The organism is Cupriavidus sp. D384, from assembly GCF_001652915.1.
Lineage (GTDB): Bacteria > Pseudomonadota > Gammaproteobacteria > Burkholderiales > Burkholderiaceae > Cupriavidus.
Map to the genome: position 1 here is coordinate 1 of NZ_BBQI01000020.1, position 57,157 is coordinate 57,157.

Below are 57,157 nucleotides of genomic sequence, written 5' to 3' on the forward strand. Positions count from 1 at the left end.
CACCGCCTCAAGACGAAGCATGAACCCAGGGTGGGTCAATTTTCGATGCAAATGCTGGGTCCGTTTTCCGTGCAAATCAACACTGCAAGTTTCGATTGGCGTTGAGAAGCAGGCTAGCCATATCGAGCGATTGCGTTGTGCCGCACCGTCCAGAGCACCTCAGACCATTGATAGTTCGCCGATGCCTGGCTGCTTGCGTACTTTCCCCGCAAAATCTGGCGGTCTGGCCTTGATTTCTCTTATAGATCAATGTCCTGCGCGGTTGCGAATTTCCCGGTTGCCGTCCTGCGGGTGCCAAATCTGGCGCATTTCAGACTGTCGTGCCAACGACGCCGAGTTGCGTGAGATGGTTCGTCAGTAGCGCTGGACGTCAAGACGCGCAGTCAGTGCGGCCAACGCTGTCACGTCTTCCCCGCCATTTTGACGAATCACGCCCTCGATGGCTGCGCCGGCTTGTCTCTCATTCATGAGGATCGGCTGGTCGTAGAAGATGCCCCATTGGTCGCGAACGTGGGTGTACATCCCGATCGACGCGGTACGCCGACGCGGGTCAGCCCGCGCTTGCCAGACCGAGCGCGTCGTCTCCAGGGACATCATGTCCGATGACGCCAACTCGGCGCGCCCCCAATGCTGGGCGATGGGATGCTGATGCATGAAGGCAAGCACTGCATCAGCGGCTTTTCGCAGTTTCCGCTCGTCCGCGATACGTTGCATCATCTGGCGAATCGCGCTTGATGACAGTTCCGGCACCATGCGGGCAATGTCCGCGGCAGACATCGAGGTCCCATGGGCAAGCACTGCGGCGTAGACCATGAGCAACTCACCGCGGGAATATGGCTCTCTGCCCAGCAATAGCCAACTGAAATGGGTGTGGCTGTCGATTTCCAGAAGGATCTCGGGCAATTGTCCTTCTGGGTGCCTGTCAAACAGCGCGCGCCGCAACGCTTCAACCGATGCTTCGGTCCGCTTCGCCTTGAGTGGATCGACATGGATGGCACTATCGATCTTCAACTCGCCCCGCACGGCCGCATCGCGCAGGCGAGTGAGCCCTGCATCCAGGTGCGCGACCACAGGTTCTAAGAATGTTCTTGCGTCCTGCGGCAGTTTGAGATGCCCATAGAAGTGGTTGCGCCGCGCCTGCCAATCCTGGCTGGAGATCAGCATGGTTGCCTGGCTGCGGAAGGCAAAGCTGTGATCGAGGAATACTGAGCCATTTCGTAGCGCAACCCGCAGAGCAAACAGCGTTCCCCATTCGAAGGCGGCCAGCGCTCGCTTACGGTCCTGTCCCTCCAGTATTGGCTGCCAGGCTCGCCCGAAACGCACAGTCACCCGATGGGGTAGCCAGTCGGCCCTTCGCGCATAGAGATTGCGTAAGATCTCCATCGCCTCTACCGCTGGATGGGCGGACTGCGTGGCGAATGGCAACCCGACCAACCTTGCCAGCAATGCTCTGGCAAGCCGATGCCGCAACAGCAGTTGCTCGCGGATCATGCCAGCACGGCTTCGCAGATGCTGCTGGCTGGTTGCGGCGTCGGCCAACGCATTTAACTGTTGGCAGAGCGCATCTCGCGTGAGCGTGTCATCCGCGATGAGCCCTTTGACGGCTGCAGCAAACTCTCGCAGCTTGATACCTGGATCCGGTCGGCCGGCGTCGATGAGTCGTCCGGCGTCGTTGACGGATTTGCGAATCCAATGACGCAGCATGGACGACATCTGGTCCGTGGCAGCACACAAGGCATAGCGCAAAAAGCAAGCGGACTCCAGGCGGCGGGATTGCTGCACCACGCGTTTGCTAATCGAGGCCGGTCGATTGGCGCAACGTCGCGCGTAGTGTCGTACCACCGCCTCATTGCAGACCGCCGGCCAGCGATGTTGGATCCCCAACTTGTACAGCCGCTCGATCTTGTCAAACAGCTCCCCCATTTGATGCGTGGAACTGCGCAACGGAACCGCCCACAGCCATTGCTGCAGGCTTGCTTGATTGCCTTCCGGGCGAGGTAGCAAGGCACTCCATGCATCAAGCGGTGCCTCGCCATAGGCGAGCACCAACGCGTCGGTCAATGACGCCTCGGAAATCTCCACTGCCTGGCTGATGAGGCGTTTCAGCGCACGGTCATGCGGAATCAGAACACGATGTTCGTACAGCCACCGCTTCAGCTCGTGCAGCATGTCACTGCGATTGGGCTGTCCCGCCAATCGCTCCTTGAGCCAGCGCATCACGTAGCGTCGCTGATGCTCGGCCAACGGGCTGAAACCGAGCGCCTGATAGGCGAGGATTTGATGGTCCACCAGCGTGTCGGTGCGCCCGTCATACAGGGCGCTCAGCGTACCCATATCCGGTGGGGTGATGCCCAGTTGGGCGCCAACATATGCCCAGAGAAATTTCGGAACCTGCTTGGAGGCGTCAAGGGTGCGCCCCGTCATACGGACAAAGCCGATATGGACGGCACAGGCGAGCCGATACAGGTGACTGCGCCGCGCGTCGATCAGGGCGCGCTCCTTGGGGGAGAAAGTGAAGAAGGTGGCGAGCTCGAACTCGCTGAGCTCGCGCGGCATCTGTCGCATGCCGAGATACGCCAGTTGCCAGTGATCCATCGCGCTTTCTCCCAAGCGGTAGACGGACCGCCGAGATTAGCGGTAAGAAGGCTGAGACGCAATGAGACGCCAAATACATGCCTCATGCGTAACTTCCGGTAGCCAAAATCATGAGTCAGCAACCCATTGATTTACATGACTATCCTGTGGGCCGCTGCCCGGAAACCCGCGTGGATGCTAGGGGTGGCTACCCCGGTAAACTGCACGGGAATCAAGGGGACGCCTTCATGAACGCCACCAGCACCTCTTGTCCGATGCGCGGCACGAAAGTGCTGCCGAATCGCTGGCCTGATGCCGAGTCGGCGGTACGCAGGAAGCACGAACTGTTCTCGTTGTTCTTTCCGTAGCGGTCCCAAGGAAATTGGACCTTGACACGCCCCAGATCGTCGCACCAGATTTCCTGATTCTCGGGGCCAACCACGCGCGCATACTGATAGCCTGCAGCCAGGGGCTTCGCATGCCATTCCGGGCGGAACAGTTCATTGCTGGGCTGCGCCTCGAATTCGACCTCGCAGCGCCATTGTCCCGCGCCGGTGACCTCGCCGACGTCCTCGATCAGGAGGTGCGTGGCATAGACGATGTACTCCCGGTTCGCCTTGGTTTGCAGAAAGCGTTCGAGGGCGAAAGTGTGGCCCGGCACCATGCAGCGCAGATTCCCCTTGCCTCGTGCCCGCACGCCATGCTGTCGCAGGGATTCCATACGAATGCGGGCAAGCATGTCGCCCTCCTGTCGCGCGTCGTTGCCGGTCTTGGGCTGACTGTGGTCGCCCGGCCAGGCATAGATTTGTTGCGTAGCGTGGCTGGTGTTGCGCGGGTCCTTGGTCCACACTCCCAAGTCGGCACGTGGTTGGTTGAAATCGTAGTCGTCGTGCATCCAGGCGCCGCTCACCAACCGGTCGTGGACTTCGAATTCGTAAAGATGTTCCTCGTCCACCCGGTCGGAGGATGGGTACCAGCTAATGGTCTGGTACGCGGGGCTTGGCATGCTTTGGAACGCGCCGTTACCTTCGGTCAGCACCAGACGGTGGAAGCCGTCGCTGTGTTCGAAGTGAAAATTGATTCCCCACTCGGCGAGGATGCGGCACAGGAACGCGTAGTCCGTCTCGCCAAACTGGACCTGATATTCCCTTCGTGGAAACACGTGGGTGGCAATCCGTCGCTCGACCGGGAAGGTGTACTTGCTGAGCAGCTCCTCGGCGATCTCAAGAACCGTCTTGTTCTGGAAGATCCGGTAGTCGGTGGTCAGCGTTGCCAGAAACAGCCACGGCCTCAGCGTGAGTCTGTAGGCAATGTGCTGCCCGTTGCCGGCATAGAACGGCCCTCGCACATCCGTGACCACGCCCGTGATCTCGCGCTCGCCTTTGCCGAAACCGCCGTCCAGCCCGAAACCGTTGCCGTCCAACTCGATGGTGACCGTCAACTCCTTGCCCTGCATGGCCTCCGTGTCGAAGTTACCTGCGGGGCCATAGATGACGTTGCGGTCATCGGGCGTCTTCAAAACCAGCTCGTATTCGAAGAGGGTATTGATGCCCTCCCTGCCGGAGAGCCTTGAGAACACCAGCAGCGGCTGGCCCAGCAACTCCGGCAGTCCTGCGCCAGACACCGTGACGGTGCGGGACGAGAACAGCGGAGAACGGTCACGACCACCCATGAATCAAACTCCAGGGAAAGGAATACACATCGAACGGAACGACGGATGGACCTCCGTGGTGCGGCAATAGGTGGCGACCATGGGTCCAATAATCCTCGTCGAATACTCGCAAACGGAGCGTCCATGGGATATAGGATTTGTCTGAAATTGTGCTTAACGTCTCCGAAAACGAAGTTAAGCGACCCTTTCAATTGAGCGTGACGTGGTCACATGCAGGTCGAGGTCGAGGTCGAGGTCGAGGTCGGCGCGGCAGACATAGGGAGATCAGGCGCCCTCTGCCCAGCAGAGGCATTGCTATCTGTAGACGCGCCTTAAAAGTGTCAATGATTGCGAAATCCGCCAGAATGCGAGCGCCCCAGGCCTCGAGTCGGGGCGTGGGGGGCGGAAGACAGGCTCGTACACCGGTGCGGCGCAATTGAGGGACGGTACAGCACCTCAGAATGTGATCCAGCGCACATGGCATCGTTCAGCGTTGCGCCGCTCGCCCTCGCGCCATGCCGCCGGCAGGCGCACTATATCCATGCCGCGCAACAGTCTTTTCCAACGTAGAGGTTTATCCGCGCGGCAGGCTGCGGTAAAAACACCGTCCCGTACTCACAAAAGACGCGATCCCAGTTTCGCCACGGTCTTGGACTCCAACACTCGATCTCACTGGCTGCCAGCACTTTGCCGCGCGCTGGCGGTGCTACCCCTGCCCGTGCTGCAGGCCACCGGCCGTGCGCTAGGCCGTCTCGTCTACGCCTTGCCCGGCCGATATCGGCAGCGTCTGCAGGAAAATGCCGCGCAGGCCGGCTATCCGGATGCCAGCTTTGCGCGCCGCTCTGCCGCAGAAGCCGGCGCCATGATCCTCGAAACCTGTCGCATCTGGTTTCGCAATGACGACAGTATCGCGCGCGTGATCTGCGACGACTGGGACGTGGTCGACACCGCCCGCGCCGAGGGCAAGGGCATCTTGTTCCTGACCCCACACCTGGGCAGCTTCGAGATCACGGCACGCTACGCCGCCAGGCGGATGCCGCTCACTGTGATGTTCCGTACGCCCCACAAGGAATATCTGCGGGCGCTGATGGACAGCGCCCGTTCCACCTCTGATCTGACCGCGGTACCCGCCTCTTCGCAAGGCGTGCGCGCCTTCATGCGGGCGCTGCGTCAAGGCGGCGCGGTGGGCCTGTTGCCCGACCAGGCACCGAGCCTTGGCGAGGGCGTATGGGTGCCCTTCTTTGGCCGGCAGGCATTCACCATGACGCTGCCGGGCAAACTGGCGGCGCAGGCCAAAGTGGCGGTGATCCTCGCGTCGGGCGAGCGCCTGCCACGCGGGCGCGGATGGCGCCTGCACCTGATGCGCCTGCCCGGCGAGATGCCGGATCAACCCGCAGCTCAGGCGGCCCTGCTCAACGGCGCGATGGAAACGCTGATCCGCCGGTTTCCCGAACAATACCTTTGGAGCTACAACCGCTACAAGGCGCCCCAAGGCGCGCCGCCTCGGCCAGCCAAATAAGCGCGCCGCCACAGCGTCCGCGCTTCCTGAGCCGGACTGGTGATCACCATCGGCGGCATGGTTTGGGCAGCGTCGGCTTCGGTGGTGGTTGTCACGCCGACCGAATCCTGTCAGTCAGGCGCCCTGGGCCGATAACCGTATCTGGACGGCTTCAGGCCAATGGCGTCCGCCTCCGGCCATCCCTGACCCGCATCGCGCGTACCGCCTTCCACGAACGCGAAGCCCAGTTTTGTGAATCATGAATTCCCTTGTCCGGGTCACGAGCCTATCGTAGATCGCGCATCACGATGTCAGAAAAACGACGGCAAGCACCGCCGCAGCCCGGCGGGCCAGCGCCGCACAAGGAGACATGAATGACCAAGACGATGGGGATTCCCCGTCTGGCGGCCGCATGGGTGGCGGCCACGGCTTTCTCTTTCGGCATGGCGGGCAGCGCGCAGGCGGCCTGGCCCGACCGGCCCATCCGGCTGATCGTGCCCACCGCCGCGGGGGGCACCACCGATATCGCGGCGCGGCTCGTGGGCAAGCGCATGAGCGAGATCCTGGGCCAGCCCGTTGTCGTGGACAACCGCGCCGGCGGCGCCGGCATCATCGGATCGCAGGCACTGCTGCAGGCGCCCGCCGATGGCTACACGATCATGATGGGTAATATCGGCCCGAACGCCATCAATTACGCCCTCTATCGGCAACTGCCATACAAGCCGCAGGATTTCACGCCGATCACCCTGGTGGTGTCGGTCCCCAATGTGCTGGTGGTCAACCCCAAGGTGCCCGCGCACAACGTGGCGGAACTGGTGGCGCTGGCGAAAGCGCAGCCCGGCCAGTTGTCGTTCGGTTCCTCCGGTACGGGCCAGTCCGTGCACCTGTCTGGCGAGCTGTTCCGCAAGCGTGCCGGCATCGACATCATCCACGTACCCTATAAAGGCGCGGCACCCGCCGTGGCCGATCTGGTGGCGGGCCAGGTGACCATGATGGTCGATAACCTGCCCAGCTCGCTGCCGCATATCCAGGCGGGCAAGCTGCGTGCGCTGGCCGTAACCAGCGCCGCGCGCGCGGCCGAACTGCCCGACGTGCCCACCATGAAGGAAGCTGGCTTCGACGACTTCCAGGTCACCGCGTGGTTTGGGCTGGTCGCCCGTGCCGGCACGCCGCCGGCCGTGATAGCCCAGTTGCACAAGGCAGCCGCGACGGCGCTGGCCGAGCCGCAGGTCAAGGCGCGGCTGGCCGAACTGGGCGGTCAGGCGGGCGGCGACACGCCCGAGCACTTTGGCCAGTTCATCGACCAGGAACGCCAGCGCTGGGCGCGCGTGGTCAAGGACACCGGCATTCCGCAGCAATAAGCCGCCAACGGGCGCCTCAGGAGCTTTCATGATCGACAAGATCGTCCCGTCGCTGGAAGCGGCGGTGGCAGGCATTGGCGATGGCGCCACGGTGCTGGTCAGCGGCTTCGGCGGCTCGGGCATTCCCGGCGTCCTGCTCGACGCCCTGCTCGCGCACGGTGCGCGCGACCTCACCATCGTCAACAACAACGCGGGCAATGGCGACACTGGCATTGCCGCGCTGATTCGCGCGGGCCGCGTGCGCAAGGTCATCTGCTCGCACCCGCGTTCAAACAATGCCGAAGCCTTTATCGAGGCCTATCGCGCGGGCAGGGTGGCGCTGGAATGCGTGCCGCAGGGCACGCTGGTGGAACGCATGCGCGCTGCCGGCGCGGGGCTGGGCCCCTTCTTCACGCCCACCGCCTACGGCACGGCGCTGGCCCAGGGCAAGGAGACTCGCATGATCGACGGCACGGGCTACGTGCTGGAACAACCGCTGCATGGCGACTTCGCACTGGTCAAGGCGCACCGCGCCGATCGGTGGGGCAACCTGACCTATCGCTACGCGGGCCGTAATTTCGGGCCGGTGATGTGCACGGCCGCGCGCCACACCATCGTCCAGGTGGACGATATCGTGCCGTTGGGCGAGATGCCACCGCAGCACGTGATGACGCCTGGCATCTTCGTCCAGGCCGTGGTGCTGGCCGATCCGGGAGTTCAGCATGCCGCATGACGCCTCCATCCGTGCCGATGCGTTGCCGCGCCTGTCGCGCATGCAGATCGCTCGTGTCGTTGCGCACGACATTCCCGACGGCAGCGTGGTCAACCTTGGCATCGGCATGCCCACGCTGGTGTCTGACCAGTTGCCCGAAAGCCGCGAGATCGTGCTGCACAGCGAGAACGGCATCCTCGGCATGGGCCCGGTCATTCGCCATGGTGCAAACGACCCCGACCTGATCAACGCCAGCAAGGAGCCCATAGGCCTGCTGGCCGGCGCCTCGATCTCGGACCACGCGGTGTCGTTCGCGATGATGCGCGGCGGCCATATCGACATCACGGTACTGGGCGGCTTCCAGGTATCGGCCGGCGGCGATCTCGCCAACTGGTCGACGGGCGAGCCCGATGCCATTCCCGCCGTGGGCGGAGCGATGGACCTCGTCGTGGGAGCCGGAAAGCTGTTCGTAATGATGGAACACGTGACCCGTGACGGACAGCCAAAGATCGTGACGGACTGCAGCTATCCGCTGACTGGCCTGGGCGTGGTGGATCGCATCTACACGGATCTGGCCGTGATCGACGTACAGCCTGGTGGCGGCCTGATGGTGACCGGACTGGTCGAAGGGGTTTCGTTCGAGGCAGTCCAGGCATTGTCAGCCGCGCCACTGAAGCTGGCCAATGATCATCGCGTGCTGCGCACAGGCCGCTGACACGGCCGCTCACCGAGGGGAGACACTATGACAACAAGAACCATTCGCAAGCCGCGCGCCACGGCAACAATGATGCTTGGCGCGCTGTTGGCGACGGCGTTGGCGACGGCCGGACCGCGTATCGCGCACGCCGCCGACGCATGGCCGGTCAAGCCGATCCAGCTATTGATTCCCTATCCTCCCGGCGGCAGTGCCGACCTGCTGGCGCGCCCGCTGAGCGCGAAGCTGCAAGAGCGGCTGGGGCAACCGATCGTGCTCGACTACCGTCCCGGTGCCGGCGGCACGATTGCCTCGCAAACATTGGCACGCAGCAAACCGGACGGCTATACGCTGATCATGGTGCTCGCCGCGCACGCCATCAATCCCAGCCTGTATCCAAAGCTGCCATACGACACGCGCAAGGACTTTGCGCCGGTTTCTCTGGTGGCCAACCTGCCGCTGATCCTGGCCAGCAGCCAGTCATTGCAGGCACGCAACGTGGCCGAGTTGATTGCGCAGGCCAGGGCCACCCCCGGCAAGATCACGTTCGGCTCTGCCGGCAACGGCAATACGGGACACCTGGCCGGTGAACTGTTCGATTCAATGACGGGCGTGAAGATGACGCACGTGCCTTACAAGGGCAGCGCGCAGGTGGTAAATGCCATGTTGGCGGGCGACATCCAGCTGACGTTCGACAGCATTTCCACGTCGATGCCGCAGATCCGCGCGGGCAAGATGCGCGCGCTGGCCGTCACCAGTGCCAAACGCGCGGCCATGGCACCCGACGTGCCCACACTGGCCGAAGCCGGCGTTCCCGGCTTCGATATCAACGGGTGGTACGCCATCCTGGCGCCGGCCGGCACACCACGCGACGTCGTCGACAAGCTCAGCAGCGAAATTGCCGCCGTACTGGCCCAGCCCGATCTGCGTGCGCAGATCGCGGCCAATGGCTATGAGCCCGTGGGCTCGACGCCGTCGGCGCTCGGCGCCCACATCGAGGCAGAACTCGTCCGCTGGAACAAAGTGGTGACCGGTGCGGGGGTCAAGCTGGAGTAGTCTGGCCGGCATCCGCGCGTACCGCCCCCGGTGGCCGCCCGACCACCCGCTTGAATGCGCGGCTGAACGCGGCGAGCGACCCGTAGCCGAGCCGGTACGCAACGGCTTCGATCGCCTCGCGATCGCGTGCGATCCATTGCGCGGCGAGCCGCATCCTCAGTTCGGTCACGTAGCGCACGGGCGTCATCCCGGTCGCAGCGAGAAATCGCTCGGCGAACACCGAGCGCGACACGCCCGCTTCGGCGGCCAATTCCGCGACGCTCCAGTTTCGGCCCGGATCGCGATGCAGCGCGACGATCGCACGGCCGAGCTTCGGATCGAGCAATGCTTGCACCCAGCCCGTCGCGTCGCCGCAGCCGCACTCGACCCAGCCCCGCACGATGAACGAGGCGACTACGTCTGCGAGCCGCGCGAGGATGCCCGCGAAGCCTGCGCGCTCGGAGCAGGCTTCGCGCTCCATCGCATCGAGCATCGGGCGGATTTCGGGGTAGCGCGCGAGCAATGTGCCGACGTGCATGAACTCCGGCATCGTGCCGACGAGCGGCTGCATGCCGCCAAGATCAAACTCCATGCACGCGCTGAAGATCAGCGCCTCGCCCACCGTCGGATCGCTTTTCGCGCAGGGCGGCGGCGTACCGACCGACGCGACCGAGTCGCAGATCCTCGCGCTCTCGAAGGCACCGATGGGACGACACGGGGCGTCAGGATCGGACACAAGTGTGTGCATGCTGCCGCGCGGTAGCAGGATCGCGTCACCGGTTTCAAGCGTCATCGTTGCGCCCGCCGCGTCGCGCAGCAGCACTGGCCCGCGCCCGACGAAATGGAACTGCGCGCGTCCCGGGACGTGGCCGAAGCTCAACCCGAACGGTCGCGGGATCTGGATACGGCGATACTGGACGCCGCTCAGGCGCATCCCCAGCAGCAGCTCGCTGACGAGGTCGCGCACGTCGGGAACGTAAGCAGGAAGGGAAGCGGACATCGTATCCGGACGATTGATCAATGATTGCGGATTGTATGTCATATACCGTCCTGCCATCGCTGCTTACGATACGCCGTCATTGGCACTTTTCTCGATTTTTCCTGATATGGAACGACGCATGAGTCCCGGAACTTCCAAAGCCGCTCCGCAAGCGGCCCCCAGCGAACCCGCCTGGGGCGCGGTCTTTGCAATGGCGCTAGGCGTGTTCGGCCTCGTCACGGCCGAATTCCTGCCCGCGAGCCTGCTCACACCGATGGCCGACAGCCTCGGCGTGACCGAAGGTGTCGCCGGGCAAACGGTGACGGCCACCGCAATGGTTGCGCTCGTTGCAAGCCTGCTGACCGCCGCCGTGACGCGTACGATCGACCGGCGGCGCGTGCTGCTGGCGTTTTCGATGTTATTGGTCGCGTCGAATCTCGCGGTTGCGTTTGCGACCAACCTCACGACGATTCTGATCGGCCGCGTTGTACTTGGCATCGCGCTCGGAGGCTTCTGGACGATGGCAACGGCCACCGCAATGCGGCTCGTGCCTGCTGCGATGGTGCCGCGCGCGTTGTCGATTATTTTCAGCGGCGTGGCCGTCGCGACGATCGCCGCTGCCCCGCTGGGTAGCTATTTCGGTCATCTGATCGGCTGGCGCAACGTGTTCCTGTTAGCAGCCGCGCTTGGCGGCGTCGCGTTGCTATCGCAGGTCGCGACGCTGCCGTCGATGCCGCCGAGCGGAACGACCCGCCTGCGCACGTTGATCGACGTGCTGCGCCGGCCGACTGTCGGCCTCGGAATGTTCGCAACCACGCTCGTGTTCACCGGACACTTCGCGTTCTTTACGTACCTGCGGCCCTTCCTCGAACAGGTGGCGGGCGTTGGAGTAAACGGGCTCTCGGCGATTCTGCTCGGCTACGGCGTCGCGAACTTCGTCGGCACGTCGCTCGCCGGCCGTGTGCTCGAAAACCGGCTGCGGCCGATGCTGATCGCAATGCCCGCGCTGATGGTCGTGCTCGGCATCGGGCTCGTAGTGCTCGGCCGCGCGCCAATGATCGATGCGGTGCTCGTGGCGCTGTGGGGCATGGCGTTCGGCGGCGTGCCGGTCGCATGGTCGACATGGGTCACGCGCACCGTACCCGATGAAGCCGAGAGCGCTGGTGGCCTGATCGTCGCGGCCGTGCAGCTCGCGATCGCGACCGGTGCGGCGGCGGGCGGCGTCGTGTTTGATGCAAACGGCGCCACGGGTGTGTTCGTCGGGGCCGCCATCGTGCTGGCCATCGCGGTTGCGACGATCGCGACGGGCGTGCCGCGACGAGTGGACACGGTATCCGCGCTAATCGAGCCTGGACTACATTGAGTCTGTCACCGTCGCACTTTCCAGGCGGGATTCGGAGAAAGCGGCCTATAGCCGCCATGGTCCCGTTCACGCCAGCAAGCGGATGGCAACGACGCTGCAATCGAAATGCAAAAGCGCGTCTCAAAGCCTGTGGCATCCCCGCCGGGGCTGGAAACGCTTCCGTGCGTGTGACGTACAACAGGCTTTCCGCCTAACCCCCTTCCAGCTTTACAAAGTTCGGAGAATTTTCGCTGCCGGGATTTCCTTCCGGGCGGGCGTGCTAGGGGCAGTCATGCGGTCGAGGGGCGGCATGCCGCTTGCTGTGCTTCCCCAATCAACTGCACGGTAGGGACCGGGGAGGCATCAAAAATGAGAATCGCGCAAATTGCCCCCCTGCATGAATGTTGCCCCCCCAAACTGTACGGCGGCACCGAGCGCGTCGTCTCCTACCTCACCAATGAGCTTGTCCTGCTGGGTCATGACGTCACGTTGTTCGCCTGCGGTGGATCATCGACGCCTGCCCGGCTGATCAACTGCGTCGGCCACGCGCTACGATCGAACCCCGCTGTCAGGGATCCCCTGCCCTATCACATCATGATGCTTGATGAGGTCTGCCGGCGGGCGGATGAGTTCGATGTGCTGCACTTCCACACCGAGATGTTGCATTTCCCACTCGTTCGGAGCCTAACCCGGCGCACGGTCACAACGCTGCACGGCCGCCTGGATTTGCCGGACCTCAAGCCGTTCTATGAGAAGTTCTCCAATGTGCCGCTTGTGTCAATCTCGCATGCCCAACGCCTGCCCATGCCGCCGGTCGCGTGGGTGGGCAATGTCTACCATGGGATACCGGAAGGCTCGCTGGCGTTCCGTCCCGTGCCGCGTGGAGGTTATCTTGCATTCCTCGGCCGGATATCTCCGGAAAAGCGCCCCGACCGCGCCATCGAGATTGCCGTACGTGCAGGGATGACGCTCAGGATTGCAGCCAAGGTAGACGCGGTTGACCGCGCCTATTGGGACACAACGATCGCACCGCTGATCAGGCGCCACCGGAATATCGAATACCTGGGCGAGATCGGCGAACGTGAAAAAGCCGCGTTCCTTGGTGACGCCCTGGCCTTGCTGTTCCCGATCGACTGGCCCGAGCCTTTCGGCCTGGCCATGATCGAGTCGATGGCATGCGGAACGCCCGTGGTCGCTTTCCGTTGCGGTTCAGTGCCGGAAGTGGTGGACGACGGCGTGACGGGCTTCATCGTCGATTCCATGGATGAGGCGGTGGACGCTGTCCGTCACATACACCAGATCGATCGCTCTGGTGTCCGTCGCACCTTTGTCCGGCGATTCAGCGCGACGCGCATGGCGAACGACTACATTACGCTCTACAACTGCACCAAACACGCCCCGGAACCTGCCGGACAGGTGGAGTATCCGGCCTCGCCCGCAATCGCTGGCCTCGCGGCCTGATCCTGGGGAGCAAACGATGCTAGATACTCCGGAAGACGGCGCAAATCAGGTCCCGGACGCTTCCGCCGCCGCACCCATCATCGTTGCGGCCTCGCGCTCCCTGCGGGAAGGCCACACCCGTACGCTCAAGCACGGCGACATCTTTGCGGTATTCGACCAGCGTGGCGACGCCGTATCGGGCGGAGGTGGCTCGGATGGCCTGTACTACCGGGATACCCGTCACCTCTCGCACTTCCACCTCACTTTTGGCGGCTGGTGTCCGATCCTGCTCAGTTCCGTGCTGCGCGACGACAATGCCGCGCTCACCTTTGACCTGACGAATCCTGATCTCTTCGATGCCGGCGGACGGCTGACAATGGTTCACGATCTGATTCATCTGCGACGCTCGAGATTTCTTTGGGACGGAACGTGCTACGAACGCCTGGCCTTGAGAAACTATGACGAACTACCCCGCCGCATCACGATCGAGCTGGCCTTTGCCGCAGACTTCGCCGACCTGTTCGAAGTGCGAGGCGCCCGCCGCGCGATGCGTGGCAAGATGCAAGCCACAGCCATGGACGCATGTGGAGTCACTCTTGCCTATACGGGCCTGGACGGATACGAGCGCACCACCCAGCTTTGCTTCGACCCACCCCCCACGCGCCTGACCGAGAACGAGGCGGTGTTCGAACTGGAACTGCCGCCGCTAAAGACCCACTTGCTGTATATCGAAATCTGCTGCGCCAGCGCCCGCAGTGACGGCCGTTCGCCACGCCGGGCGTTTCCCACGGCACTGCGCGCCGCGCGCCGCTCCCTGCAATCGCTCTCCAGCCGCGCGGCAACGATAGTCACCTCCAATGACATATTCAACGAGGCTGCAGGCCGGAGCGTCTCGGACCTCTATATGCTGAGCACCCGGACGTCGTACGGCCCGTATCCGTATGCCGGGATCCCCTGGTTCAGCACCTTCTTCGGCCGCGATGCACTGATCACGGCACTCGAAACCCTCTGGCTGGATCCCGACATCGCACGCGGCGTGCTTTGCTATCTGGCCGCAAATCAGGCCACGACCGTGGACCCGGCGGCGGACGCGGAACCCGGAAAGATCCTGCATGAAAGCCGTCAGGGAGAAATGGCCAATCTCGGTGAAGTGCCGTTCCGACGTTACTACGGCAGCATCGATTCCACGCCACTGTTCATCTTGCTGGCAGGTGCCTATATGGACCGCACCCACGACCACGCTACGGTACAAGCGCTGTGGCCGCATATCGAAGCTGCGCTCCAGTGGATCGACGACTACGGCGACCGGGACGGCGATGGCTTTGTAGAGTACGGCCGGTATTCGGCCGACGGGTTGCTCAACCAAGGGTGGAAGGACAGCCGCGATTCAATCTTCCACAAGGATGGCACGCTCGCACAAGGGCCCATTGCCCTGGTGGAAGTCCAGGCGTACGTCTACGGTGCGTGGATGGCCGCGGCCAGCATTGCGCGCCATCTTGGACATGGCCAACGCGCCACGGCGCTTGAGGCGAAAGCACAGCGTCTGCGCGAGCGATTCGACCAGGCATTCTTCGATCCCGAACTCGGCACCTACGCATTGGCGCTGGATGGCGACAAGAAGCCTTGCCGCGTGCGAACTTCCAACGCAGGCCACGCGTTGTACACCGGCATCGCCTTGCCGGAACGCGCCGCGTCGGTTGCGGCGGCACTCATGGGAAGCGCCTCGTTCTCCGGCTGGGGTGTTCGAACCGTCGCCTCGACGGAGACACGCTACAACCCCATGAGCTATCACAATGGCTCGGTGTGGCCCCACGACAATGCCATCGTTGCAGCAGGGTTCGCGCGCTACGGGATGCACGGTGCCGCCCTGGGCATCTTCGACGGTTTGTTCGCTGCCGCGACGCATATTGACCTGCGCCGGTTGCCGGAACTCTTCTGTGGTTTCGCGCGCCGGCGCAATCGCGGGCCAACGCTATATCCGGTGGCTTGCAGTCCACAAGCATGGGCTGCCGCGACACCTCTATCGTTGTTGCAGTCCTGCCTGGGACTCGACTTTGACCTTGCCGCCGGCGAGATCAGGTTTCAACATCCGCGGCTTCCTGATTTCATGGACGAAGTGGCTCTGTATGGATTGGCGCTTGGCAGCCAATCGGCAGATGTTCTGCTCAAGCGCGCCGCCGGAAGCGTAATGGTCAGCGTTCTGGACCGCCGCGGGAGTGTGGTGGTCACTACCACGAACTGAGCAGCCTAAGATCAGCATAAGTCAGCGTCGAAATTCGACCGCAGGCAGCGGTTGGCCGGCACAACCTGCGTGCAGACTGGGGCAGACATCAGCGCGCGCCCCGCCATCGGCTGGTGACAGCGCCGCGGTGGAGAGCCGGGGGAATGCGGCTACTCCACGTGCGTCGTCCATTCCTGATGTCCTTGGCTTCCCCCGCCGCGCAATGCCTCTTAGTCTGTCAGGTCCTTCGGCAGCTTTCCTCCATTCACCGCCAACTCCTGCATGACACGCTTGTGTAGCCACGTGTTCATTGCCGCAGAGTCATTCATGTCGCCGTCGTAGTGCAATTCCTTTGCGAGCGCTTTTCGGTTGTCCAGACTGCTATCCACCCCCAACGCCTTCAGCGTATCGACAATGGAGGTTCGCCAGTTCAGCGTTTGACCCGTTTCGCTGGCTGCCTTGTCCATTACCGCCTGCACATCGACCTGGGAGAGTGGCTGTTGACCGCCCCCCGACCCGGCCGTCTGCGCAGCCGCTGCGGGTGGCGCCGTAGACGTTGGGGCTGCAGTGGTCGGCGAAGCTTTCGCGTTAGCCGTGGACGAGGAGTCTGTCGTGGGCGTGGTGGCCTGCGAGGACGCAGCCTGCCCTTTGTGAAGCAGCTTGTTCACGATGTCTTTGAAAATGCTCATTGCGATCTCCATGCCAAGTTCAAAGTTTTACGACGGTGCAATTTCCGTTCCCAAGGCACGCACGACTGGTCGGTCGACAACATCCCGATGGGCGTCTGATGAAAAAGGGCCTGACTATCCGCACGGGGCAGACTTGTGAACCGCTGGAGCGAGTCCCCAGGCCCTCGGTGGGGGCTGGAATGCGTCTTGCTGCCCCTTGGCTGGACGGACCGTGGTCGGCCCGTCTCTGCCCCAAGCAACCCCACAACCCGAGACATCATGGACAAATCCAAAGTACCCGTCGAACAGCGCGCCGCGCTGTCCCTGCTGCTGGATGATCACCGCAGCGTCAAGAAACTCTTCAAGGCCTTCGAGGATGCAAAGGACGACGCCGCAAAGCAGTCGATTGCATCCGAGACCTGCCAGCAGTTGACAATCCATGCGCAGATCGAAGAGGAGATCTTCTACCCCGCCTTGCGCGGCGCCAGCGACAAGATCGACGGCATGCTTGATGAAGCCACGGTCGAGCACGGTGTTGCGAAGGACCTGATCGCCAAGATTGAATCTGGCAACAGCAAGATGCTGGAGGCGAACTACACCGTACTGGCCGAATATGTGGGCCACCATGTCGAGGAAGAGGAAAACGAGCTCTTCCCGGCAGTGATTCGGGCCAAGGTTGATCTCACGGAAGTGGCACAGCAGCTCGAGGCCCGCAAGGCGGAACTTACGGGCCAGCCGGCTTAAGGCGAACGTCGAGAATCAATGTGACGACGGTGGGCGCAGTTCGCGGGCGCATATGGCTCGCGCCAGCAATTTGTACAACTGAAGGTGCAAATGACAGACTATACGCGACCACGTCGGCGGCCGGACAGCGCCGAGTCAGAGGCAGAGCCCGCGCCTGCTGCGGAGGACAACTTCGTCCGCGTGCGAGGCGCGCGCGAGCACAACCTCAAGAATGTCGATGTCGATATCCCGCGCAACGCGTTGGTGGTGTTCACCGGCGTATCGGGCTCTGGCAAATCCTCGCTCGCTTTCGGCACGCTCTACGCAGAGGCGCAGCGGCGCTACTTCGAATCCGTCGCACCGTATGCAAGGCGGCTGATCGATCAGGTGGGCGTGCCGGAGGTCGACAGCATCGAGGGCCTGCCACCCGCGGTGGCGCTGCAGCAGCAGCGCGGCACGCCGAACGCGCGGTCGACGGTGGGCAGCGTCACCACCCTGTCTAGCCTGGTGCGGATGCTGTACTCGCGCGCCGGGACGTATCCGGCGCGGCAGCCGATGCTGTACGCCGAGGATTTCTCCCCCAACACCGTGGAAGGTGCCTGCCCGGATTGCCATGGACTTGGGCGGATATACGATGTCACCGAGCAATCGATGGTCCCTGACGCGTCCCTGACGATCCGCGAACGCGCCGTAGCGGCCTGGCCGCCGGCCTGGCATGGGCAGAATCTGCGCGACATCCTCGTCACGCTTGGCTACGACGTCGATACGCCTTGGCGAGACCTTCCAAAGAAGGATCGCGACTGGATTCTCTTTACCGAAGAGCAGCCCACCGTGCCGGTCTATGCCGGCTTCACGCCGCGCGAGGTGCGCGCCGCGCTCAAGCGCAAGCTGGAGCCGAGCTACCAGGGCACTTTCACCGGCGCGCGGCGCTATGTGCTGCAGACCTTTGCCACCACGCAGAGCGCGCTGATGAAGAAGCGCGTGGCGCAATACATGATCGGGCGCGATTGCCCGGCATGCCACGGCAAGCGCCTGAAGAAAGCGGCGCTGTCGGTGAAGTTCGCGGGGCTCGACATCGGCGATTTCACGCACCTGCCGCTGGCCCGCGTGGCAGAGATCATGCGTCCGATCGCGCAAGGCGAAGCGCCCGGCCCTGCCGGCGCCACTGCCGTGCTGAGCCGCAAGGCGGCGCGCGCAGACACGGCGCGGCGCGTGGCGGCCGGCGGCTCGGCGCACAAGGCCGCCCCCGATGTGCGGCGCACGCCCAACCTGTCCGACGAGAAGCGCCTGGCCTCGCAACGCATCGCGCAGGAACTGATGGAACGGTTGTCCACGCTGATCGATATGGGCCTGGGCTACCTGTCGCTCGACCGCAGCACGCCGACGCTGTCGTCGGGCGAACTCCAGCGGCTGCGTCTGGCCACGCAGATCTCGTCGCAACTGTTCGGTGTGGTCTATGTCCTCGACGAGCCCTCGGCCGGGCTGCATCCCGCCGACGGCGAGGCGCTGCTCGTGGCATTGCGCCGCCTGAAGGCGGCTGGCAACTCGCTGTTTGTCGTGGAGCACGATACGCAGACCATGCGCCAGGCCGACTGGATCGTCGATGTAGGGCCCGCCGCAGGCAAGCATGGCGGGCACGTGCTCTACAGCGGGCCGCCGGACGGCCTCGCCGGAATCTCGGCGTCGCGCACCGCGGCCTACCTGTTTGGCACGCCAGAGCGGGAGCAGCGTGCGCCGCGCGAACCGGGCGGGTGGCTCAAGTTGGCCCATGTATCGCGCAACAACCTGCACCGCGTGAATGCGGAAATCCCGCTTGGCTGCTTCACGGCAGTGACTGGGGTCTCGGGTTCGGGCAAGTCGAGCCTGATCAGTCAGGCGCTGCCCGAACTGGTGAACCGCCATCTGGGCCGCGTCGACGACGGCGATGCCGACGAAGAGCGTGACCCGCTGTTCGCGATGACCGATGCCCCGACCGAGGGCCGTATCGCTGGCGGCATGGAGACGGTGCGCAGGCTGGTGCGGGTGGATCAGAAGCCGATTGGCCGCACGCCCCGCTCGAACCTTGCCACTTACACCGGGCTGTTCGACCACGTCCGCAAACTGTTCGCCGCAACGCCGGCCGCGCGCAAGCGGCGTTACACGGCCGGCCGTTTCTCGTTCAACGTGCCCCAAGGGCGCTGCCCGACGTGCGAAGGCGAAGGCTTCGTCAGCGTGGAGCTGCTATTCCTGCCGAGCGTCTACGCGCCATGTTCCGCGTGCCATGGCACGCGCTACCGGCCGCAGACGCTGGAAATCACCTGGCAGGGCCGGAACATCGCCGAGGTGCTTGACCTGACCGTCGACGCAGCCTGCGAATTCTTTGCCAACGAGGCGCCCGCGATGCGGGCCCTGACGGCCTTGCGCGATATCGGCCTCGGTTACCTCCGGCTCGGGCAGCCGGCCACGGAACTGTCGGGTGGCGAGGCACAGCGCATCAAGCTGGCCACCGAATTGCAGCGCGCTCAGCGCGGCGACACGCTGTACGTGCTCGACGAACCCACCAATGGCCTGCATCCCGCGGATGTGGACCGCCTGCTCGTGCAGTTGCAGACGCTGGTGGATGCTGGAAACACCGTGGTTGTGGTCGAACACGACATGCGCGTCGTGGCGCAAGCCGACTGGGTCATCGACATCGGGCCAGGCGCTGGCGACGAGGGAGGGTGCATCGTGGCAAGCGGCCCTCCGGCCAATATCGCTACCTCCGAAACCAGCGTGACCGCGGCCTACCTCGCCGCCGAGTTGGGCTGAGCCGAATGTCGCGCATTGCCGGCCTCCTCCAGTGTCTTGCGTGTGGACGAAAGCGGGTGCAGATTCCATGCCCGGCATGGTGGCCTGCATGATTCAAAACCGCCCCGGTTCCGCTTTACAAAATCGGGCGTTTTTTCCGTGCCAGGATTGCTTTCATGCAGGCGCCGCCCCGGTTCGACTTCCGGCATCGGCGCTGCCGTCATCGCCGGGCTTTCTTGTGCCGGCCGCCCTGTCAGCCTTGCCTGCTGCTTGCCAATTTCCACAGCGCAGCCGAACGGGTTCCCGTACGGCAGTACGCAAGTACGGGCTTCGGCAGGTCCGCCACGAGCAAACCGAAGGCCGCAGCAGCTTCGGCAGTGACATCACCCGACTCCACAGGCAGGTAGTGCACGGCCATGCCCAGCGAACTGGCAACCTCCGCAATGCTCGCGAACTGGGTCTGGCCGGCAGCCTCTCCATCGTGCCGGTTACAGACGATGGAACGGAACCCGATCGCATGCGCCGTGCGAACGTCGGCTCCGCTTAGCTGTGGCGCCACGCTCACGTCGTCAGAGAGCTGCCTGATCTGCATTTCCTGTCGGCCCGCGCGCACTTCCAGGCAGCGCCGTATGGTCCTGTGGAAGCAGTCGACCGCAAAATCCACGTCTGCCTCCGTTGTGAAACGTCCAAGGCTCAGGCGAACCGTGCGCTCCGCTGAATCCGCTGCCAGTCCGATGCATGTCAGCACGTGAGACGGTTTGCCTGCCGCCGAATTGCAGGCCGACGTTGAGGAGATGGCCAGGTCATCAGCCAGCATGAACGGGAAGAAATTGGGCAGCGCCACAGTCAGACTGAGGGTATGCGGAATGCGGACTGCTGCGCTGACATTCTGCGTGACAGCGCCCGTCGCGCGCACACCACTCAGCAAGCGCTCGCTCAGTTGCGTGATGCGCTCGTTGTCCGACGCCATTTCCGTCCGCGCCAGTTCGCAGGCCGTTCCCATGCCGACAATCTGGTGCGTGGGGAGGGTGCCAGAGCGCAGCCCCTGCTCGTGTCCGCCACCATGCATCTGGCAAGCTATGCGCGGTGCCACTTCGCGGCTCACATAGAGCGCACCGATGCCCTTCGGGCCATAGAGCTTGTGTGCCGACATCGACAGCAGGTCAATGCCCATCGCCTTTACGTCAATCGCGGTCTTGCCAGCCGCCTGCGCCGCGTCCACGTGAAGCAGGGAGCCAGCCGCATGGACGACACGCGAGATTTCAGCGATGTTGGTAAGGGTGCCGATCTCGTTGTTCACCATCATCAACGAAACAAGGCCCGTGCCATGGCTGCAGGCCGCTTCCACTGCGGCCGGCGAAATCTCGCCTGACGGATCCGGCACGAGGTAGGAAACGGAAACGTCGCTTTGCTCAAGGTACGCCGCGGTGTCCAGAATAGCCTTGTGCTCAAGCTTGCTGGTGACCAGATGGCGCCGCGTCGGCTCGTGCTCGAAAAAACCCTTGAGCGCCAGATTGTTCGACTCCGTCGCTCCGGACGTCCAGACAATCTCCGATGGCTCTGCACCAATCAGCGCAGCGACCTGGGCGCGAGCGTGCTCCACCAGATCCTTTGCCTTCAGTCCTGCAGCGTGCGAGTTCGACGCAGGGTTTCCGAAGACGCCGTCGGCCCCCAGGCAGCGGAACATCGCCTCCATGACACGAGGGTCAGCCGGTGTGGTTGCAGCGTAATCGAAGTACCGCAGAGTGTCCGTGCTCATCATTCATCCTTCAGAAGGGATGAAATCCTACGACGAACGCACTGAAAGTTACTTCCAAAATCCATCGACGACAGAGGGGGGCGTTAGCATGAAATGCTATTGAACGATATTTCTGTAGAATATTTTCCCGTTAGCCGAGCGTGCTGGCAGATGCAGTGACCTTATGGCGACCCCTGTCCCCGAGGCCTCCAGCCCGCGCCATCACGATACAAGCGCCACGATGACGGTCCCCCACAGCGCCAGCAGCACGTTGCCGACAGCATAGGCAACGCCGTAGCCCAATGTCGGCACCGCGCTCTTCGCAGCTTCCTGTACCGCGGCCAACGCGGGCGTTGCGGTCGACGCCCCGGCGCAAACGCCAAGCATGACGCCCGGATGCATTTTCATGAGCTTGTGGCCGACGAAGATGCCCGTCAGCATGGGAACGCTCACTGTCAGTGCTCCGGCAAGCAGCAGCGACAAGCCGCTCGACTGCAGACCTTTGACGAAGTCGGGTCCGGCATTCAGGCCTACGATCGCCACGAAACCAGTCAACCCGATAGACTCGAATACCCACAGCGTCGGACCCGGAATACGCCCGAAGAGGCGCGGCTGCACCGATCGCAGCCAGCCGCACACCAGTCCGCCCAGGAGCACCCCCACGCTAAGCGAAAGGCCGATCTCGATGCCGCCAATGGAAAGCGCCGGGATGCCCACGAGCGCCCCGGCCACAATGCCCAGCGACACCAGCACCATGTCCGTCGCATTGGTTGCCCTGTCGGCCACGCCAATCTTCCCGACCGCGCCATCCACGCGTTTGACGCTACCTACCAGCGACAGGACATCGCCACGGTTAAGAATGGTGTCCGGCGAGAGCAATATCTGCGTGCCCGCGCGCGAGACACGCAGCACGAATACGCCGCGCGCGCCCTCTTCCCGGGCCAGATCACCGAGCCTGCGGCCGTCGATCGCCTTGGCGGTGATCACCACGTCCAGCGATTCCACTTCCACATCCAGCAACGCCCGATCATCGATTTCGCGCAAACCAGCATGCGGGCCTTCCATTCGCTCAACCAGCAAGGTGCGCCGGCCGGACACGCTGAAGACGTCGCCAGCACGCAGAACGGTTTCCGGAGCGGCGTCTGTCATGACGCCATCGCGGAAAAGACGCTCTATAAACAGACGTTCGTCGCCCATGGCCGTTTCCAGCTCGGCGATCGTTGCCCCCGTCAGCGGCGAATCGTCGGCAATACGGTAGGCGCGCAGTTCGAACTCCCGCCGGCTCGGGATGGCCTGCGTGGCGTTGCCCTCCATGCTGTCTTCCAGCTCCCGGCACGCCGCTGGAAGATCGACGCCGAGCAACCTGGGCGCGAGTTGGCCAAGGATCCACGCCGCGCCGATCACGCCCACCAGATAGGTGACGGCGAACGCAACGGGTATCTGGTTCGTCAAGGCCTGTCGATCGGCTTCGGAAAGGGCCAGCCGCGAGATGGCGTCGCTCGCCGTCCCGATGGTGGCCGATTCGGTCAACGATCCGGCCACCACACCCGCTGCGGTACCCGCCTGGTAGCCGAAGAGCTGGCTTACGACGAACGCGACCACCAGGCCCGTCGTGGCGACAATCGCCGCCAGCAGCGCCTGTTGCAGGCCATCGCTACGCAGCCCGCGAAAGAACTGTGGACCGGTGCGAAATCCAATGGAAAACAGGAAGAGCAGAAAGAAGCATTGCTTGACCTCACCCGAGATTTTGAGGCCCAATTGACCAATCAATACGCCTGCAAGCAGCGTTCCGGTGACAGCGCCCAGCGTAAAGGTGCCAACCTTGAGCTTGCCGAGCGCATAGCCCAGGCCCAGCACCAGGAAGAAGGTGACTTCGGGATGGAAATGAAGTACGTGCTGGAACCAGTCGAACGCTGCGCTCATTGCGGACTCCACGGTAAGCCGGCGTCATCGGGCGGCCCACGCTGATACGGAGGCCGAATAGCGGTCGCCCACAACAGCGCCGGCCGCAAACGTACGATCGAGCGCGGCCAGTCCCGCGTCACTGGGCTTCCATGGAAGCCTGAACGCTTAGCAGGTTCTGAGGCACGACACGAATCAGCCCACGCGCGGGCTGTCGATATCCGCAATCAGGGATAGCGAAAGCGACACCGTCAATGGCACGATCAACAGCAGAAACAGCTTGGTTCCTTCCGCGCGTATGCCGTATCCCTGCAGCAGGCTGCTGAAGAACGCGATGATGATCATCAGCCCCCAGGCAGAGACGGGGATGCGGTTCAGCCAGGCTGCCTCGGTATAGCCTTGCGAATTGATGACATCGTTCATGCCTGTCACGGCGAGCGCGCTGATGGGATTGGGGGCGGCGCCAGCGGCGTCCCGCACGACCCGCCACATCTCGGCCTCGATTCGCGCAGTCCTTTTTTCTATTCCCTGCACCTTCTCCCGGTCACGCGTCTGGTAATAGTGAATGCGCTGTTCGAGGTATTGGGCAAGCAGTTTCTTGATGGTTGTCGCGTCGGCCGCCATCAGTTCCGCCCTGAGATACTCGGTGCCGATCGCATTTGCCTCTTCTTCTTCCAGATTCTTCCGCTGATCGTATCGGCCCACAGCCATGGACAACGTGAACCCGATCAACAGCGCCAGAAGGGTCAGGGTAGCGCCCTGGATGATATTGAAGTCATCCCGGTTCTCCTTGGGAATTGGCCAGATGCGGCGAAGCACGAGCGCCCCAACTGCCGTGGCGCCACCCATGAAGAGCAACAGTACGACGAACAGAATGGCGGGATGGCGAATCAAATCGTGCATACATCCTCACAGTACGTCGTCGTCCGTGCCGAAGCGCGCTGGTCTTGCCCCGTCACCCAGTCAAACTCACTCTCAGTACGGCGGATTGACGACTACGTACTGCGATCCCTGCGGTTGATACCAGGTACCGCCGCATTGCTGGTACACCATGCCACCGTAGTTCACGGGCGCGCAATTGGGCGGCACCGATCGGACCATCGAACCGACCACTGCCGATGTCACGGCCACCGTCGCCGTGACTGCCGCGGCCGTCGCTACCGGGTGGTAATCGTTATCCCATCCGCAACATCCACCATGGTTGTCGACGTTCACGTTCACGTTGCGGTTCGAATTGACGTTGACGTTGCGATTGGTGTTAACGCTGTTGACGCTGTTGCTGCGTACGTTGTTGGCTCGCGCGTCCACATGGCTGTTGTTGATCTGACGCCCGCCGCCACCACCACCTCCCGCATGCGCACCTGCCATATGCCCGCCACCGCCGCCCCCCGCACGTCCGCCACCTCCACCTGGGCGGGCTTCCGCCGTAGTCACCCACCCCGACGCGGCCAGGACGAGCGCCGTCACGCAAACCAGGGAATGCTTGCCGAATGCGTATGTCATCGTGGGCTCCTTAACGGGACTTCAGGGGAACGAACTCGGCGGCCTTGGCCCCCGCCGGCGGCGTGAATGCGAAGGTGGCATTGCCAAACTTCGCATTCAGGTTCCACTTGTAGTACGTGACCGACTGCGGCCGTGCATCGTCCGAGCGATTCGTGATGACCAGCTTGCGCGGCAGCGGGCGCGGGCCAGCAGAAATCCAGATCTGCCAGTCGAACTGACCTTGCCTGAACGCATAGTGGTTGCACAGGTCGCCAGCGATAAAGTCCTGTCCGGCGTTCATCGCCGATTCGATGTTATCGACCGGGGCGGCGGGCGTACCCCACAGGAACAGGTCCGCAGACGGCACTTCTATGCCGTAGCGTTCGCCCAATCGATCCACGAGTGTGTTGAGGTTGTCGCTGAACTGGGCCTGCGAGTAGTACTTCTGCTCAGGCTGGTAGAGCGTCACGGTCTTGCCGTCGTAGATCAGGTCACGCTGCAGACGGGCGCTGCGCATCGTCGCACGCAGCTTGTTGGGCCGAACGACGTCCAGATCCGCGATCGCGGTGTGCTGCAGCTTCTGCCCGTCCTGCAGTACGCGCTCGCCAGTCAGGCTGATACCGACCTCGAACTGCTTGAGGGACTGCAGGCTCGCGCCCATGTCCTGCAATGCCTTGATGACCGCCGGGTCCACTGCATTGGCGTCGGGCTTCGGCGCCGGCGCCTGGGCGGCGGGCGCCGCGGCGGCGACCGGCGGATTCTCCGGCGCCTTGGCTGGCGACGGGGGTGCACTACTGCAGGCCGTCAGGGCAACAGCGAGCAAACCAAGTACCGGTAAGCGTGCCATGAATACACTCCAAGCGATGTACAGCCGTTGGTGGCAGGCCGCTCGGCGATGCGCGGCCTTCCCTGTTCAATCGAGTGCGCGCGATCCAGATCCTTGCGGCAGCGGTCCGAAGAACATGCGCCTGAACCGCTCGCGACCCACCACACGGACGATCTCGGCGATAACGCAGTACGAGAAGATGAGGGTCAGCAGCAGGATCTGGATGGCCCAGAAGCGCGGCCAGTTCATTTCGACCAGCAGCGTGTGATTGGCGGCGGCCAGGCTCGGGGCTTCTTTCCAGTATTCGTACAGCCGCTCCAGGTAGTGCACGAGCAGCGCCACCAGCATGTAGATCAGCGTTTTCCAGCCAACATTCCAGATCAGCGGCTTGTCCGGAAACCGGTTGATAAACGGCATCATGTTCGCAATCAGTACCGCCTTGCCGAGGATCAACGCCGCAAGAAGGATCGACGCCGATGTCTCCAGTTCGATGCCGCTGCTGCGGACCATCAATGCGCGGATCACCGCCACGATATGAAGCGCCACCAGGAAGAAAATGGTGGGCGGCAACATCTCCAGGAATTCGTGCTTGATCGTTGCGACGACATCGCTCATCTGCTGGCCTCCCCCACCCTCGCGGCTTGCCGCCCCTGCGCTACGCATGCTTGCTGCGACGCGGCACCGGGTTCGCCTTTCAGACTCGAACCCCCACGCATACTTCCAGCTACCCAAAGCTGGCGGAAGTGAATGATTCTGTTAACGGTTCTTATTTGTTTCGAGAAATGCCACGCCTGTGCAGCATCAGGCACCGCACCAATTGGAAAGCGCTTAATGAAAATGATGCCGGCCCCCTTCGCGTGGGATTGGCGCTATTCGATCGCGCCCCTTTCCTTGATATGGCGATCTCGGGTAATGTTCCCATTGTCTGCAGGGTGCCTTTGCATTAGGCTCTAGCGTCGCCAGGTTGACCCGCCTTTTTCGTGGAGGAGCCCAGGATGCGCGCAGTGCAAAGCCCATTGCAGTCTCCGGTGTCCCTGACCGCGGCGAGCTTCGCCGAATGGGGCGAAGCGATCAGCACCAATTTCCTGCCCCTCGATTGCTCTCGCCCCGCGGGCGGCCATTTTTACGGCCGCGCTAACCTGGCCCATTTCGCTGAAAGCGTGGTGGGTGACATCGAGGTGGGGGCGCATCGCGTTACCCGCCGGCGCGGACATGCCGAAGCGTCTGACGCCGGATACTTCAAGATATTCTGGCAATTGAGCGGCCGCAGCGTGATTGCCCAGCGCGGCCGCGAGGCGGCGTTGCTCCCTGGACACTGGTCCATTTACGATACCGCACAGCCCTACAGTGTCGACATGGAGGAAGGCTGCCGCGCGCTGGTACTGCTCGTGCCGCAAACACGCGGATTTGGCTGGCAGGCTGCAACGCGTGAACTATGCGGCAGCGCCCTCCCCGGCATGGGTACCGCACGAATCGCCGCCTCTGCACTCGGCGGCTTGCTGCACGATGCCATCGCCGGACATCAACTTGACCACCGTGCCCAGGCCGTATTGGAGGATTCGATGGTGGCGCTGGTGGAGTCGGCACTGCATGGGGCCATGGAGCCGGACGGCGCTGCCGCGCATCAGCGCGTGGGCAAAAGCCGTGTGCGGTCCATGGTCGAATATATCGACGCGCAATTGCACGATCCCGAACTGTCCGCACTGCGTCTTGCTGCGGCTTTCCACGTGTCGCGCCGCACGCTCTATAACGTATTCCGGGATTTCGGGCAGACACCACACGCCTATATTCAGTCACGTCGGCTGGACCGCGCGGCGCAACGCCTTTCCGACCCAGCCGAGGCCAGCGGCAGCATTACGCAAATCGCGTTCGGGCTGGGGTTTGCCGATGCCGCCCATTTCAGTCGCGTGTTTCATGAAAGGTTTGGCGTAACGCCGTCGCAATGGCGCCTGCGCAAGAGCGCCGGGAATATTGCACTGCAACACCCTTAGCCACGCGCGCGTGCACTGCGCGACAAGCAGTATGCACGCACAGACAAGATGCATGACCGGGCCGTTGCTAACTTCTGTCGATCCTCACGACGACAGGAGACAAGCATGAATGCACCGCACGAGACGCGCCCCGGGATCCGTAGCGCGATGCTGATCGATGGTCAATGGCGGCAAGCCGCCTCAGGCGAGACATTCGCGGTATTCGATCCTGCCACCGGCCAGGAGATCGCCCATGTACCGACCGGCGCCGCCGCCGACGTCGACGCCGCGGTCGCAAGTGCCCGCCAGGCGTTTCGCAGTGCCGCCTGGCGCGGCATGCTCCCGGCGCAACGCGAACGGCTGCTACTCAAACTGGCCGACCTGATTGAACAGCACGCTGACGAACTGGCTCGGCTGGAAACGCTGAACAACGGCAAGCTGCTGGCTTTCGCGCATGGCCTCGACGTGGGCGGCAGCGCCCAATGGTTGCGATACATGGCGGGCTGGGCCACCAAGATCGACGGCCAGACTTTCCAGATTTCCATGCCCTTCCCGCCCGGCACCCGCTACAACGCTTCCACGCGGCGCGCGCCGGTCGGGGTGGTCGCCGCGATCGTGCCGTGGAACTTCCCGCTGCTGATGGCCGTCTGGAAGATCGCCCCTGCACTCGCTTGCGGCTGCACAGTGGTGCTCAAGCCAGCCGAGGAGACCCCGCTTACCGCTATCCGGCTTGGTGAACTGGCGCTGGAAGCGGGCTTCCCGCCCGGTGTCCTCAATATCCTGACGGGCGACGGTGTCGCCGGGGCGGCACTGGTCGCCCATCCGGACGTGGACAAGGTGACCTTCACGGGATCCACCGAGGTCGGACGCCTGATCGGCGCGCGCTGCGGCCAGGATATCCGACGCGTGTCGCTCGAGCTGGGCGGCAAGAGCCCGGTCATCGTCCTCGACGATTGCGACCCGGCCACAGCCATCCAGGGTGCGTCGGCGGCGATCTTCTTCAACCAGGGGCAAGTCTGCACGGCCGGCTCGCGGCTGTATGTGTCACGCCGCCACTTCGACCACGTCGTGGAAGGCATTGCCAAGGTGGCCGACGCCATGGTGCTGGGCTCTGGCCTCGACCCGGCCAGCCAGATGGGACCGCTTGTCTCAGCACGCCATCGCGACAAGGTGGTGGGCATGATTGCCACCAGCCGGCGGGAAGGGGCATAAATCGTGGCAGGCGGCGCCGGTGTCGAGCGCGATGGCTACTTCGTGCGACCCACTGTCGTCGCCAACAGTGCAAGCCGTGACCTTGAAATCGTGCGAGAGGAGGTCTTCGGCCCTGTGGTCGTCGCCATGCCGTTTGACGATCTCGATGCCGTGCTGGTGGCGGCCAACCGCTCCGAATACGGACTGGGCGCCAGCGTCTGGAGCAACAACCTTGGCGCCGTGCAGCGGCTGGTCGATGGGATCGAGGCTGGCACGGTCTGGGTGAATTGCCACAACGTCGTCGACCCTAACATGCCATTTGGTGGCTACAAGGCGTCGGGCGTCGGCCGCGAACACGGCCGTTCGGCCATCGAGGCCTATACAGAATTGAAGTCGGTTTGCATGGCGTACTGAGAGCATGGCAGCACGCGGGGGGCGGCGGCTGGGCCGTTCTCCCTCGAAACAACAAGAAACGCAGCACAAGAAGAACCTTGAGGAGAGAGACAAGATGACGCAACGCGCGAAGCGGCCCCGTTTGCATTTCTGCGCCATTACGATAACGGCGAGCATGCTGGCCACATCCGTGGCGTACGCCACCCCTGCCCCAACCGCACCAGATTCACCAAATGCACCAACGGCGCGCTCGACCCGCAGCGCAACCGCTACGCCGGTGGCGCGGATCCGCACGGCAACCGCCAAGGTCGACGGCAACTTCATCCAGGCCAATGCCAGCAAGACCCCCGACTGGCCCAGCTACGGCCTGGACTATGCGGAAACGCGGTTCAGCCGCCTGAGCCAGATCGATCGCCAGAACGTCAAGGATCTGGGCCTCGTCTGGTCGTATGACCTCGAGTCGACGCGCGGCGTGGAATCGACGCCGCTGGTTGTCGACGGCGTGATGTACGTCACGGCATCCTGGAGCGTGGTCCACGCGGTCGACGTGCGTACCGGCAAGCGGCTGTGGTCATTCGACCCCAAGGTGAACCGCGCGCTGGGCTATCGCGGATGCTGCGATGTGGTCAACCGCGGCGTCGCGCTCTATCAGGGCAAGGTCTTCGTGGCCGCCTACGACGGCCGGCTGATTGCACTGGATGCCGCCACCGGGCGCAAGCTCTGGGAGAAGGACACCATCATTGACCGCAAGTTCTCGTACACCATCACCGGGGCACCACGTGTGTTCAAGGGCAAGGTCATCATTGGCAATGGCGGCGCCGAGTATGGCGTGCGTGGTTACGTCACGGCCTACGATGCCAACACGGGGCAGCAGAAATGGCGCTGGTTCACCGTGCCGGGCGATCCCTCGAAACCGTTCGAGGACGAATCGATGGAACGGGCCGCAAAGACCTGGGACCCGGCAGGCAAATGGTGGCAGGCCGGTGGCGGTGGTACGGCCTGGGATTCCATGACCTTCGATCCGGAACTGAACCTCATGTATATCGGCACGGGCAACGGCTCGCCCTGGTCGCGCAGCAAGCGTAGTCCGGCCGGTGGCGACAACCTGTACCTGGCGTCGATCGTGGCGCTCGATCCGGACACTGGCAAATATCAATGGCACTACCAGGAGACGCCGGGCGACAACTGGGACTACACCTCGACGCAACCCATGATCCTGGCGGACCTGACCATCGATGGCCAGCCGCGCAAGGTCATCCTCCACGCACCGAAGAACGGCTTCTTCTTCGTGATTGACCGCACCAACGGCAAATTTATCTCCGCCAGGAACTTTGTCGATGTGAACTGGGCCAGCGGCTACGACAAGAACGGACGGCCGATAGAGATCGCCGAGTCACGTTCGACCGACAAGCCCTATGACGCCATTCCGGGGCCATACGGGGCCCACAACTGGCACCCCATGTCGTTCAACCCGGTGACAGGCCTGGTCTACCTGCCTGCCCAGCATGTGCCGATCAACCTGATGGACGACAAGGCGTGGACCTTCAATGGCGCACAACCGATGCAGCCGGGCGGCAACACAGGCTGGAACACGGCCAAGTTCCTCAACGCCGAGCCGCCCAGGAGCAATCCGTTTGGCCGGCTGCTGGCGTGGGATCCGGTCCAGCAAAAGGTGGTCTGGTCGCAGGAGCAGGTGTCTCCGTGGAATGGCGGGACGTTGACCACGGCGGGAAATCTGGTCTTTCAGGGATCGGCCGATGGGCGTTTTGCGGCCTACGACGCGAAGACCGGCGACAAACTCTGGGAGACCCCGACCGGTACTGGCGTGATCGCGGCGCCGGTCAGCTACGAGGTGGACGGCAAGCAATACATCTCGATTGCCGTAGGCTGGGGCGGCGTGTATGGGCTGGCCCAGCGCGCCACCGATCGCCAGGGCCCTGGCACTGTCTACACGTTTGCACTTGGCGCCAAGGCGAAGCTGCCTGACTTCGTCCAATACCGTAGCGACGGTCTCCTGCAAGGGGTGAAGTACGACCCGGCCAAGGTCAACGACGGGGCTGGACTCTATGTCAGCAGCTGTGTCATGTGCCACGGCGTGCCCGGCGTGGACCGCGGCGGCAACATCCCGAACCTTGGTTTCGTCAGTGCGGGCATGATCGAAAATCTCGACAAGATCGTTTTCAAGGGGCCATTCATGGCGCGCGGCATGCCGGATTTCACCGGCAAGCTGACCCCCGAGGATGTCGAGAAAATCAAGGCGTTTATCCAGGGAACCGCTGATTCGGTCAGGCCAAAGGCACAGGCCGGGCTCAAGTAAGCCAGGCCGAAAGCGAGGGGGCGGTTGCGCTGCCGTACGTACCTGGCGCGACTGTCCGCCCGTCCGCTCGCTAGATCAGCTCTCTGTAAAGTACCGATAGCGCCTCGCTGCCAGACGCACCGTCACGCCACAGGCGCGCCGCAAAGGCGTCTTCGAACTCCTCGCTGCCTTCCTCGAACATTTCGTAGACGCTGTCGTGCGACAGGTCGCCTTCGAGCACCTTCAGAGCCGCATCGACGGCCTGGCGAGCCCTCTGCGGCAGCAATGGCTGGAGTTCTTTCAAGGCTGCGATTTCTGCGGCAACCTGTTCGTCGGTTTTCCTGGCCATGTCGATTCTCCCTTGGGTCGCCCCGGTTCAGGCCGGTCATCATCACGGCTTGAGCCGGCCCCGTGCTGACAGCCTACCATTTTCAAGGCGTCAGATTCACGGCAGGTTTCTGCGCCGGGCACAACAAATTTGCCATGCACACATAGTCGCCTCAACTGTTCGCTGATACACTCCGCCTCCGTCGAAAACCAATCTACGGAGTTTTACCAGCATGGCCATCAAGAAAGTCGCAGCAACCGCAGCCAAACGTGCACCGAAGAAAGTCGCCGCAGCACCCGCCAAGAAGGCAAGCGCCTTTGATCGCGAAGTGAAGGCTGCCCAGAAGCAACTCGACAAGCTTCGCGCCGATCTAGCAAAGCAGGTTGCTGCCGGCAAGAAGGCCATCGTGAAGGCGGCGGCTGATCTGAAGAAGCTGAAGGAATCGGCACGCGCTGCGCATGCTGCAGAAAAGCTCGCAGCCAAGGAAAAGATTGCAGCGGCCAAGGAAAAGGCAGCAGCCGCCAAGGCAAAAGCGAAGGCAAAGCCGGTGGTGAAGGCTGCGGCCTCGAAGAAAGCCAGCAAGCCGCAGGCCGCTGCCAAGCCGACGAAGGCCGTCAAGGCCGCGAAGCCGGCCAAGGTTGTGAAGGCAGCTCCGAAGGCCGCCCCGAAAGCAGCTCCCAAGGCAGCAGCTCCCAAGGTTGCAAAGGCCGCCGCGAAGCCGGTCGCAAAGGTCCGCCGCGCAAAGGCAACGAGCGTGAAGCCCGCCGCCACGGTGCAGGCACCGGCAGTTGAAACCGTGGTCGCATCGGCTTAAACGCTGCACACGGTCCAGGATAAGGGCGGCATCTGCCGCCCTTATTTTTTTCTTGCGCCAGTCCGTCCCCTCCGGTGCACCGCTGGCCGCTACCGACGCGGTCACTCCATAGCCCCCGCTTCTGCAGGCCGGTGTTACCGGGAACCGCACGTTGGCGATTGATATGCCTGGCGGTTAATCGCATTTTTTATCCCCGGATGGATGCCGGTCGCCGTCGACCCGCGTGAGCCGGATCACGAGTTGATGCATACTCTCGTCCGTCCGACCATGTGGGGGTCACGCCATGTCAAACGTAGGGCGGCTCGTCCGCAGCGCCACGCTCAGCGGCTACGTCGAGCTGGTGGAGTCGCTCGGCCGTGATCCGGCGGCCCTGCTGCGCGGGGCCGGCCTCTCGGCACGGCTGCTGAAGGATCCCGAGACCCTGATTCCAAGCAGCGCCCTGCGCGAATTGCTGGAAGCCACCGTGATCGCGACCGGCATGGAGGACTTCGCGTTGCAGATGGCCGCACGCCGCACGTTCTCCAACCTGGGGCCGATCAGCCTGGTGCTGAAGGAGGCGCCCTCCCCGCGCCAGGGGCTCGACACGCTCTGCCGGTACCTGAAGCTGCTGAGCACGTCGCTTGTCACGCATGTGGAGGACGTGGGCCAGACGGTGATCATTCGCGAGGATTTGCTGCCAACTCCCGGTCATGCGACACGCCAGGCCATGGAATTGGCCGTTGGCATGATGTTTCGCATCCTGCGCGAACTGATCGGCCCGCAGTGGCGCCCGTTGCAGGTTTGTTTCACCCATCGCGCCCCGGCCAGCGTGACCGCACACCAGGCGTTCTTTGGCCGCAAGCCGATGTTCAATCAGCCGTTCAATGGACTGGTGTGTGCAACCGCCGACCTTCAGAAACCGCGCACCCCAGACCATTCGGGCGCCACGCAACTCGCGCGCGATTATCTGGAAGCCGCACTACGGAACCGCAGTGGCGGCACGCGCGAATCCTGCCGGGAACTGATCATGGCGCTGCTCCCGGGCGGGCGGTGCACCGCGCAACAGGTTGCGCGCCACCTGCGCGTAGATCGCCGCACGCTACATCGGTATCTGAGTGCCGCTGGACAAACGTTTTCGGAGTTGCTCGATGAAGTGCGTTCGGAACTCGTGATGCGCCATCTTGCCGAGAGCGACCAGCCGATTGGCGAAATCGCCAGCCTGCTGGGATTCTCGAACCAGAGTAGCTTCAGCCACTGGTTCCGCGCCGAATTTGGCTGCAGCGTTACGCAATGGCGCCGGCAGGGGCAAGCGCAGGCGCCGACCGGCGCCACCGGCCCTCGCCGCCGCCCCGCTCCCGCCATCAGTCGGCCGTAAGGACAATCTTTCCCATATGCTGGCTGCGTGCCAGATACGCGTACGCATCCGCGATGGCATCCAGCCGGAACGTCCTGTCGATGGGCAGCCGGAGGCGGCCCGCGCGAAAATGCGACATCAGATCCCGCGCACACGCCTGGATGCACGCAAGGCGTTCGGACTCCGTACGTGTGCGAAATGTAGCCCCTATCAGCTTGAGCCGATTCAGCCAAAGCAGGTTGATATCGGTGCGTCCGAACTGGCCCCCACCCAGCCGCGCAAGGTTGACCAGGCGCCCTTTCACCGCGAGGCAGCTGACGTTCTCTTCGAACACCGTGCCACCGATGGTGTCGATGATGACATCCACGCCGCGCCCGTCCGTGGCCGCCATGATGGACTCGCGCTGGACGTCGCGCGAAGCGTCGATGCCCACGTCGGCGCCAAACGCGGCCAAGCGTTCGAGCTTCTGCGCCGAGCGCGACGAAACGATCACGCACCCGGCGCCCAACGCCCTGGCTGTCATCGTCGCCGCCATGCCCACGCCGCCCGACGCACCATTGATAAACACTGTTTCGCCCGGTTTCAGCTCACCATTGCTCACCAGCGCATCGTGGGCGGTGATGAACACGTTGGGGAACGCCGCCGCATCGACCCATGACACATCGTCCGGCACTGGCATGAGCGCGAGCGGAGATGCCACGACGTACTGGGCATGGCAGCCACGGCCATGCCCCATCACCCGGTCCCCTGCCCGCCAGCCGTCAACCTGATCGCCCACCTCCACCACTTCACCGGCAAATTCGACGCCCGCCGTCATCGGGTCGCCCATCCGGTGTTCGCGCAGGTACTTGATCTCCCCTAGATTGATGCCCGACGCGCGAACGCGAATCAACATCTCATGAGGGCCCGGGACGGGCATGGCGATGTCCTGGACGGCCAGCCGGCCACCATCGGCGCCCGCAAATACACGTGCTGCTTTCATTCGTTGTCCTCCTGCTCCACCATCATTGCGCCGTGAAATGCATGGCGCGCAACAGCTTGCTCTGGCGCTCATGGGATGCCCGGACATCCGCGGCGAGCTCGTCGGGGGTCGCGGCGGTGCCAACCTCCATGCCAAGATCCTGGATCTGGCGTCGCAGCTCCGGCGACTGCAGCGCGCTGAGCGTCGCATCACGCATCCTGGCAACCACCGCGGGTGGCACACCCGGGGCGGACCATAGCCCCATCCATCCCACCTCATTGAGTTCGGGATAGCCCAGCTCAGAGAAGGTCGGCACATTGGGGAGCGCCGATATCCGGTTTGGAAAGGCGACCGCGTAGGCACGCAGCTTTCCCGCCTTGATGAACGGCAACGAGGTTGCCGGACCGTCGAACATCAGCGGAACCTGCCCTCCCATGACGTCCTGCAGCGCCGGGGGCGATCCCTTGTAGCTCACGGCGCCGGTATCCAGACCCGCCAGCTGGTTGAACTGCACGCCAATCGTCTGACCACGCAGGCCGATGCCAAAGTACGCGTAGTCCAGTTTTCCCGGGTTGGCCTTGATATGGCTGACCAGTTCGGCCAGGCTCCTGGCAGGCAGCGCAGGGTTGCCAACCAGTATCAGCCCCTGCCGCGTCAGCTGCGCGATGGGCACGATATCCCGGAACGGGTCGTAGGACACCTTGATGGCCAGCGGGACTTCCGAGGCAATGCCCTTCTGGATAAGCAGGAAGGTGTAGCCATCGCGCGGCGCCGACAGCATGGTCTGGACCGCGATGGTGCCGGCGGCCCCCGACTTGTAGTCGACGATCACCGGTTGCCCGAGGGGACGCTGCAATGCGTGGGCTAGCAGGCGGGCGATGATATCTGCGGTTCCTCCGGGCGGCGCGCCCACCAGAATCCGCACCGGCTTCGTTGGCCAGTCGGCGGCATGGACAGCGCTTGCGGCAAACAGCGCCGCGCCGAGCACGGCCGCCCGCCCGAGCGCGCGGCGCGCATGGATGATCCAGTGTTGCATGACGGTCTCCTTGTCATCGGCTGCGTGTTGTCACTGCGTCTTGTGCAGGAAGCCCTGGTTGCCCCCGTTGCGGTTCGGGGCGAAGCCATTGGCCCGCAAGGATTCCTCGACGGAGTCATGGAACACGCCAATCTGGCAGATCTCGCGCGCCTGCCTGGCCGTCGCGATCTCCCGGCCCATCTCGCGCGCGATACGCACCAATTGCTCGATCTGGCTGACAGTGCCCTGCCTGGCGGTGCGCGTCGGGTTCCAGAGAACGTCCTCGGTGCCACACCGCACGTGCAGCCCCATCGCGATCCCCATCACATTGACCGGCAGCACGTTTCGCACGTTGCTCTCGACCGCGACCACCGCGCCATCCGGCACGGCGCGCATGAAGTTGGCAAGACTGTAGATGCTAGGCGTATCCATCCCACCCCCGATGGCGACCCAGTTCAGGACCAGCGGACCCTTGTAGAAGCCCCGGCGCATCAATCGCTCGACCGATTCGAAGCTGTTGATGTTGTAGCACTGGAACTGGCTCTGAATCCCGGCGGCAGTCAGGCGCCGCACGTGTTCCTCCACCCACCCGGGATTGGCGGGCACGGTCATGTTCTTGTAGGCATTGAACAGCGCCATGTCCTCGCGCGAGGTGCCCCGGAAGTCGGCATCCTCGGCGTGGTCGGTGACGTTCATCTGCGCGGTGTTGACGGTCACCGTCACCTGATCTGGCCTGGGGTCCAGGTCGGCGAGCATGTGGCGGGTATCGTCCGACAGCCATTTGGCGGCCTGCCCTTCGTCTTCTGGGGCGAACGAGATCGAACCACCCACCTGGATGATCATCTCCGGCACCGCCTCGCGTACGCCGGCAATCAGTTCGTTGAACTTGGACAGCCGCTTGCTGCCCTTGCCGTCGAGCTCTCGCACATGCAAGTGCAGCACCGTCGCGCCGGCGTCATAGCAATCGACGGCTTTCTGGATCTGTTCGTCCATCGTCAGCGGAATGTCCTCGGGAAAGTCGGAGGGCACCCAGCCAGGGGCGTAAGGCGCGGCAGTGATGATCAGGGGCGGCTGGTTTTCGGGAAAGAGGTGACCGTCGAGAAAATGCATGTCGATGCTCCAGGTAATCCAGGCAATCCGGGCAATCCGGGTAAGAGTGGCAGGGCGTGGTCGGATCAGTAGGGGATGTCGCCCACGATGCCGGCGCGTTCCATCTTGCGCGGTGCGGGCCAGTAGTCGTTCAGGGCATAGTGCTGCGTGCAGCGGTTGTCCCATACGGCGATATCGCCCTGCTGCCAGGACCAGCGCACCTGGTATTCGGGAATGGTGGCGCGGCTGATCAGGTAGTTGAGCAGCAAGGAAGCGCCCGGCGCCTTGTCGATGCCATGACGCACGTTGGCCGGTGTGCTGTAGTTGGTGAAATGCGTACTGAAGCCCGCCCCGACAAACAGGATCTTCTCGCCGGTCTCGGGATGGGTGCGCACCACCGGGTGCTCGACCGAAGGATGCTCCAGTGCCAGTTTCGCCCGGGCCTCGGCGGTCATGACCGCGCCAAAGCTGTGCTCGATGCTCGCCCTGGCACGCAGGCCAATGATCTTCTGCCGGACGTCCTCGGACAGTTCCTCGTACGCCTTGACCATGTTCACCCAGATGGTGTCGCCGCCAATCTCGGGGCATTCGATGCAGCGCAGTACCGCACCCATGGCCGGATTGGGGCGCCACAGGCCATCGCAGTGATAATTGTTCTCGTAGCTGTGCGGGTTGTCGCTCCGGTAGATGCGCACAAGGCCCGGATGCTCGGGGTCGCTCCCCGCCACCGGGTGGTCTTCCAGCTTGCCAAAGCGTCCGGCAAACGCCACGTGCTCGGCACGCGTGATGTCCTGGCGGCGAAAGAAGAGCACCTTGTGCGCGAGGAGCGCCGCCTTGATCGCCGCGAAAAGCGATGGATCGCGTGACGCCTCGCCCAGATGGACCCCAGAAATCTCGGCCCCGATGGCCGGGGTGATTTGCCTGATTTTCATTGTCATGTCTCCTGCACAGTCCGGTGAATCCGCGGGTTGGTTCATCGTGTTCTGTGCATCCAGTATCTGCAGCCTCCGGCCGACCGGCTTGCTTATCTGGGACATTCATTTGCTAATTTGGGACATCGGCCGTCTGCCGGCCACCGGCCCCGGGGAGACCTCTGCGCCTGAGCCCCGCCACCCCCGGGCATGGAGCGGCCGCGCCCAGGCACCGCCCGGTGCGTCGGCTCAGTCCGCCGTCATGGGCGCATGAAAAAGATCGGCATGGCCCACTCCGCCCCCCCCAAAAGCTCCGCGGTTGGCGCAAAATACGGGTCTTAGCGTGCAATGCACACACTGCCCTCATGGAGATCCCTATGAACACCGTTGTCCAGGCCACTCTGTCCATTGAACAGAGTGCGAATCCCGTATCCTCGACCGAGCGCGCCAGCTTGCTCGAGAACCCGGCGTTTGGCCGCGTGTTCACCGATCACATGGCAACCATCCGCTACACCGAGGGCAAGGGTTGGCACGATGCCAAGATCGGCCCGCACGGCCCCATCCAGTGCGATCCGTCCACGCTGGTGTTCCATTACGCGCAGGAAATTTTCGAGGGGCTGAAGGCATACCGCCTGCCGGACGGCGGCGGCGCACTGTTCCGCCCGGATGCCAATGCGCGCCGCTTCCAGAACTCCGCCCGGCGCCTGGCGATGCCCGCGCTTCCCGAGGAACTGTTCCTGGAGTCCGTGCGCGAGCTGGTCAAGCTGGATCGCGCCTGGATTCCGTCAGGCCAGGGCTCGGCGCTCTACCTGCGCCCGTTCATGATTGCCACGGAAGTCGTGCTCGGCGTGAAGCCTTCTGCGGAGTACCTGTATTGCGTGGTCGCGTGCCCGGTGGGTGCGTATTTCAAGGGCGGCGCCTCGGCGGCCGTCACGCTGTGGGTGTCCGACGCCTACACGCGCGCCGCGCCCGGCGGCACGGGTGAAGCCAAATGCGGCGGCAACTACGCGGCCAGCCTGCTCGCCCAGGCCGAAGCCACGCGCGAAGGCTGCGACCAGGTGGTATTCCTCGACGCCGTGGAACGGCGCTGGATCGAGGAGCTGGGCGGCATGAACGTCTTCTTCGTCTTCGACGATGGCACCCTGCAGACGCCGCCGCTCACCGGCACGATCCTGCCCGGCATCACGCGCGATTCGCTCATCACCCTGGCCCGCGACCTCGGCCTGACCGTGCGTGAAGAACCGTACGCGATCGGCCAGTGGCAGGCCGATGCCCAGAGCGGTCGGCTGCGCGAAGCGTTCGCCTGCGGCACCGCAGCAGTGGTGACGCCGATTGGCAAGGTGAAGGGCCGCGAGTACAACTTCACCATCGGCGACGGCACGGCGGGCGCGACGACGACACGTCTGAAGGCAGCGCTGGTCGACCTGCAGCAAGGTCGTGCAGCAGACCCGCATGGCTGGTTGAATCGCCTGTTCTGACCGGATGTCGGCGTGATCACGCCGACCCGTTTGACGCACCTGCAGTCGCACAAAGCAAAGCACGGAGCGTCCTGGCGGCGGGGGGGAAATCCTCCGCCGACGCATGCTCCGGCGCGTCCAGCCTAATCCTCGCCGATAGCGCAGCGCCCAGCCGAGCGCCTTCCTGATGAAGAATTCGGGGTTCGGGCGCCTTCAACCACCTGACTGAAGATCCTCGAAAATCTGCTCGGCAAGGAAATCACACGGGGGACGCCTCGACTTCGAACTCCGGGCCAGAATCAGTTCCAGGGGTGGCAAGTCCGGCAATCCGTGCGACCGCCCAAGCAGCGTCAGATGCGGGGGAATCGCGCATTTGGCCAGCGCGGCAATCGCCAGGCCCGCATCCACCATGCTCAGCAGCCCCAGCAGGCTCGGGCTTTCATAGGACGTCCGATGGGGAATCCTGGCGCGATCAAGACTGCGGATGGTGTTCTCCCGCGCGACGCTCCCCGGCATGAACACGGCAATCGGCAATGGCCTGTCTTCCCAGATCCTTGGGCCGTTCGCCTTGGCTGCCCAGGCCATCGGCTCGTGTCGCAGGAAATCGCCGGATAGCCCCTTGACCCGTGTGCCGCAGGCCAGGTCGACCGTTCCGTCCTTGACCAGCGGCCCCAGGGCACTGCTGGGCAATCCCATGACCTGGATTTCTACTTTCGGGTAGGAAGCCGAGAACTTCTTGAGCACCGAGGGCAGCAGCGACGACGCATAGTCGTCAGGGACGCCGATCACGACCTTGCCGGTCACCTCCGGGCGCACCACCGCCGCCCAGGCTTCGTCGCGCAGCGACAACATCCGTCTGGCAAACCCCAACAGGACCTCGCCCTCGTGCGTCAACGCGACACTGCGTGCACGCCTCACGAAAAGCTGCCGGCCCAGCGATTCCTCAAGGGCCTTGATCTGCATGCTGACGGCCGACTGCGACCGGTTGACCGCCTCCGCGGCACGGCTCATGTTGCCGGTCTCTGCAATGGCGACCACGGTCGCGAGCACATCATGATCCAGGGTCTTCATAGGTATCAGGAAAACTGAACGTAACGATCAATATTATGCGTTTTTATTGTCGCAATGCCCATGCGATATTGCTTGCACGGGGGATGGAAAGACGGATGTGAAGGCGCGACCCAGTCGCTCTTTTCATCGCCCCCGCTGCTTTCGCCCAACATCAAGCGCCCCTGCATGAATACCCCAGGCAAACCCGCCGCCCTACTCGATCATCCCCTGCGTGCCTCGCTGGCCGCGGAACTGCATGCCCGTCCGTTCCTGCGCCTGACTGGCAGCGCGTCGGTCACGCACTACGCCATCTACACCGAGAGCAACCCGGCAGTGCATGAGCGCCTGCTGCGCGCGCTATGCGCGGAGACCGGCATGGCCTCGCCGCCGTCGGGCGCCCGGCACTACGCGGCGCAATCGGCCTTCGGCTGGCATCTGAAGTGGGAGCGACACACCGAATTCTCGACATTTACGTTTGTGGCGCCGCGCAGCGACCGGGCGTACTTTGACGATCTCGCCATCCGGGGCGTGCCGCCGCAATGGATCGAGATGCTGGGAGGCATGCGCTTTCATGCGTTGCGCATGGAACTGCTGCCGGCCGGCGCAGGCGAGGCCGTCTGCGCCCATCTGCGCGACTGGCTGGCTGGCCCTACGCTCGTCGGCAGCCACGTGCTGGACGGCGGCAAGGTGTTCAGCGACTGGAGTATTGGTGCGGACGGTCATATGCGCATCCTTGCCATCGACGACGACTTCCGGGAGGAGCAAGGCGGCAGGCTCCTGCAACGGCTCTACGAGATCGAGACGTATCGGATGATGGCGCTGCTTGCCCTACCGGTTGCGCGGAGCATGGGTGGCGACCTTGACGAGATCCACGCCGCGCTCCAGGCGCTCATGCGCAACATGAACACGCAACGTGCAGGGGAAAACGACGCGGAACTGCTGGTGCAGTTGACGGATCTGGCCGCCCGGGTGGAGTCGCTCGCCGAGCATGGCGGGCGTTTCAGCGCGTCGTGGGCCTATGAGCGGCTCGTTCTCGCGCGCATTCAGGAATTGCGGGAGCAACGCATCGAGGGCATGCCGATGATCTCCGAATTCATGGAGCGACGCTTCGCGCCGGCCATGGAGACGTGCAAGAGCGTCTGGATGCGGCATGAGCAGCTTGCCGCGCGCATTGCCCGCGCCGTGGACCTGCTGCGCACCCGGGTCAACCTGACCCAGGAGCGCGACGTCACCCGATTGCTCGCCGGACTGGACCAGACCTCGCGCAATCAGCTGCATCTCCAGCACGCTGTCGAAGGCCTGTCCGTCGCGGCCATCTCCTACTATGTCCTGTCGCTCGCGGCGGCCGGATTCAAGGCGCTGCACGTCATGCATCTTCCCATCGAGCCCGAACTGGCAGAGGGCCTGCTGATCGCGCCGGTGGTCCTGGCCGTTTTCTTCATTACCAAGCGCAGCCGGACCCGGCATGCCCACGGCGCCCGCCCGGCCCATGCGATCGGTGCCGCCCCGTCAGCGCCTACCCAGATCCTTTAGTCTTTCCAACGTTTCAGATCACCTGAAATCATGCTCACTGCCCAGTCCGCCAGCCCCAACCTTCTCGCCGGCGCGGTCCCTTTCGCATTGCGCCCGCTGACATCCGGCTTTCGCCCGAGCCTGCCCGGATCCGCCCATTTGTCACCGCCGCCGAGAAGGCAACGGACGCCGACCGAGGTACTGATCGACAATTCCAATGATCGGCCCGATATCTCGGCCATTGCCGTCCTGGGCTACAACTGATCGTCGGCAGACGCAATGACGGCACGCGGTGCGCGGGATGGCGTGAAGCATCGGCCAGCCCGCCAGCACTCAACCCTGATCGGTTTGCAGGAAAAACTCGACGCGCTCGTCGCTTGGGCCGGCTGCCTCGCCAAATGTCAGCCATCCGTGGCGACGTAGCGCGATCTCGTCACGACGCAGGACGAAGGGCGCCTCACCGTCAACACTGACATGGGTGCCGTTCGAGCTTCTGTCGACCAGCACATACCGCCCCGCGCGCGGCTCGACGACTGCCTGGAAGCGCGAGGCACGCCGATCCGCGACGACGATGGTCATGCTGCCATCGCGCCCGAGGGTTACCGGTGCTGACTCCGCGGTCATTTCCACCAGCGTTTCGCGATAACGCAGCGTGAGAAAGCCATATGCGACGGCACGCTGACTCGGCTCGGCGACCAGGGTGAGGTCGGTCCCCTCTTGCCAGATCGCCTCGAACAGCTCCACGGGCTGATCCCGCCCGCGCACCCGGATCGGATACAGGCTGCGTGTGCGCTGCTGCACACTGGCCGACAGGTGCCCCACCGTCTCCTTGCTGGTGATGACCTGCCCGCGCGACGCCAGGGTGGTGAGCCGGGCCGCGAGGTTCACGGTGTCGCCGAACACGTCGCCCGATGCCTCGCGCAGGAGCGGCCCATGGTGCAGCCCGATATGGACTGACATCGCCACCCCGGCCACCGGCGCCAGTTCCGAGACGGCCAGTTGCATGTCAATGGCTGCCAGCAGCGCCTTGTCTGCCGATGGGAACATGACCATAAGCTCATCGCCGATGGTCTTGATGACCTGGCCCTGCCAGGCGCCGGCACACGACGTCATCACCCGCATGCAGCGGCCAATGGCGGCCAGGGCCGCTGCGTCGCCCGCCAGTTCGTACAGCCGCGTACTCCCGCTGACATCGGCAAACATCACCGACCCCAACGAGGCGTCGCCTGGCGCTTGTTGATCCACCCCAGCCTGGTCCATGCCGGATCTCGTCCTGGTCCACATCGCCCGGCATCCGTGCCGGGCCCTCCTGCGCGCGCTGCAAGGGGGGCCACGCCAACCCGTGCGAGTCTGCACAGGAATTCTGGCACCGCGACCCCGGTAGCTCAACCCGAAAACGCACGCCCTGCCTTGCTCGCGGCACAGATCCCGCGTCTAATGAATGGATCCGGAGCATGCAGGTGGGAGGCGATATGCACTGCGCCGAATGCGACTTCGATAACCTTGCAGGCGCGAAGTTTTGCGAGGCATGCGGGGCGTCGCTTGGCCGGCGATGCCCGCACTGTGGCGAAAGCGCCAGCCCCACGGCAAGGTTCTGCCGGGCCTGTGGTACGCTACTGACTCACGCGCAGGCCACCGCTGCCCAAGCGAACGATCCCGCCGGCACAGTTGCCGCAATCTCCGCAATCTCCGAAGCCGGCACAACCGTCGGCCCCGGCGCGACCGGCCACGCCCGCGAGCTTGCCCCGGTTCACTACACGCCACCCCATCTGGCGCAGCGCATCCTTGCCGAGCAGGCGGCCATGGAAGCCCGCGGCGGCATTGGCGGCGAGCGCAAGACGATTACGGCGCTCTTTGCGGACATGGCGGGCTCCACGGCGTTGATCCAGGATCTCGACCCGGAAGAGGCGCGGCGCCTGATTGATCCGGTGGTGACGCTGATGATGGAAGCCGTGCATCACTACGAAGGCTACGTCGCCAAGTTTCTTGGCGACGGCATCCTGGCACTGTTTGGCGCCCCGATCGCCCACGAAGACCACGCGCTGCGGGCGTTGTACGCGGCGCTCAGGATGCAGGAGGCGATGCGCCGTCACAGCGACCGGATACGCCTCGAACAAGGCGTCCCGCTGCAGATTCGGGTGGGTATCCACACCGGCGAGGTGGTGGTGCGCTCGATCCGCAAGGACAATCTCCACACTGATTACGATCCGGTGGGACATACGATCCACATCGCGTCCCGGATGGAAGGGATCGCCACACCCGCGTCGATCCTGGTCAGCCCTTCGACGCACAAGCTGGCCGAAGGGTATTTCCAGTTCAAGGCCCTCGGTACCACACAGGTCAAAGGCGTGCGAGACCCGCTTGGCGTCTACGAAGTCCAGGGGCTAGGCGCCATGCGCACCCGGCTGCAGATCGCAGCGCACCGCGGTCTGGCAAGGTTTGTCGGCCGCGCGGATGAAATGCAGCGGTTGCAAGACGCCCTGGCGCGGGCCCGTGCCGGACATGGGCAGATTGTCGGCGTGCGCGGCGAGGCCGGAGTGGGCAAGTCGCGGCTGTTTCATGAGTTCAAGGCGCGCTCGCAGCAAGGCTGCCGGGTGCTGGAGACGTTTTCGGTCTCGCACGGCAAGGCGTTCGCCTATCTCCCGTTGATCGAACTCCTGAAGAACTACTTCCAGATGACCCCGCAGGACAGCGAGCGCAGCTGCCGTGAAAAGGTCACCGGCAGGCTGCTCACGCTGGACCGGTCGCTGGAAGGGCACCTCCCCTACCTGCTCTACCTGCTCGGCGCCAGCGATCCGGACGCGGCGCTGGCCACCATGGACCCGGTCCTGCGCCGCCAGCGTACCTTCGATGCCATTGCGCATCTGCTGGTCCGGGAAAGCCGCGATGCGCCATTGCTGGTGCTTTTCGAGGATCTTCAGTGGCTGGATAGCGAAACCGAGACGTTTCTCAATCTGCTCATCGACCACGTGCCCGCAGCGCAGATCCTGCTTCTGGTCAACTACCGCCCAGAGTACGTGCATGACTGGGGCGCCAGGCCCTGCTACACCCAACTGGATCTGGAACCGCTGGGCCCCGCCGAAGCCGAGGGCCTGCTCACCGCGCTGCTTGGCGATGACCGCAGTCTGGCGCCGCTCAAGCGTCTGGTGCTGGAAAAGACCGAAGGCAACCCGTTCTTCATGGAAGAAGTGGTCCAGACGCTCGTCGAGGAAGGCGCACTGCTTGGGCAGCCGGGCAGCTACCGCATCGCGCAGGCTCCGGCGCTGTTGCATATGCCGACCACGGTGCAGGGCGTGCTTGCCGCCCGGATCGACCGGCTGCCCCTCGCGCAGAAGGCGCTGCTGCAAACGCTCGCCATCATCGGCAAGGAGTTTCCGCTGGGCCTTGTCCGGCTGGTCAGTGCCGCCGATGAGCGCCAGTTGCGCCCGCTGCTCGCCGACTTGCAGGCGGCGGACTTCATCCACGAGCGCCCCGCGTTTCCCGAGGTCGAATACGCCTTCAAGCACGCACTCACGCAGGAGGTTGCCGCCAACTCGCTGCTGATCGAGCGGCGCAGCGCATTGCACGAGCGGACGGCCCAGGCGATCGAGACCCTGTTCCCGGACCAACTGAAAGACCACTGCGGCGAGCTGGCCCACCACTACAGCCTCAGCGGCAATGTTCCCAAGGCAATCGAGTACCTGCACGCCGCGGCCCAGCAGGCGCTGCAACGGTCGGCACAACCGGAGGCGATCCATCATCTCGACACGGCGCTCGAATTGATCAAACGCCTGCCCGATACGCCCGAACGCGCCCGCCAGGAGCTTACGCTGTTGCTGACGCTTGGGCCCACCCTTATGGGCATCCGCGGTCAGGCCTCCCCGGAGGTGGAAGCCACCTACCGGCGTGCGCTGGCCTTGTGCGAGCAAGGCGAGCAAAGCGCATACTACTTTTCCGCGCAACTCGGGTTGTGGGCCTTCTATCAGCTCCGGGCGCAATACAACGTCTCTTCGCCGCTGGCAAAGCGCCTCGTTGGTATGGCGTTGAGATCACAAAATCCCAATCAGCTGGCGGAGGGCCATCGCGTGGTCGGCGCCACGGCGTTCCGGCTCGGACACCTGGAACAAGCGCGCTCGCACATGGAACAGGTGCTGGCACTGCAACGCCCGGAGCCCCCCCAGTACGACTACATGATGGGATATGGGCGCGACCCGGCGGTCCATGCCACGAGCACGCTGGGCTGGATCCTCTGGCACCTGGGCCTGCCGGACCAGGCACGCGCCCGCTGCCACGAGGCGCTCGCGATGGCGCGCCAGCGCCCCGACACCGTCAATCTGGCGCTCTGCCTGATATTTGCCGCGGAAGTGCACCGGCGCTGCGGCGAGGCGCAACAAACCCGCGACTACGCGAAGGCGGCCGTTGCCGTGGCCTGTGAACAGGGATTTCCCATTTACCTGGCCTGGGCGACGGTGCTGCAAGGCTGGGAAATGGCTGTGCTTGGCGATCCGCAGAATGGGGTCGCGCAAATCCGCCAGGGCCTGGCAGCTTACGCCGCCACCGGCGCGTCGCTCGGGCGCCCGAATCTGCTGGCAATGCTGGCCGAAGCCTGCGGCAGGGCCGACGCCCCCGAGGCGGGTCTCGCAACGCTCGCCGAGGCCCTGGATTTCGTCCGCGAGACCGGGGAACGCATCGACGAAGCCATGTTGCACCGCCTGCGGGGTGAATTGATGCTGGAGTTGCCCCACCATGAGGCACATGCCGAGGAGTGTTTCCAGCAGGCCATGGCGGTGGCGCGGGACCAGGGCGCCAAGGCCCTGGCGCTGCAGGCCGCTGTACGCCTGGCAGGGATGCGCCAACAACAAGGCCGGCCGGACGCAGCGCGGGAGATCCTGGCCCCGCTCCTCAGCGGCTTCACCGAAGGCTTCGACCTGGCAGACTGGCAGCAAGCCAAGGTCCTGCTCGATCTCTCGCACGCCTAGCCACATGCCACCCGCCGTCGCCCCCGCCCCTGTGATGGCACCCCGAGCAGCTCACGCGATGCACAGCCGGTTCGTGGCATTGTGGTCGCGCGCTGGCGGCAGTCAGGCCGAGGCGGTCTATGCAGCGCTCGCCGCCCGCTATGCGGAGCCTGCGCGGCACTATCACACGCTGCAGCATGTCCGGCGGTGTCTGCGCGACCTGGACTGGGCACGCAGCGCAATCGCCGACGGCGATGCCGAAGCCGTGGAACTGGCGCTCTGGTATCACGACGTGGTCTACACCCCTGGCGCCACCGACAACGAAGACCGCAGTGCAGAATGGCTCCGGCAAACCGCCAGAGACGGGGCAGGGGCCGGGATCGACGGTGAGCCGGACGTCGGGAATGGCATTGCCGGGATCGAACGCGTCGCGCGCTTGATTCTCGACACGTCGCATACCCACGCGCCAGCGGACGCCGCAGGCTGTTTTGTGGTCGACATCGACCTGGCGGTGCTCGGCTATCCGCGCCCATGGTTCTGCGGCGATGCCGTGCGTTTGCGTGCGGAGCGTCCCGATCTCGATGCGGTGACCTATGACCGCCGCGAACGGGCATTCCTCGGTTCACTGCTGGCGCGACCGCGCATCTATCTGACCGAGCCGTTTTACAACCGCTATGAAACCCGCGCCCGCCGGAATCTGGCATGGCGCATGGACCAGCCGTCACTCCCGGACCCATCGTCGCCGCTCAAAGGAACTCTGCCTTGATGTCGATACTCGAGTGCTGGCCGATGCTCTCGTAGTTCCGCGCAAGCCATGCTTCGGCCTGCGCCCGGCCCTGATCGCGCAACTGGCACAGGAACGACCAATCGCCGTTGTATTTGCTCGACACATGCAGCGCGGCCATGGTGTCGTCGGATCGGATCGAGTGAATCAACATCTCCTTCATGTCGTCCCCGTCCACCCGGCCCTGCTGGATCAAGGCAGTCACAAAGGCAATCGCGCGCATTTCGCGCATCAGCGACGAATTGAAGCTGACTTCATTGAGCCGGTTGAGGATGTCGGCGGCCGTAGTGGGCACGCCCCGGCGAATGATCGGATTGATGTGCACGATCACCACGTCCCGCGTCTCGCATTCATAGATCAGCGGAAAGATCGCCGGGTTGCCGACGTAGCCGCCATCCCAGTAATACTGCCCTTCGATGCTCACCGCCTGGAAAAGTGTTGGCAGACAGGCGGATGCCAGCACCGCCTCGACGCACACATCCGCGCCGGAGAAGAGGCGAATCCGGCCGGTCTCGACATTGGTCGCGCACAGGAACAAGCGGATCGGGCACTGCTGGCGCAACCCCTCGAAATCCACCTGCTGCTCGAGCACATCGCGCAGCGGATTCATGTTGTACGGATTGAACTGGTAAGGGGACAGTACCCGCAGCGCCATATCGGCCACGGCATACAGCGGCGAGTAGTTCAATCCAAAGCTATGGCTGCCCTTGATCCATGGGATCCATCGCAGGGGGCTGTAGCGCCGCGCCGATTCGGCGATGGCCAGCCAGAACGTATGCAGCGCCTCGCGCGCGCCCGCCGGGCCACCACGCCGCAGCCCATTGGCGAGCACGACGGCATTCATGGCGCCAGCGCTGGTGGCACTCACGCCCTCGATGGCAAGCCTGCCGTCCTCAAGCAGTTGGTCGAGGACGCCCCAGGTGAAGGCGCCATGCATGCCGCCGCCCTGTAACGCCAACGCCACAGGCTTTGCGTTCTTGCCGTCCATGCTGCCCCTCCCGGCTGGGCGGCGTGCTCCCGCCCCTTTCTGGCCGCGTATTTGCTGTGCGTTTTGGCTGCCGTACCGCACATATGCCTGCCGCACCGGCCATTGCCCGCGCTGGCCACTATCCTGAAAGTGTAGTGAAGATGCGCCGCCTGCTGGCTCCGCTGTGACATGTGGCGGCCACGGCATCACCGCCCGGGCATATTGCACCGCACCAGCGCGGCCAGTATCATGCGCGATTCGAAAATTTTGCGCACACTGGTGGCTGCGGGAGGGCATGCTGGCCTCGACAGCCCAGGCGCCGGCCTGTGCGCCGTCCACGATTTGTCCGCACCCCCCGCAGGCACAACGCCAGTCTCATGGCCGCGGCAATCGGCGGCCACCTGCCCAGGAGCACGTATTGACTCATCCGGATCGCGACCTTGAACCCTCCAGCTTGATTCCGGTCAGCGCCAAGCCCAACCGCCGTCGGCCCACGGGCAAGACGCCGGCCACGGGCGCGCTGTCGGACAAGGCGTCCATCGCCCGCCAGGACGCAGAGCGTCAGGGGCAGATGCGCGCGCTGATCGCACTCGGCCGGGAACGCGGCTATCTCACCCACGCGGATATCAACGACCACCTGCCGGATAACGTGACGCCGGCAGCGATGGACACCATCGTCAGCACGTTCAGTGACATGGGCGTGTCCGTGTACGAACAGGCGCCGGATGCCGAAACGCTCCTGCTGAACGATGCCCCGTCCACCACCTCCGATGATCAGGCGGACGAAGAAGCGGAAGCGGCACTCTCGACGGTCGATTCGGAATTTGGCCGTACCACGGATCCTGTCCGGCTGTACATGCGCGAAATGGGCTCCAGCGAACTGCTGACCCGTGCCGGCGAAATCGGTGTCGCCAAGCGCATCGAAAGTGGCCTCCAGGACATGATCCAGGCCATCGCCGCTTGCCCGTCCGTGGTGTCCATGATCCTGGCCGATGTGGACCGCATCGTCGCCGGCGAATTGCGCATCGACGAACTGGTCGACGGTATCAGCGACCCCGCGGACAGCCCTGCCACCGAAGATGGTGAGATGTCTGATGACGCGACGGCGGCTGCCGACGATGCCGACGCCGACGCGTCGGATGACGCCGACGACGCATCGGACGATGAAGAGGACGACGCTGGCGGCGGGGATTCGGAAAAAGCGAACGCCGCCCGCCTCGAACAGCTCACGGCCGACAGCCTGGTGATTTTTGCGCGCGTTCGTGCGCTGTTCGAACAGGTGCCCGAGGGCCCCGTGACGGGCGAGGCGCGCTCCGCCGCCATCGCGCGCGTGCGCGAGGACATCCAGCGCGAACTGGCGCCGATCCGCTTTACGGCCAAGATGATCGACAGCCTGTGTGCGAGCGTGCACGACCAGGTGGCCGCGGTGCGGACCATCGAGCGCAGCATCCTGGAAATTGCGGTCGAACGTTGCGGCATGCCGCGCGAGGCCTTTATCGCATCCTTCCCTGGCAACGAAACCGACCTGGAATGGACGCGCCGCACCGCCGCCACGTCGCGCGAGTTTGGCCCGGCACTCGAACGGCACCTGCCGGCCATCCAGGCAGGCCAGCAGAAACTCATCGATATCGAAACAAAGGTTGCGCTACCGCTGCAGCAGCTCAAGCAGATCAACCGCCAGATGAGCGCCGCCGAGCTGAAAATGCGGCAAGCCAAGCGCGAGATGATCGAAGCCAACCTGCGGCTCGTCATTTCCATTGCCAAGAAATACGTGAACCGGGGGATGATGTTCCTGGACCTCATCCAGGAGGGCAATATCGGCCTCATGAAGGCCGTGGACAAGTTCGAATACCGGCGCGGCTGGAAATTCTCGACCTACGCCACCTGGTGGGTCCGTCAGGCCGTGACGCGGGCGCTGGCCGATCAGGCCCGGACGATTCGTGTGCCGGTCCACATGATCGAATCCATCAACAAGCTCAATCGGATCTCGCGGGAGATCCTGCAGCAGACCGGGCAGGAACCCGATCCGGCCGTGTTGGCCGAGCGTATGGAGATGTCCGAGGAAAAGGTACGCGGGATGCTCAAGATCGCGCGGCAGCCGATTTCGCTTGAAACGCCGGTGGGCGACGACGGCGACGCGACGCTGGGCGACATGATCGAGGATGATGCGGCCAGTTCGCCGGCAGAAGCCGCCATTATGTCCGGCCTGCGCGCCCAGATCGAATCGGCCCTCGACGAGTTGTCGCCGCGCGAGGCCAAGGTCCTGCGGATGCGATTTGGCCTGGATATGAGCACCGAGCACACGCTGGAAGAAGTCGGCAAGCAATTCGACGTCACCCGCGAGCGAATTCGCCAGATTGAAGCCAAGGCGATGCGCAAGCTCAAGCATCCCAGCCGGGCCGACAAGCTCAAGCCGTTTCTCGATCGTTGAACCCGGGCGGAGTTGATTCTCCGCTCTTTCGCCCCCCTGGCGGGTCCGGAACCGGCCAGGGCCGTCTGACTTCGCCCCCGTTTTCAGGGCGGCAATACGCTCAAGCCCGACGCCCCGCTGGAGGTCGCCCTGCGCACGCTCCTGAGAACACCGTTCGCGTCAAACTCGAACAGCACCGTCGACGACCGGATCTTGCCGCCAGCAAACAGAGGGCCAACGATCGGGAGAAAGCTCTCCGGGTGCGTCTGGGAACTCGCAAACGAATAGATCAGGATTGTCGTTCCGTTGCTTAGCGTTGCCTGGGAGGTCGGCCCGCCAATCAGGTTGACGACGTCCTCCTGCGTGGAGAAACCCGGCAGGAAGTCCTCCAGTTGCTCCGGCCTGACCTCCACCCCCGTCGAGACACAGCCTCCCATCAGCCCACCGATCAGGCCGCACACCAGTGTCAATGCGAGAACCCGATTCATGTCGTTGCTGCCCTGTCCCGGTACCCCGGCACTCAACATTTGAACTGCCTGGGCAACGCGCCTGACGTGAATGTTCGACACCGTTGCCGATGCGCAAGGGGGCACGCAAAGGGGGCACTTCCAGCCGCACGACCAGGCGTTGCACATTGGGGATGCACCGTCGCACATGCAGCATGGCCTCACGGTAGCGCCCACGCGTCGGTTGCCCTTGCCTCACTTCAGGCTATACCGCAGCGCCCGCCATGCAAGGTGAATGAACCCTGCCTGCCCCGTCGCCATGGATCCCTGGCCGCCCGGGAGGTCCGGGGGCCGGGCCCGATTCGGGCGCCCTCGTTTTTGGTACCATCCAGCCCCAAAACAAGCGCGCATACCTGAGGAACGCGGCACCATGAGCAAGACTGGCGATTTCGCTGTGAGATTTCTAACGATCCCTGCGGTGATGGCGTGCTCGCTGCTGGCAGCTTGCACGACACCAGCGCCCACCCATTCCGGGCGTCAACTGTCTACGTACGATATGTCGACGGAATATGCGACCGAATACTCGCCGGACGGGTTCACCTTGCTGGTCCACCACCGCTATCAGCAATTTACGATGCTGCGCAGCACCGCGGCGGCCGAGTGCAAAACGGCCGCCAGCAGTGTGGCCACCAGTCTGGCAGACCGATGGAACCGCAAGGTCGCGCCAATGGACGACAGTCGCGTCCAGCTGAATACCAGCAGAAACTGGCTCGGGAAAATCACGGAATGTTCGGCAAAGGTGCCGGTCGTCTGGCAACGCTAAGGCGCACACCGGTTCACGTGCTTTCGTGGCATCCGCATCCGGACTTGCCAACCAGACTTGCCAACCGCATCGGTCAGTCCCCGAGAAAGATTCGTCTCTGCGCATTGTCGATGTGACGCCGCATGGCCTCCGCCGCCTGTATCGGCGATCGCTCGGCGATGGCGTCGATGATGGCGCGGTGCTCGGCCTGGACCACGTCAAATCGGGCCGCCACGCGCGCCTGCCCAAGGTTACGCGCCAGCTCCATGCACTGGCGGATGGGGCCGAGGGCATGCTCGATGGTCGAGACGAAGAACGGGTTGTGCGATGCGCGGGCAATGGCCAGGTGCAACTGCAGGTCTTCTTCGACGCCCATCGCCCCGCTTTCCTGCGTACGGTCCAGTGCGCCGTACGCAGCGCGGATGGTGTCAAGATCGGCGTCGGTGCGCATCTGGGCGGCAATCTCGGCCGCGCCAACTTCCACGCAAAGGCGAAACGCATAGTAGTGCTGGATATCGGCAATGCTCTGGATCTGCGGGCTGGCGCTTGCCTGGCTGCGCACGGGCATGCGCTGCACAAAGCTGCCCGAGCCGCGGCGTGACACCACAATGCCTTCCGAGCGCAAGCGCGACAGCGCCTCGCGCACCGTGGTGCGCGATACCGCGTACCGGTTTGCCAGATCCACTTCCGTCGGCAATTTCTGGTCCGCGGCGAACTCGCCGCGCAGGATGGCAGCAATGATCAGCTTGCAGACCTGCTCAGAACGGCTGGTGGCGTCGCTGGCCGTCAATACGATGTCTTCCAAGCGTTCTTCCCATTGAATTTGAAGCCGTGTGCCGGTGGTCCGGCAACTTGTCCGAACTTGTCACACTACCATACCGCGCCTGACTATTTGAAGCCACCAAAGTGTGGTCATCGTACGTCACAAAATTCGCCGAATACGGCACTTTTTAGATCGGGTATACCCCGGATTCCTGCTTTCTACGTTGACTTCATCGTCGATACCCACGAAAGTTGCCGGACTTAAGCACAAAGTTGTCGGACTAATCATGCGTTTTACGTTGTACGACGTCGCATAAATACCGGCAGATCGATCGAGAACATCTCCCGGAGTTTTATCGTGACCAGGATTGCATTGAGCGGCGCGGGCGGCCAGTTGGGCAAATTGCTCCGCGTAGTATTGCCCACGCGCGGCTACCAGTTGCGGGCATCGGGGCACACCACGCCACTCCCCCCGCTGACCGAAGGTGAGGACGTGATGCACGGCGATTTGCGCGATCCCGCCGTCGTGGATCGGCTACTGCAAGATGCGGACGTACTCATTCACATGGCCGGCACCAGCGTAGAGCGCCCGCTGCCGGAAATCATCGACAACAACCTGCGCTCGCTCTACGAGATCTACGAAGGCGCACGCCGCCAACGTGTGCGCCGCGTGATTTTTGCCAGTTCCAACCATGCCATCGGCATGTACCCGGTGACCGAGACGTTACGCACGGACTGCGAATTCCGGCCCGACGGCTTCTACGGGCTGAGCAAGATGTGGGGCGAAGGCATGGCGCGCCTTTACTGGGACAAGCACGGCATCGAGACCGTCTGCATCCGCATTGGCAGTTGCGTGGAGCGCCCGAACGAGCCCCGTCACCTGAGCACGTGGCTTGGGCACGACGATTTCGTGCATCTCGTCGACCGGAGCATCAAGGCGGCCGATGTGGGCTTTGCCGTGGTGTGGGGCGTATCGGCCAACACGCGCAGCTACTGGGATAACCGCGAGGCTGCTGCGCGCCTGCAATACCTGCCGACACAGAACGCCGAGGATTTTGCCGACGACATCCTGTCACGCCCCGATCCGCTCGACGCCGTTGCACGGCGGCATCAGGGCGGCAGCTTCGCCAGCATCGACTACACGGCGCCGGAGGATCGCCCGGGGCGCTGATCACGCCTCGTCTTCCGCCAACGCCAAAGAACAAGACGCGGCGACGCGCGCCGCGACGGACAAGACAGTAACCGAGGAGACAAACGATGAAATGTATCAAGGGCATGCGCTGGTGGATGGTCAGCCTGGTCACAATGGGCCTGATCGTCAACTATCTGGCGCGCAATACGCTGTCGGTAGCCGCGCCGACCATGATGACCGAGCTGAACATGACCACGCAGCAGTACTCCTACGTGGTGGTGGCATGGCAGGTCTGTTATGCGCTGATGCAACCGGTGGCGGGCCTGGTGCTCGACGCCATCGGCACCAAGATCGGTTTTGGCATTTTTGCCCTGGCCTGGTCGCTGGCGTGCGCGGCGGCGGCGCTGGCCACGGGCTGGCAGGGCATGGCGTTCTTCCGCGGCCTGCTCGGGCTTACCGAGGCGGCCGGCATTCCGGGAGGCGTGAAGGCCACCACCGAGTGGTTTCCGGCCAAGGAAAGATCGGTCGCCATCGGCTGGTTCAACATCGGTTCATCGATTGGTGCACTCTGCGCCCCGCCGCTCGTGGTCTGGACGATCCTGCATGGCGGCTGGCAGTTGTCGTTCGTGGTGGTTGGCGTGCTTGGAGTGGCATGGACCGCGCTATGGGCACTGTTCTACAAGCATCCGAAGCAACAGAAGCGTTTGTCCGACGAAGAGCGCGAGTACATCCTGGCCGGACAGGAATCGCTGCACAAGGACAGCAGCGCGCCCAAGGCTAGCTGGCTGCAAATCGTGCGTGGCCGTAATTTCTGGTCGATCGCGATTCCGCGTTTCCTGTCGGAACCCGCATGGCAGACGTTCAACGCCTGGATTCCGCTCTACATGGCTACCGAGCGCCATATGAACATCAAGGAAATTGCGATGTTCGCGTGGCTGCCGTTCCTGGCCGCCGACATCGGCTGCGTGCTGGGCGGCTACCTGAGCCCGTGGTTCCACAAGCATCTGAAGGTATCACTGTTCACGTCGCGCAAGCTCGTGATGCTGGTCGGCTGCCTGTCCATGATCGGCCCCGCATGCGTCGGACTGGTCGATAGCCCTTATGCGGCCATTGCGCTGCTGTGCGTCGGCGGGTTCGCCCACCAGACGCTTTCCGGCGCGCTGTATTCGATCACGTCCGACGTGTTCGGCAAGAACGAGGTGGCCACCGCCACGGGTCTGGCAGGCATGACCGGCTATCTGGGCGCCACGCTGTTCACCCTGGTGTTCGGCCTGGCCGTCACGCATATCGGCTACAGCCCGCTGTTCGTGGTGTTGGCCGTGTTCGACCTGGTGGCGGCGGCCGTCGTGTTCGTGATGGCACGCGAACGCGTGGCGCCCGCCGCACCGAACCCCGGCATGCAGTCGACACCGGCCCATTCCTGACCCCGCGGTCAGTCCCAGTCCGCGCTCTGCACTCCTTCCGAAGTACCGGCAGTGCCCGCTACGGCCCGAACGCATCCGCGTTCGCGGCCCGGGCGCATGCCGTCTGCGCTTTCCCGCTTTCTCGCTTTCCCCAATTCCAACGCAAAACGATGCAAAAACAACGAGGAGAACCCACGATGACACTGAAATGGCAAGTTGCAGCATTGAGCCTGCTGGCAGCAAGCGCCGCCAGCGCACAATCCAGCGTGACGCTGTACGGCGTAGCCGACGCCGGTATCGAGTACACGAACAAGTCCGCGCCCACGGCCGCCGGCACCAGCGGCGGCAGCGCAATGCGCGTCACGTCCGGCAACCAATCCGGATCGCGCTGGGGCATGCGCGGCGTGGAGGACTTGGGTGGTGGCCTCAAGACCCTGTTTGTGCTGGAAAGCGGCGTCAACTTCGACACCGGTACGTCGGGCCAGGGCGGCCGCCTGTTCGGTCGTAACGCCTATGTCGGCCTGCAAGGTCCGTACGGCACGTTCTCGCTCGGCCGCCACACCACGCCTTACTTCGACTTCGGCCTGCTCTACGATCCGATGGCGATCTCCACGCGCTATGGCATCACGTCCATCGCGCCGGAATTCGGCTCGCGTGCGGACAACAGCGGCAAGTACATCGGCACCTTCGGCGGCCTGACGGTGTCCGCCCTGTACAGCTTCACAAACAACGGCACGGAGATTCCCGGCAACTTTACCAACGGACGGGAGTACAGCTTCTCGGCCACCTATGCCACGGGCCCGCTGTCCATCGGCGCGATCTACGACCAGGCAAACAATGTGGGGGATGCGAGCGCACAACTCATCCGCCGCGCGTCGGCAGCGGGATCGTATTCGTTTGGTGCGGCCAAGGCGTACGCGGGCTATCGCTGGGCCAAGGCATTCAATGGCGCCACGCTGCCAGGCGGCCAGTTCGCGAATGGTGGTTCCAATCTGTATTGGGCTGGGCTCGGCTATCAGTTCACGCCGGCATTTTCGGTGATTGGCGCCGCGTATTACCAGGACTTCCGCAATTCCGGCGCCGATCCGTGGGACTTTGTCGCCACGGCCGACTACGCGTTCTCCAAGCGGACGGACGTCTATCTCTCCGTGTCGTACGTGAAGAACAAGAACAACTCGAATCTTGGCGTGAACGGCTTTAACACCAACAGCCCGACGGACAGCGCCTTCGTCCAGAACGGCGCCAATCAGTTTGGCGCCACGATGGGCATTCGCCACAAGTTCTGACCCGGCTTTTCCTGTCGTAGACAGAATCACGCGCAGCTCTCCGCGCGACATCTATTCGATGAGGCGGGCCTTTCCGAAGGCCGCCTCGTCGTCCAAATTGTCGGGCTGTGCTTTTCGAACTTGTTCTATGGACAGGGCGCGCGCAGCCCGGCCTTTGCACCGGGGCAGGAAGGGAAATGGAACCGAACCGGCGACGGCCATTTCGCCATCCCTGCGCACGATCGCATTTCATTCGCACCAAAGCAAAACCCCCAAGCTTTCGGGCTTGGGGGTTCTGGGTATAAGAGCCTGGCGATGACCTACTTTCACACGGGTAG

43 protein-coding genes and 2 pseudogenes are annotated in these 57,157 nt (G+C 63.8%); 25 read left to right on the forward strand and 20 right to left on the reverse strand.

Annotated features, from left to right (window positions below; translation table 11 throughout):
• Nucleotides 1-381: 381 nt before the first annotated feature.
• Nucleotides 382-2,595: pseudogene (locus A9J21_RS08750) on the reverse strand (Tn3 family transposase); the annotation flags it as partial.
• A 211-nt stretch (nucleotides 2,596-2,806) separates the two neighbouring features.
• Nucleotides 2,807-4,246: a type VI secretion system Vgr family protein gene (locus A9J21_RS08755; protein ID WP_082926312.1), complete on the reverse strand. Its 1,440-nt coding sequence runs from the start codon at nucleotides 4,244-4,246 to the stop codon at nucleotides 2,807-2,809.
• 697 nt (nucleotides 4,247-4,943) lie between these two features.
• Here A9J21_RS08755 and A9J21_RS08760 point away from each other — a divergent pair.
• The 5 genes from A9J21_RS08760 (at nucleotide 4,944) to A9J21_RS08780 (ending at nucleotide 9,525) form a co-directional block, all read left to right on the forward strand.
• Nucleotides 4,944-5,744: a lysophospholipid acyltransferase family protein gene (locus tag A9J21_RS08760; protein WP_231906861.1), complete on the forward strand. Its 801-nt coding sequence runs from the start codon at nucleotides 4,944-4,946 to the stop codon at nucleotides 5,742-5,744.
• Between the two features lie 353 nt (nucleotides 5,745-6,097).
• Nucleotides 6,098-7,084 carry a tripartite tricarboxylate transporter substrate binding protein gene (locus tag A9J21_RS08765; protein WP_066734144.1) on the forward strand — a complete coding sequence of 329 codons (987 nt, stop codon included), beginning with the start codon at nucleotides 6,098-6,100 and terminating at the stop codon, nucleotides 7,082-7,084.
• A gap of 28 nt (nucleotides 7,085-7,112) precedes the next feature.
• Entirely contained in the window at nucleotides 7,113-7,796 is a 684-nt protein-coding gene (locus A9J21_RS08770; RefSeq protein WP_066734147.1) for a 3-oxoacid CoA-transferase subunit A, read from the forward strand.
• Nucleotides 7,786-8,490, forward strand: a complete 705-nt coding sequence (locus tag A9J21_RS08775) for a 3-oxoacid CoA-transferase subunit B (protein WP_066734150.1) — start codon at nucleotides 7,786-7,788, stop codon at nucleotides 8,488-8,490. Before A9J21_RS08770 ends, A9J21_RS08775 begins: the two co-directional genes overlap by 11 nt.
• 72 nt (nucleotides 8,491-8,562) lie before the next feature.
• Nucleotides 8,563-9,525: a tripartite tricarboxylate transporter substrate binding protein gene (locus A9J21_RS08780; protein ID WP_156545755.1), complete on the forward strand. Its 963-nt coding sequence runs from the start codon at nucleotides 8,563-8,565 to the stop codon at nucleotides 9,523-9,525.
• Here the strand turns inward: A9J21_RS08780 and A9J21_RS08785 are convergent.
• Complete coding sequence (locus A9J21_RS08785; RefSeq protein WP_066734156.1) at nucleotides 9,512-10,546, reverse strand: AraC family transcriptional regulator; 1,035 nt, start codon at nucleotides 10,544-10,546, stop codon at nucleotides 9,512-9,514. The two genes, A9J21_RS08780 and A9J21_RS08785, sit on opposite strands and share 14 nt — an antisense overlap.
• Nucleotides 10,547-10,622: 76 nt before the next feature.
• Between A9J21_RS08785 and A9J21_RS08790 the strand changes: the two genes are divergently transcribed.
• The 3 genes from A9J21_RS08790 to A9J21_RS08800 all read left to right on the forward strand — a co-directional run bounded on the left by A9J21_RS08790 (nucleotide 10,623) and on the right by A9J21_RS08800 (nucleotide 15,507).
• A complete protein-coding gene (locus tag A9J21_RS08790) occupies nucleotides 10,623-11,846 on the forward strand; it encodes an MFS transporter (protein WP_066734159.1) in 1,224 nt (407 codons plus the stop codon).
• Nucleotides 11,847-12,194: 348 nt separating this feature from the next.
• A complete protein-coding gene (locus A9J21_RS08795; RefSeq protein ID WP_082926314.1) occupies nucleotides 12,195-13,286 on the forward strand; it encodes a glycosyltransferase family 4 protein in 1,092 nt (363 codons plus the stop codon).
• 16 nt (nucleotides 13,287-13,302) lie between these two features.
• Entirely contained in the window at nucleotides 13,303-15,507 is a 2,205-nt protein-coding gene (locus A9J21_RS08800) for an amylo-alpha-1,6-glucosidase (protein WP_066734168.1), read from the forward strand.
• 209 nt (nucleotides 15,508-15,716) lie between these two features.
• Here A9J21_RS08800 and A9J21_RS08805 read toward each other — a convergent pair whose 3' ends face one another.
• Nucleotides 15,717-16,175, reverse strand: coding sequence for a DUF3597 domain-containing protein (locus A9J21_RS08805; protein ID WP_066734252.1), 459 nt, complete (start codon nucleotides 16,173-16,175; stop codon nucleotides 15,717-15,719).
• Nucleotides 16,176-16,433: 258 nt separating this feature from the next.
• Between A9J21_RS08805 and A9J21_RS08810 the strand changes: the two genes are divergently transcribed.
• Both A9J21_RS08810 and A9J21_RS08815 read left to right on the forward strand, forming a co-directional pair.
• Nucleotides 16,434-16,898, forward strand: a complete 465-nt coding sequence (locus tag A9J21_RS08810) for a hemerythrin domain-containing protein (protein ID WP_066734169.1) — start codon at nucleotides 16,434-16,436, stop codon at nucleotides 16,896-16,898.
• A gap of 90 nt (nucleotides 16,899-16,988) precedes the next feature.
• On the forward strand, nucleotides 16,989-19,664 hold the full coding sequence (locus tag A9J21_RS08815; RefSeq protein ID WP_066734171.1) for an excinuclease ABC subunit UvrA: 2,676 nt from the start codon (nucleotides 16,989-16,991) through the stop codon (nucleotides 19,662-19,664).
• 232 nt (nucleotides 19,665-19,896) lie between these two features.
• Here the strand turns inward: A9J21_RS08815 and A9J21_RS08820 are convergent, their stop codons facing one another.
• The 6 genes from A9J21_RS08820 to A9J21_RS08845 form a co-directional block, all read right to left on the reverse strand.
• On the reverse strand, nucleotides 19,897-21,405 hold the full coding sequence (locus A9J21_RS08820; protein WP_066734172.1) for an aminotransferase class V-fold PLP-dependent enzyme: 1,509 nt from the start codon (nucleotides 21,403-21,405) through the stop codon (nucleotides 19,897-19,899).
• 198 nt (nucleotides 21,406-21,603) lie between these two features.
• Nucleotides 21,604-23,304: an aspartate-alanine antiporter gene (gene aspT, locus A9J21_RS08825; protein WP_066734175.1), complete on the reverse strand. Its 1,701-nt coding sequence runs from the start codon at nucleotides 23,302-23,304 to the stop codon at nucleotides 21,604-21,606.
• Nucleotides 23,305-23,478: 174 nt separating this feature from the next.
• Entirely contained in the window at nucleotides 23,479-24,186 is a 708-nt protein-coding gene (locus tag A9J21_RS08830) for a hypothetical protein (RefSeq protein WP_307188105.1), read from the reverse strand.
• Nucleotides 24,187-24,258: 72 nt separating this feature from the next.
• Nucleotides 24,259-24,786 carry a hypothetical protein gene (locus A9J21_RS08835; RefSeq protein WP_066734177.1) on the reverse strand — a complete coding sequence of 176 codons (528 nt, stop codon included), beginning with the start codon at nucleotides 24,784-24,786 and terminating at the stop codon, nucleotides 24,259-24,261.
• Nucleotides 24,787-24,796: 10 nt separating this feature from the next.
• Nucleotides 24,797-25,612: a DUF2092 domain-containing protein gene (locus A9J21_RS08840; RefSeq protein WP_066734181.1), complete on the reverse strand. Its 816-nt coding sequence runs from the start codon at nucleotides 25,610-25,612 to the stop codon at nucleotides 24,797-24,799.
• Between the two features lie 66 nt (nucleotides 25,613-25,678).
• The gene (locus A9J21_RS08845) at nucleotides 25,679-26,206 is read right to left on the reverse strand and encodes a hypothetical protein (RefSeq protein WP_066734183.1); all 528 of its coding nucleotides are present in this window, start codon (nucleotides 26,204-26,206) and stop codon (nucleotides 25,679-25,681) included.
• Nucleotides 26,207-26,586: 380 nt separating this feature from the next.
• Between A9J21_RS08845 and A9J21_RS08850 the strand changes: the two genes are divergently transcribed.
• The 3 genes and pseudogenes from A9J21_RS08850 to A9J21_RS08860 all read left to right on the forward strand — a co-directional run bounded on the left by A9J21_RS08850 (nucleotide 26,587) and on the right by A9J21_RS08860 (nucleotide 31,462).
• Nucleotides 26,587-27,582, forward strand: a complete 996-nt coding sequence (locus A9J21_RS08850) for a helix-turn-helix domain-containing protein (RefSeq protein WP_082926316.1) — start codon at nucleotides 26,587-26,589, stop codon at nucleotides 27,580-27,582.
• A gap of 105 nt (nucleotides 27,583-27,687) precedes the next feature.
• A pseudogene (gene styD, locus A9J21_RS08855) lies at nucleotides 27,688-29,166 on the forward strand (phenylacetaldehyde dehydrogenase StyD).
• Between the two features lie 154 nt (nucleotides 29,167-29,320).
• A complete protein-coding gene (locus tag A9J21_RS08860) occupies nucleotides 29,321-31,462 on the forward strand; it encodes a PQQ-dependent dehydrogenase, methanol/ethanol family (RefSeq protein ID WP_082926317.1) in 2,142 nt (713 codons plus the stop codon).
• A gap of 70 nt (nucleotides 31,463-31,532) precedes the next feature.
• On the opposite strand, the gene A9J21_RS08865 is transcribed toward A9J21_RS08860, so the two are convergent.
• On the reverse strand, nucleotides 31,533-31,790 hold the full coding sequence (locus A9J21_RS08865; protein WP_066734192.1) for a hypothetical protein: 258 nt from the start codon (nucleotides 31,788-31,790) through the stop codon (nucleotides 31,533-31,535).
• A 211-nt stretch (nucleotides 31,791-32,001) separates the two neighbouring features.
• Between A9J21_RS08865 and A9J21_RS31450 the strand changes: the two genes are divergently transcribed.
• On the forward strand, nucleotides 32,002-32,583 hold the full coding sequence (locus tag A9J21_RS31450; protein WP_066734195.1) for a hypothetical protein: 582 nt from the start codon (nucleotides 32,002-32,004) through the stop codon (nucleotides 32,581-32,583).
• 283 nt (nucleotides 32,584-32,866) lie between these two features.
• Nucleotides 32,867-33,937: an AraC family transcriptional regulator gene (locus tag A9J21_RS08875; protein WP_066734197.1), complete on the forward strand. Its 1,071-nt coding sequence runs from the start codon at nucleotides 32,867-32,869 to the stop codon at nucleotides 33,935-33,937.
• Here A9J21_RS08875 and A9J21_RS08880 read toward each other — a convergent pair.
• The 4 genes from A9J21_RS08880 to A9J21_RS08895 all read right to left on the reverse strand — a co-directional run bounded on the left by A9J21_RS08880 (nucleotide 33,924) and on the right by A9J21_RS08895 (nucleotide 37,913).
• Nucleotides 33,924-34,898, reverse strand: coding sequence for a zinc-binding dehydrogenase (locus A9J21_RS08880; protein ID WP_066734200.1), 975 nt, complete (start codon nucleotides 34,896-34,898; stop codon nucleotides 33,924-33,926). The genes A9J21_RS08875 and A9J21_RS08880 overlap by 14 nt on opposite strands.
• A 22-nt stretch (nucleotides 34,899-34,920) precedes the next feature.
• Entirely contained in the window at nucleotides 34,921-35,913 is a 993-nt protein-coding gene (locus A9J21_RS08885; protein ID WP_066734203.1) for a tripartite tricarboxylate transporter substrate binding protein, read from the reverse strand.
• Nucleotides 35,914-35,943: 30 nt separating this feature from the next.
• Nucleotides 35,944-37,002 (reverse strand): 3-keto-5-aminohexanoate cleavage protein, encoded by a 1,059-nt coding sequence (locus A9J21_RS08890; protein ID WP_066734206.1) that lies wholly within the window; start codon nucleotides 37,000-37,002, stop codon nucleotides 35,944-35,946.
• Between the two features lie 65 nt (nucleotides 37,003-37,067).
• Nucleotides 37,068-37,913 carry a TauD/TfdA family dioxygenase gene (locus A9J21_RS08895; protein ID WP_066734215.1) on the reverse strand — a complete coding sequence of 282 codons (846 nt, stop codon included), beginning with the start codon at nucleotides 37,911-37,913 and terminating at the stop codon, nucleotides 37,068-37,070.
• Between the two features lie 356 nt (nucleotides 37,914-38,269).
• Here A9J21_RS08895 and A9J21_RS08900 point away from each other — a divergent pair, with 356 nt between their 5' ends.
• Nucleotides 38,270-39,370: a branched-chain amino acid aminotransferase gene (locus A9J21_RS08900; protein WP_066734218.1), complete on the forward strand. Its 1,101-nt coding sequence runs from the start codon at nucleotides 38,270-38,272 to the stop codon at nucleotides 39,368-39,370.
• A gap of 192 nt (nucleotides 39,371-39,562) precedes the next feature.
• Here A9J21_RS08900 and A9J21_RS08905 read toward each other — a convergent pair whose 3' ends face one another.
• Nucleotides 39,563-40,420 (reverse strand): LysR family transcriptional regulator, encoded by an 858-nt coding sequence (locus tag A9J21_RS08905; RefSeq protein WP_066734221.1) that lies wholly within the window; start codon nucleotides 40,418-40,420, stop codon nucleotides 39,563-39,565.
• A 165-nt stretch (nucleotides 40,421-40,585) separates the two neighbouring features.
• Between A9J21_RS08905 and A9J21_RS08910 the strand changes: the two genes are divergently transcribed.
• Together A9J21_RS08910 and A9J21_RS31455 are read left to right on the forward strand one after the other, a co-directional pair.
• Nucleotides 40,586-41,932, forward strand: coding sequence for a DUF3422 family protein (locus tag A9J21_RS08910; RefSeq protein ID WP_066734224.1), 1,347 nt, complete (start codon nucleotides 40,586-40,588; stop codon nucleotides 41,930-41,932).
• Nucleotides 41,933-41,962: 30 nt separating this feature from the next.
• Entirely contained in the window at nucleotides 41,963-42,175 is a 213-nt protein-coding gene (locus A9J21_RS31455) for a hypothetical protein (protein ID WP_156545751.1), read from the forward strand.
• A gap of 69 nt (nucleotides 42,176-42,244) precedes the next feature.
• Here the strand turns inward: A9J21_RS31455 and A9J21_RS08915 are convergent, their stop codons facing one another.
• Nucleotides 42,245-43,171 carry an adenylate/guanylate cyclase domain-containing protein gene (locus A9J21_RS08915; RefSeq protein ID WP_231906862.1) on the reverse strand — a complete coding sequence of 309 codons (927 nt, stop codon included), beginning with the start codon at nucleotides 43,169-43,171 and terminating at the stop codon, nucleotides 42,245-42,247.
• A gap of 212 nt (nucleotides 43,172-43,383) precedes the next feature.
• Between A9J21_RS08915 and A9J21_RS08920 the strand changes: the two genes are divergently transcribed.
• Both A9J21_RS08920 and A9J21_RS08925 read left to right on the forward strand, forming a co-directional pair.
• Complete coding sequence (locus A9J21_RS08920; RefSeq protein ID WP_066734256.1) at nucleotides 43,384-46,869, forward strand: adenylate/guanylate cyclase domain-containing protein; 3,486 nt, start codon at nucleotides 43,384-43,386, stop codon at nucleotides 46,867-46,869.
• 58 nt (nucleotides 46,870-46,927) lie between these two features.
• Complete coding sequence (locus tag A9J21_RS08925; protein WP_156545753.1) at nucleotides 46,928-47,614, forward strand: hypothetical protein; 687 nt, start codon at nucleotides 46,928-46,930, stop codon at nucleotides 47,612-47,614.
• Here the strand turns inward: A9J21_RS08925 and A9J21_RS08930 are convergent.
• Entirely contained in the window at nucleotides 47,595-48,620 is a 1,026-nt protein-coding gene (locus A9J21_RS08930) for a patatin-like phospholipase family protein (RefSeq protein WP_066734229.1), read from the reverse strand. The genes A9J21_RS08925 and A9J21_RS08930 overlap by 20 nt on opposite strands.
• Nucleotides 48,621-49,017: 397 nt before the next feature.
• Here A9J21_RS08930 and rpoD point away from each other — a divergent pair, with 397 nt between their 5' ends.
• A complete protein-coding gene (gene rpoD / locus A9J21_RS08935; RefSeq protein ID WP_066734232.1) occupies nucleotides 49,018-51,030 on the forward strand; it encodes an RNA polymerase sigma factor RpoD in 2,013 nt (670 codons plus the stop codon).
• A gap of 83 nt (nucleotides 51,031-51,113) precedes the next feature.
• On the opposite strand, the gene A9J21_RS08940 is transcribed toward rpoD, so the two are convergent.
• On the reverse strand, nucleotides 51,114-51,497 hold the full coding sequence (locus A9J21_RS08940; RefSeq protein ID WP_066734258.1) for a hypothetical protein: 384 nt from the start codon (nucleotides 51,495-51,497) through the stop codon (nucleotides 51,114-51,116).
• A gap of 388 nt (nucleotides 51,498-51,885) precedes the next feature.
• Between A9J21_RS08940 and A9J21_RS08950 the strand changes: the two genes are divergently transcribed.
• On the forward strand, nucleotides 51,886-52,278 hold the full coding sequence (locus A9J21_RS08950; protein WP_231906864.1) for a hypothetical protein: 393 nt from the start codon (nucleotides 51,886-51,888) through the stop codon (nucleotides 52,276-52,278).
• A gap of 73 nt (nucleotides 52,279-52,351) precedes the next feature.
• On the opposite strand, the gene A9J21_RS08955 is transcribed toward A9J21_RS08950, so the two are convergent.
• Nucleotides 52,352-53,062, reverse strand: coding sequence for a FadR/GntR family transcriptional regulator (locus tag A9J21_RS08955; protein WP_231906865.1), 711 nt, complete (start codon nucleotides 53,060-53,062; stop codon nucleotides 52,352-52,354).
• A 315-nt stretch (nucleotides 53,063-53,377) separates the two neighbouring features.
• Here A9J21_RS08955 and A9J21_RS08960 point away from each other — a divergent pair, with 315 nt between their 5' ends.
• From A9J21_RS08960 to A9J21_RS08970, 3 genes are all read left to right on the forward strand, one after another.
• Nucleotides 53,378-54,190: an NAD(P)-dependent oxidoreductase gene (locus tag A9J21_RS08960; RefSeq protein WP_066734237.1), complete on the forward strand. Its 813-nt coding sequence runs from the start codon at nucleotides 53,378-53,380 to the stop codon at nucleotides 54,188-54,190.
• A gap of 86 nt (nucleotides 54,191-54,276) precedes the next feature.
• Nucleotides 54,277-55,575: an MFS transporter gene (locus tag A9J21_RS08965; RefSeq protein WP_066734240.1), complete on the forward strand. Its 1,299-nt coding sequence runs from the start codon at nucleotides 54,277-54,279 to the stop codon at nucleotides 55,573-55,575.
• 176 nt (nucleotides 55,576-55,751) lie between these two features.
• Nucleotides 55,752-56,840: a porin gene (locus A9J21_RS08970; protein WP_066734243.1), complete on the forward strand. Its 1,089-nt coding sequence runs from the start codon at nucleotides 55,752-55,754 to the stop codon at nucleotides 56,838-56,840.
• Nucleotides 56,841-57,157 lie beyond the last annotated feature (317 nt).

Coding starts and splice junctions, on each gene's coding strand:
- A9J21_RS08755 (WP_082926312.1), bottom strand. CDS start 4,246: ATGGGTGGTCGTGACCGTTCTCCGCTGTTCTCGTCCCGCACCGTCACG.
- A9J21_RS08765 (WP_066734144.1), top strand. CDS start 6,098: ATGACCAAGACGATGGGGATTCCCCGTCTGGCGGCCGCATGGGTGGCG.
- A9J21_RS08770 (WP_066734147.1), top strand. CDS start 7,113: ATGATCGACAAGATCGTCCCGTCGCTGGAAGCGGCGGTGGCAGGCATT.
- A9J21_RS08775 (WP_066734150.1), top strand. CDS start 7,786: ATGCCGCATGACGCCTCCATCCGTGCCGATGCGTTGCCGCGCCTGTCG.
- A9J21_RS08780 (WP_156545755.1), top strand. CDS start 8,563: ATGCTTGGCGCGCTGTTGGCGACGGCGTTGGCGACGGCCGGACCGCGT.
- A9J21_RS08785 (WP_066734156.1), bottom strand. CDS start 10,546: ATGACATACAATCCGCAATCATTGATCAATCGTCCGGATACGATGTCC.
- A9J21_RS08790 (WP_066734159.1), top strand. CDS start 10,623: ATGAGTCCCGGAACTTCCAAAGCCGCTCCGCAAGCGGCCCCCAGCGAA.
- A9J21_RS08795 (WP_082926314.1), top strand. CDS start 12,195: ATGAGAATCGCGCAAATTGCCCCCCTGCATGAATGTTGCCCCCCCAAA.
- A9J21_RS08800 (WP_066734168.1), top strand. CDS start 13,303: ATGCTAGATACTCCGGAAGACGGCGCAAATCAGGTCCCGGACGCTTCC.
- A9J21_RS08805 (WP_066734252.1), bottom strand. CDS start 16,175: ATGAGCATTTTCAAAGACATCGTGAACAAGCTGCTTCACAAAGGGCAG.
- A9J21_RS08810 (WP_066734169.1), top strand. CDS start 16,434: ATGGACAAATCCAAAGTACCCGTCGAACAGCGCGCCGCGCTGTCCCTG.
- A9J21_RS08815 (WP_066734171.1), top strand. CDS start 16,989: ATGACAGACTATACGCGACCACGTCGGCGGCCGGACAGCGCCGAGTCA.
- A9J21_RS08820 (WP_066734172.1), bottom strand. CDS start 21,405: ATGATGAGCACGGACACTCTGCGGTACTTCGATTACGCTGCAACCACA.
- aspT (WP_066734175.1), bottom strand. CDS start 23,304: ATGAGCGCAGCGTTCGACTGGTTCCAGCACGTACTTCATTTCCATCCC.
- A9J21_RS08830 (WP_307188105.1), bottom strand. CDS start 24,186: ATGCACGATTTGATTCGCCATCCCGCCATTCTGTTCGTCGTACTGTTG.
- A9J21_RS08835 (WP_066734177.1), bottom strand. CDS start 24,786: ATGACATACGCATTCGGCAAGCATTCCCTGGTTTGCGTGACGGCGCTC.
- A9J21_RS08840 (WP_066734181.1), bottom strand. CDS start 25,612: ATGGCACGCTTACCGGTACTTGGTTTGCTCGCTGTTGCCCTGACGGCC.
- A9J21_RS08845 (WP_066734183.1), bottom strand. CDS start 26,206: ATGAGCGATGTCGTCGCAACGATCAAGCACGAATTCCTGGAGATGTTG.
- A9J21_RS08850 (WP_082926316.1), top strand. CDS start 26,587: ATGCGCGCAGTGCAAAGCCCATTGCAGTCTCCGGTGTCCCTGACCGCG.
- A9J21_RS08860 (WP_082926317.1), top strand. CDS start 29,321: ATGCTGGCCACATCCGTGGCGTACGCCACCCCTGCCCCAACCGCACCA.
- A9J21_RS08865 (WP_066734192.1), bottom strand. CDS start 31,790: ATGGCCAGGAAAACCGACGAACAGGTTGCCGCAGAAATCGCAGCCTTG.
- A9J21_RS31450 (WP_066734195.1), top strand. CDS start 32,002: ATGGCCATCAAGAAAGTCGCAGCAACCGCAGCCAAACGTGCACCGAAG.
- A9J21_RS08875 (WP_066734197.1), top strand. CDS start 32,867: ATGTCAAACGTAGGGCGGCTCGTCCGCAGCGCCACGCTCAGCGGCTAC.
- A9J21_RS08880 (WP_066734200.1), bottom strand. CDS start 34,898: ATGAAAGCAGCACGTGTATTTGCGGGCGCCGATGGTGGCCGGCTGGCC.
- A9J21_RS08885 (WP_066734203.1), bottom strand. CDS start 35,913: ATGCAACACTGGATCATCCATGCGCGCCGCGCGCTCGGGCGGGCGGCC.
- A9J21_RS08890 (WP_066734206.1), bottom strand. CDS start 37,002: ATGCATTTTCTCGACGGTCACCTCTTTCCCGAAAACCAGCCGCCCCTG.
- A9J21_RS08895 (WP_066734215.1), bottom strand. CDS start 37,913: ATGAAAATCAGGCAAATCACCCCGGCCATCGGGGCCGAGATTTCTGGG.
- A9J21_RS08900 (WP_066734218.1), top strand. CDS start 38,270: ATGAACACCGTTGTCCAGGCCACTCTGTCCATTGAACAGAGTGCGAAT.
- A9J21_RS08905 (WP_066734221.1), bottom strand. CDS start 40,420: ATGAAGACCCTGGATCATGATGTGCTCGCGACCGTGGTCGCCATTGCA.
- A9J21_RS08910 (WP_066734224.1), top strand. CDS start 40,586: ATGAATACCCCAGGCAAACCCGCCGCCCTACTCGATCATCCCCTGCGT.
- A9J21_RS31455 (WP_156545751.1), top strand. CDS start 41,963: ATGCTCACTGCCCAGTCCGCCAGCCCCAACCTTCTCGCCGGCGCGGTC.
- A9J21_RS08915 (WP_231906862.1), bottom strand. CDS start 43,171: ATGGACCAGGCTGGGGTGGATCAACAAGCGCCAGGCGACGCCTCGTTG.
- A9J21_RS08920 (WP_066734256.1), top strand. CDS start 43,384: ATGCACTGCGCCGAATGCGACTTCGATAACCTTGCAGGCGCGAAGTTT.
- A9J21_RS08925 (WP_156545753.1), top strand. CDS start 46,928: ATGCACAGCCGGTTCGTGGCATTGTGGTCGCGCGCTGGCGGCAGTCAG.
- A9J21_RS08930 (WP_066734229.1), bottom strand. CDS start 48,620: ATGGACGGCAAGAACGCAAAGCCTGTGGCGTTGGCGTTACAGGGCGGC.
- A9J21_RS08940 (WP_066734258.1), bottom strand. CDS start 51,497: ATGAATCGGGTTCTCGCATTGACACTGGTGTGCGGCCTGATCGGTGGG.
- A9J21_RS08950 (WP_231906864.1), top strand. CDS start 51,886: ATGAGCAAGACTGGCGATTTCGCTGTGAGATTTCTAACGATCCCTGCG.
- A9J21_RS08965 (WP_066734240.1), top strand. CDS start 54,277: ATGAAATGTATCAAGGGCATGCGCTGGTGGATGGTCAGCCTGGTCACA.
- A9J21_RS08970 (WP_066734243.1), top strand. CDS start 55,752: ATGACACTGAAATGGCAAGTTGCAGCATTGAGCCTGCTGGCAGCAAGC.